This window comes from Streptomyces sp. NPDC008079 (genome assembly GCF_042957385.1).
GTDB lineage: Bacteria > Actinomycetota > Actinomycetes > Streptomycetales > Streptomycetaceae > Actinacidiphila.
The window spans coordinates 1-57671 of sequence record NZ_JBIBIC010000024.1 but is presented as its reverse complement, the minus strand read 5'-3'; the positions used below and the strand labels follow the sequence as shown (position 1 = coordinate 57671).

46 protein-coding genes and 1 pseudogene (1 of these 47 running past the window's edge) are annotated in these 57671 nt (G+C 72.2%); 31 read left to right on the top strand and 16 right to left on the bottom strand.

Going from position 1 to position 57671, the window contains the following annotated elements; all coding sequences use genetic code 11:
- Positions 1 to 993 carry the 5' portion of an SGNH/GDSL hydrolase family protein gene (locus ACFZAM_RS33745; protein WP_355346950.1) on the bottom strand. Its footprint begins 60 nt before the window's first position, so the window shows 993 of its 1053 coding nt (coding positions 1-993); the start codon lies at positions 991 to 993; its stop codon lies off the left edge, out of view.
- Between the two features lie 257 nt (positions 994 to 1250).
- On the opposite strand from ACFZAM_RS33745, the gene ACFZAM_RS33740 reads away from it, so the two are divergent.
- Complete coding sequence (locus tag ACFZAM_RS33740; RefSeq protein WP_355346953.1) at positions 1251 to 2639, top strand: cystathionine beta-synthase; 1389 nt, start codon at positions 1251 to 1253, stop codon at positions 2637 to 2639.
- A gap of 381 nt (positions 2640 to 3020) precedes the next feature.
- On the opposite strand, the gene ACFZAM_RS33735 is transcribed toward ACFZAM_RS33740, so the two are convergent.
- Positions 3021 to 3446 carry a hypothetical protein gene (locus ACFZAM_RS33735; protein ID WP_355346956.1) on the bottom strand — a complete coding sequence of 142 codons (426 nt, stop codon included), beginning with the start codon at positions 3444 to 3446 and terminating at the stop codon, positions 3021 to 3023.
- A 90-nt stretch (positions 3447 to 3536) separates the two neighbouring features.
- Between ACFZAM_RS33735 and ACFZAM_RS33730 the strand changes: the two genes are divergently transcribed.
- The 5 genes from ACFZAM_RS33730 to ACFZAM_RS33710 all read left to right on the top strand — a co-directional run bounded on the left by ACFZAM_RS33730 (position 3537) and on the right by ACFZAM_RS33710 (position 10209).
- A complete protein-coding gene (locus ACFZAM_RS33730) occupies positions 3537 to 4889 on the top strand; it encodes an AMP-binding protein (protein WP_355346959.1) in 1353 nt (450 codons plus the stop codon).
- A 179-nt stretch (positions 4890 to 5068) separates the two neighbouring features.
- Positions 5069 to 7225 (top strand): MMPL family transporter, encoded by a 2157-nt coding sequence (locus ACFZAM_RS33725; protein ID WP_391051575.1) that lies wholly within the window; start codon positions 5069 to 5071, stop codon positions 7223 to 7225.
- 255 nt (positions 7226 to 7480) lie between these two features.
- Positions 7481 to 8353, top strand: coding sequence for a hypothetical protein (locus ACFZAM_RS33720; protein ID WP_391051573.1), 873 nt, complete (start codon positions 7481 to 7483; stop codon positions 8351 to 8353).
- A 129-nt stretch (positions 8354 to 8482) separates the two neighbouring features.
- Positions 8483 to 9352 (top strand): MurR/RpiR family transcriptional regulator, encoded by an 870-nt coding sequence (locus ACFZAM_RS33715; RefSeq protein ID WP_391051695.1) that lies wholly within the window; start codon positions 8483 to 8485, stop codon positions 9350 to 9352.
- A 260-nt stretch (positions 9353 to 9612) separates the two neighbouring features.
- Entirely contained in the window at positions 9613 to 10209 is a 597-nt protein-coding gene (locus ACFZAM_RS33710) for a hypothetical protein (RefSeq protein ID WP_391051570.1), read from the top strand.
- 92 nt (positions 10210 to 10301) lie between these two features.
- Here the strand turns inward: ACFZAM_RS33710 and ACFZAM_RS33705 are convergent, their stop codons facing one another.
- A complete protein-coding gene (locus ACFZAM_RS33705) occupies positions 10302 to 11627 on the bottom strand; it encodes a diaminopimelate decarboxylase (protein ID WP_391051568.1) in 1326 nt (441 codons plus the stop codon).
- Between the two features lie 173 nt (positions 11628 to 11800).
- Here ACFZAM_RS33705 and hutU point away from each other — a divergent pair, with 173 nt between their 5' ends.
- The 4 genes from hutU (at position 11801) to hutI (ending at position 17502) form a co-directional block, all read left to right on the top strand.
- The gene (gene hutU / locus ACFZAM_RS33700) at positions 11801 to 13468 is read left to right on the top strand and encodes a urocanate hydratase (RefSeq protein WP_391051565.1); all 1668 of its coding nucleotides are present in this window, start codon (positions 11801 to 11803) and stop codon (positions 13466 to 13468) included.
- Positions 13469 to 13625: 157 nt separating this feature from the next.
- Positions 13626 to 14822: an allantoate amidohydrolase gene (locus ACFZAM_RS33695; protein ID WP_391051563.1), complete on the top strand. Its 1197-nt coding sequence runs from the start codon at positions 13626 to 13628 to the stop codon at positions 14820 to 14822.
- Positions 14813 to 16153: a formimidoylglutamate deiminase gene (locus ACFZAM_RS33690; RefSeq protein WP_391051560.1), complete on the top strand. Its 1341-nt coding sequence runs from the start codon at positions 14813 to 14815 to the stop codon at positions 16151 to 16153. Before ACFZAM_RS33695 ends, ACFZAM_RS33690 begins: the two co-directional genes overlap by 10 nt.
- Positions 16154 to 16287: 134 nt before the next feature.
- Complete coding sequence (gene hutI / locus ACFZAM_RS33685) at positions 16288 to 17502, top strand: imidazolonepropionase (RefSeq protein ID WP_391051557.1); 1215 nt, start codon at positions 16288 to 16290, stop codon at positions 17500 to 17502.
- A 107-nt stretch (positions 17503 to 17609) separates the two neighbouring features.
- Here hutI and ACFZAM_RS33680 read toward each other — a convergent pair whose 3' ends face one another.
- Entirely contained in the window at positions 17610 to 18461 is an 852-nt protein-coding gene (locus tag ACFZAM_RS33680; protein WP_391051555.1) for a SigB/SigF/SigG family RNA polymerase sigma factor, read from the bottom strand.
- A gap of 229 nt (positions 18462 to 18690) precedes the next feature.
- Here ACFZAM_RS33680 and ACFZAM_RS33675 point away from each other — a divergent pair, with 229 nt between their 5' ends.
- The 7 genes from ACFZAM_RS33675 (at position 18691) to ACFZAM_RS33645 (ending at position 26368) form a co-directional block, all read left to right on the top strand.
- Entirely contained in the window at positions 18691 to 19059 is a 369-nt protein-coding gene (locus tag ACFZAM_RS33675; RefSeq protein ID WP_355346986.1) for an STAS domain-containing protein, read from the top strand.
- A gap of 141 nt (positions 19060 to 19200) precedes the next feature.
- The gene (locus tag ACFZAM_RS33670) at positions 19201 to 19704 is read left to right on the top strand and encodes an ATP-binding protein (RefSeq protein WP_355346989.1); all 504 of its coding nucleotides are present in this window, start codon (positions 19201 to 19203) and stop codon (positions 19702 to 19704) included.
- Positions 19705 to 20071: 367 nt separating this feature from the next.
- On the top strand, positions 20072 to 20797 hold the full coding sequence (locus tag ACFZAM_RS33665; protein WP_391051550.1) for a peptidase: 726 nt from the start codon (positions 20072 to 20074) through the stop codon (positions 20795 to 20797).
- A 126-nt stretch (positions 20798 to 20923) separates the two neighbouring features.
- Entirely contained in the window at positions 20924 to 22285 is a 1362-nt protein-coding gene (locus ACFZAM_RS33660) for a beta-xylosidase (RefSeq protein WP_391051548.1), read from the top strand.
- Between the two features lie 144 nt (positions 22286 to 22429).
- Positions 22430 to 23749, top strand: coding sequence for a WxL protein peptidoglycan domain-containing protein (locus ACFZAM_RS33655; protein ID WP_391051545.1), 1320 nt, complete (start codon positions 22430 to 22432; stop codon positions 23747 to 23749).
- Between the two features lies 1 nt (position 23750).
- On the top strand, positions 23751 to 25022 hold the full coding sequence (locus tag ACFZAM_RS33650) for a hypothetical protein (RefSeq protein ID WP_391051543.1): 1272 nt from the start codon (positions 23751 to 23753) through the stop codon (positions 25020 to 25022).
- The gene (locus ACFZAM_RS33645) at positions 25019 to 26368 is read left to right on the top strand and encodes a hypothetical protein (RefSeq protein ID WP_391051540.1); all 1350 of its coding nucleotides are present in this window, start codon (positions 25019 to 25021) and stop codon (positions 26366 to 26368) included. Before ACFZAM_RS33650 ends, ACFZAM_RS33645 begins: the two co-directional genes overlap by 4 nt.
- Positions 26369 to 26647: 279 nt before the next feature.
- Here ACFZAM_RS33645 and ACFZAM_RS33640 read toward each other — a convergent pair whose 3' ends face one another.
- Together ACFZAM_RS33640 and ACFZAM_RS33635 are read right to left on the bottom strand one after the other, a co-directional pair.
- The gene (locus ACFZAM_RS33640; protein WP_391051538.1) at positions 26648 to 27199 is read right to left on the bottom strand and encodes a hypothetical protein; all 552 of its coding nucleotides are present in this window, start codon (positions 27197 to 27199) and stop codon (positions 26648 to 26650) included.
- Positions 27196 to 28317 (bottom strand): ImmA/IrrE family metallo-endopeptidase, encoded by a 1122-nt coding sequence (locus tag ACFZAM_RS33635; RefSeq protein ID WP_391051536.1) that lies wholly within the window; start codon positions 28315 to 28317, stop codon positions 27196 to 27198. Before ACFZAM_RS33635 ends, ACFZAM_RS33640 begins: the two co-directional genes overlap by 4 nt.
- A 242-nt stretch (positions 28318 to 28559) precedes the next feature.
- Here ACFZAM_RS33635 and ACFZAM_RS33630 point away from each other — a divergent pair, with 242 nt between their 5' ends.
- On the top strand, positions 28560 to 29234 hold the full coding sequence (locus tag ACFZAM_RS33630) for a response regulator transcription factor (protein ID WP_188285980.1): 675 nt from the start codon (positions 28560 to 28562) through the stop codon (positions 29232 to 29234).
- Between the two features lie 12 nt (positions 29235 to 29246).
- Positions 29247 to 30515, top strand: a complete 1269-nt coding sequence (locus ACFZAM_RS33625; protein ID WP_391051534.1) for an ATP-binding protein — start codon at positions 29247 to 29249, stop codon at positions 30513 to 30515.
- A 111-nt stretch (positions 30516 to 30626) separates the two neighbouring features.
- Here the strand turns inward: ACFZAM_RS33625 and ACFZAM_RS33620 are convergent, their stop codons facing one another.
- A complete protein-coding gene (locus tag ACFZAM_RS33620) occupies positions 30627 to 31193 on the bottom strand; it encodes a GtrA family protein (RefSeq protein ID WP_355347007.1) in 567 nt (188 codons plus the stop codon).
- Between the two features lie 290 nt (positions 31194 to 31483).
- Here ACFZAM_RS33620 and ACFZAM_RS33615 point away from each other — a divergent pair, with 290 nt between their 5' ends.
- The 3 genes from ACFZAM_RS33615 to ACFZAM_RS33605 all read left to right on the top strand — a co-directional run bounded on the left by ACFZAM_RS33615 (position 31484) and on the right by ACFZAM_RS33605 (position 34455).
- A complete protein-coding gene (locus tag ACFZAM_RS33615; protein WP_391051693.1) occupies positions 31484 to 32617 on the top strand; it encodes a 5-(carboxyamino)imidazole ribonucleotide synthase in 1134 nt (377 codons plus the stop codon).
- Positions 32610 to 33149: a 5-(carboxyamino)imidazole ribonucleotide mutase gene (gene purE, locus ACFZAM_RS33610; RefSeq protein ID WP_355347013.1), complete on the top strand. Its 540-nt coding sequence runs from the start codon at positions 32610 to 32612 to the stop codon at positions 33147 to 33149. The genes ACFZAM_RS33615 and purE overlap by 8 nt, the downstream gene beginning before the upstream one ends.
- A 112-nt stretch (positions 33150 to 33261) precedes the next feature.
- A complete protein-coding gene (locus ACFZAM_RS33605; RefSeq protein ID WP_391051530.1) occupies positions 33262 to 34455 on the top strand; it encodes a membrane dipeptidase in 1194 nt (397 codons plus the stop codon).
- A 24-nt stretch (positions 34456 to 34479) separates the two neighbouring features.
- On the opposite strand, the gene ACFZAM_RS33600 is transcribed toward ACFZAM_RS33605, so the two are convergent.
- Both ACFZAM_RS33600 and ACFZAM_RS33595 read right to left on the bottom strand, forming a co-directional pair.
- Positions 34480 to 35406 carry a lysylphosphatidylglycerol synthase domain-containing protein gene (locus ACFZAM_RS33600; protein ID WP_355347019.1) on the bottom strand — a complete coding sequence of 309 codons (927 nt, stop codon included), beginning with the start codon at positions 35404 to 35406 and terminating at the stop codon, positions 34480 to 34482.
- Between the two features lie 341 nt (positions 35407 to 35747).
- Entirely contained in the window at positions 35748 to 36116 is a 369-nt protein-coding gene (locus ACFZAM_RS33595; RefSeq protein WP_355347022.1) for a VOC family protein, read from the bottom strand.
- Positions 36117 to 36269: 153 nt separating this feature from the next.
- Here ACFZAM_RS33595 and ACFZAM_RS33590 point away from each other — a divergent pair, with 153 nt between their 5' ends.
- Positions 36270 to 36824 (top strand): CGNR zinc finger domain-containing protein, encoded by a 555-nt coding sequence (locus tag ACFZAM_RS33590; protein WP_391051526.1) that lies wholly within the window; start codon positions 36270 to 36272, stop codon positions 36822 to 36824.
- A 153-nt stretch (positions 36825 to 36977) separates the two neighbouring features.
- Here ACFZAM_RS33590 and ACFZAM_RS33585 read toward each other — a convergent pair whose 3' ends face one another.
- Entirely contained in the window at positions 36978 to 38318 is a 1341-nt protein-coding gene (locus tag ACFZAM_RS33585) for a UDP-glucose/GDP-mannose dehydrogenase family protein (protein ID WP_355350043.1), read from the bottom strand.
- A gap of 173 nt (positions 38319 to 38491) precedes the next feature.
- Here ACFZAM_RS33585 and ACFZAM_RS33580 point away from each other — a divergent pair, with 173 nt between their 5' ends.
- The 4 genes from ACFZAM_RS33580 (at position 38492) to ACFZAM_RS33565 (ending at position 42638) form a co-directional block, all read left to right on the top strand.
- The gene (locus ACFZAM_RS33580; RefSeq protein ID WP_391051524.1) at positions 38492 to 39736 is read left to right on the top strand and encodes an LCP family protein; all 1245 of its coding nucleotides are present in this window, start codon (positions 38492 to 38494) and stop codon (positions 39734 to 39736) included.
- A gap of 139 nt (positions 39737 to 39875) precedes the next feature.
- Positions 39876 to 41048: an acyl-CoA dehydrogenase family protein gene (locus tag ACFZAM_RS33575; protein WP_391051522.1), complete on the top strand. Its 1173-nt coding sequence runs from the start codon at positions 39876 to 39878 to the stop codon at positions 41046 to 41048.
- 295 nt (positions 41049 to 41343) lie between these two features.
- Positions 41344 to 42048 carry an LAETG motif-containing sortase-dependent surface protein gene (locus ACFZAM_RS33570; protein ID WP_391051520.1) on the top strand — a complete coding sequence of 235 codons (705 nt, stop codon included), beginning with the start codon at positions 41344 to 41346 and terminating at the stop codon, positions 42046 to 42048.
- Positions 42049 to 42215: 167 nt separating this feature from the next.
- On the top strand, positions 42216 to 42638 hold the full coding sequence (locus ACFZAM_RS33565) for a hypothetical protein (protein ID WP_355350031.1): 423 nt from the start codon (positions 42216 to 42218) through the stop codon (positions 42636 to 42638).
- A 188-nt stretch (positions 42639 to 42826) separates the two neighbouring features.
- Here ACFZAM_RS33565 and ACFZAM_RS33560 read toward each other — a convergent pair whose 3' ends face one another.
- A complete protein-coding gene (locus ACFZAM_RS33560) occupies positions 42827 to 44041 on the bottom strand; it encodes an LCP family protein (RefSeq protein ID WP_391051518.1) in 1215 nt (404 codons plus the stop codon).
- 321 nt (positions 44042 to 44362) lie between these two features.
- On the opposite strand from ACFZAM_RS33560, the gene ACFZAM_RS33555 reads away from it, so the two are divergent.
- Entirely contained in the window at positions 44363 to 44842 is a 480-nt protein-coding gene (locus tag ACFZAM_RS33555; protein ID WP_391051690.1) for a hotdog domain-containing protein, read from the top strand.
- A 168-nt stretch (positions 44843 to 45010) separates the two neighbouring features.
- Here ACFZAM_RS33555 and ACFZAM_RS33550 read toward each other — a convergent pair whose 3' ends face one another.
- Positions 45011 to 46576, bottom strand: a complete 1566-nt coding sequence (locus ACFZAM_RS33550; protein ID WP_391051516.1) for an LCP family protein — start codon at positions 46574 to 46576, stop codon at positions 45011 to 45013.
- Positions 46577 to 46698: 122 nt separating this feature from the next.
- Here ACFZAM_RS33550 and ACFZAM_RS33545 point away from each other — a divergent pair.
- Positions 46699 to 47745 (top strand): annotated as a pseudogene (locus tag ACFZAM_RS33545) (glycosyltransferase family 2 protein); the annotation flags it as partial.
- A gap of 171 nt (positions 47746 to 47916) precedes the next feature.
- Here ACFZAM_RS33545 and ACFZAM_RS33540 read toward each other — a convergent pair.
- The 4 genes from ACFZAM_RS33540 to ACFZAM_RS33525 all read right to left on the bottom strand — a co-directional run bounded on the left by ACFZAM_RS33540 (position 47917) and on the right by ACFZAM_RS33525 (position 54486).
- The gene (locus ACFZAM_RS33540; protein WP_391051514.1) at positions 47917 to 49725 is read right to left on the bottom strand and encodes an LCP family protein; all 1809 of its coding nucleotides are present in this window, start codon (positions 49723 to 49725) and stop codon (positions 47917 to 47919) included.
- A gap of 312 nt (positions 49726 to 50037) precedes the next feature.
- Complete coding sequence (locus ACFZAM_RS33535; RefSeq protein WP_391051512.1) at positions 50038 to 51864, bottom strand: LCP family protein; 1827 nt, start codon at positions 51862 to 51864, stop codon at positions 50038 to 50040.
- Between the two features lie 153 nt (positions 51865 to 52017).
- Positions 52018 to 53508, bottom strand: coding sequence for an LCP family protein (locus tag ACFZAM_RS33530; protein WP_391051510.1), 1491 nt, complete (start codon positions 53506 to 53508; stop codon positions 52018 to 52020).
- A gap of 186 nt (positions 53509 to 53694) precedes the next feature.
- Entirely contained in the window at positions 53695 to 54486 is a 792-nt protein-coding gene (locus tag ACFZAM_RS33525) for a TIGR03089 family protein (protein ID WP_391051508.1), read from the bottom strand.
- Positions 54487 to 54722: 236 nt separating this feature from the next.
- Here ACFZAM_RS33525 and ACFZAM_RS33520 point away from each other — a divergent pair, with 236 nt between their 5' ends.
- Both ACFZAM_RS33520 and ACFZAM_RS33515 read left to right on the top strand, forming a co-directional pair.
- Positions 54723 to 55862, top strand: a complete 1140-nt coding sequence (locus ACFZAM_RS33520; RefSeq protein ID WP_391051506.1) for a sugar phosphate nucleotidyltransferase — start codon at positions 54723 to 54725, stop codon at positions 55860 to 55862.
- A gap of 66 nt (positions 55863 to 55928) precedes the next feature.
- Positions 55929 to 56918, top strand: coding sequence for a DNA-3-methyladenine glycosylase family protein (locus ACFZAM_RS33515; protein ID WP_391051504.1), 990 nt, complete (start codon positions 55929 to 55931; stop codon positions 56916 to 56918).
- The last annotated feature ends 753 nt before the right edge of the window (positions 56919 to 57671 follow it).

Here is a 57671-nt window from a genome sequence, read left to right as displayed (position 1 = left end):
CGCCGGCAGTCCGCGCCGCCTGCGCCGCTTGATCAGCGCCCAGCGCCCGCGGGGACCGGACACCGCGCCCCGTGCCGCCGTGACCTCCGTACCGCCCTCGGAGGCCGCCTCGGCCGCCGCCTGGGCCACCGGCAGGAAGCCCTCGCCGCGGCGCGCGTCCGGCCGCTCGTCGTCGGTGTCCGGCCACAGCCCCAGCGCCGCGCACAACGTCGGCAGTACGGCCATGGCGGCCGTCGCGTAGCCCTCCGCCGACGGGTGGAAGTTGTCGGGGCCGAACAGCTCGCGCGGCCTGGCCTCGAACTCCGGGCCGAGCAGCGCGCCCAGCGACACCGTACGGCCGCCCAGGCCCACCACCGCGATGGTCTGCGCGGCGGCGAGCTGGCGGCTCATCCGGCGGGCCAGATAGCGCAGCGGCTGGTAGACCGGCTCGACCGAGCCCAGGTCGGGACAGGTGCCCACGACCACCTCGCACTCCGCCTCGCGCAGCCGCCGTACCGCGTCCGACAGCAGCCGGACCGAGGTGGCCAACGGCATCCGGTGCGTCACGTCGTTGGCGCCGATCATGATCACCACGACCTCGGGCACCGGAGCGCCCGACTCCAGCAGCAGCGTCACCTGACGGGCCAGGTCGTCCGACTGCGCGCCGGGCAGCGCCACGTTCACCAACTGCACCGGCCGCTCGGCGACCGCGGCGAGCCCGGAGGCCAGCAGCGCGCCCGGCGTCTCCCTGGCCCGGCGCACGCCCTGACCCGCCGCCGTGGAATCACCCAGGAAGCCCAATCGCAGCGGCGTCTCGCCGGTCCGGTGCGCGAACGCGGAGCCGTACCTCCCGTCCGCCCGCGGCGCGACCGCGCCGGATCCGCCGACCATCCGCTTGGCCAGCCGCGCCTCGGTCAGCAGCACCCCGATCGCGGCCCCGCCCAGCAGGCTGATGCCGCCGCCTCCGAACGCCGCCGCCGTCGCGATCCGCCGTGCCACCCTCGCCCTCGACATCGAGCCGGTCACCTCCCACTGACTCCACCGGCCTACTGCGTGTACGCACGCGTATCGGTCCTGGTTACTTGGTACATGAACCTGGTGCCCCGTCAGGGACCATCAGCAACGTCAACGCTGTCCGCGTCGTCCACGTTTCGCCTGCGGTTCGCTTCCCCCGTCCTTGGACCTGCCCGCCAGGCGCCGCCAGCCAGACGAGACCTTGCGGACACGCCCTAGGCTTGGCCCCACCATCACGGAGAACCCGGAGACATACGGTGCAGTTTCACGACTCGATGATCAGCCTCGTGGGCAATACCCCGCTGGTGAGGCTCAACAGCGTGACCGAGGGGATCCAGGCGACCGTCCTGGCCAAGGTCGAATACTTCAACCCCGGCGGTTCGGTGAAGGACCGCATCGCGCTGCGCATGATCGAGGCCGCGGAACGCAGCGGCGATCTCAAGCCCGGCGGCACCATCGTGGAGCCCACCTCGGGCAACACCGGCGTGGGCCTGGCCATCGTCGCGCAGCAGAAGGGCTACCACTGCGTCTTCGTCTGCCCCGACAAGGTCTCCACCGACAAGATCAACGTCATGCGGGCGTACGGCGCCGAGGTCGTCGTCTGCCCGACGGCCGTCGACCCCAGCCACCCGGACTCGTACTACAACGTGTCCGACCGGCTGGTCCGCGAGACGCCCAACGCGTGGAAGCCGGACCAGTACAGCAACCCGAACAACCCGCTGTCGCACTACCACTCCACCGGCCCCGAGCTGTGGGAGCAGACCGAGGGGCGGATCACCCACTTCGTCGCGGGCGTCGGCACCGGCGGCACCATCTCCGGCACCGGGCGCTATCTGAAGGACGCCAGCGAAGGCCGCGTCCAGGTGGTCGGCGCCGACCCCGAGGGTTCGGTCTACAGCGGCGGCTCCGGGCGGCCCTACCTGGTCGAGGGCGTCGGCGAGGACTTCTGGCCGACCGCGTACGACCGTGAGGTGGCCGACGAGATCGTCGCCGTCTCCGACAAGGACTCCTTCCAGATGACGCGCCGCCTGGCCAAGGAGGAGGGCCTGCTGGTCGGCGGCTCCTGCGGGATGGCGGTCGTCGCCGCGCTGGAGGTCGCCAAGCGGCTCGGCCCCGACGACGTGGTCGTCGTCCTGCTGCCGGACAGCGGGCGCGGCTACCTCTCCAAGATCTTCAGCGACGAGTGGATGAGCTCGCACGGCTTCCTCGACGAGAGCGGCGGCAACCAGCGGATCGCCGACGTCCTCGCCCACAAGGACGGCGGTCTGCCGCAGCTCGTCCACATGCACCCGGACGAGACGGTCGGCCAGGCCATCGAGGTGCTGCGCGAGTACGGCGTCTCGCAGATGCCCGTCGTCAAGCCCGGCGCCGGGCACCCGGACGTGATGGCCGCCGAGGTGATCGGCTCCGTCGTGGAACGCGACCTGCTGCACGCGCTGTTCACCAAGCGCGCCACGCTGGAGGACCCGCTGGACAAGCACCTGTCCGCGCCGCTGCCGCAGGTCGGCTCGGGCGAGCCGGTCGCCGATCTGATGACGGTGCTGGAGAGCGCCGACGCCGCGATCGTGCTGGTGGAGGGCAAGCCGACCGGCGTCGTGAGCAGGCAGGACCTGCTCACCTTCCTGGCCGGGCACAGCGGCGTCTGAGCCGCCGGGGGGCCGTGTGCGGCGGGTGTCCGCGGCGCGGGCGGGGATTCGCGGAAACTGGTACACCCGCGACACGTCCGCGCAGCACGGGCTTAACAAGCCTCCGGCACATTAGGGGATGTCGAAAGGCACGGGACACCGGCCGGTCGGCACAACTGAATGTGGCGCCAAGGACTTCCGGAGCGGCTCCCGGACTCCATGGTGACCCTTGGACGCGAGTGCTCGGCCCTGACCCAGCCCGCGTCCACCGCGGGAACCGCCGTCGTCCCGCCCTCCGGCCTTGTTCCGGGGGTGCGGCGGTTCCCGCGCTAACTCTTTCGCCGGCCCGATCGCGAGGGCGCACCGTACGGGTGCGGGTTCTTCGGCGCGGGGCCCGGCCGGCTAGGCCCAATCGTCCTTGTCGTCGTCGCGCTTCGAGCGCGGGACCAGGAAGCTGCTCAGGCCCTGGGCGACGTTCACGCCCACGATGCCCGCCCAGGTGATGAACAGGCCCGCCGTACCGGCGTTGACCGCGCCGATCGCGGACAGCGGGATGGCGGCGATCATCGTGAACCCGGCGAAGCCGTAGCGGGCGAAGCGCGCGCTGGGCTGCGGGGGCCCGATCGGGCGGCGGTCGGCGCGGGCGTACGACGTCTGCTGCTGCGCCAGCTCACGCCGTACGCGCTGCTCCACGCGGCTGTCGACGCGCTCTGTCACCTTCTCCATGAACGAGTCGACCAGCTCCGACTCGTACTCCGCTCCGAGGTCCTTGCGTGCCTGCAAGGTGGCGGAGAGTTCCTTGTTGAGTTCCGGGTCGCGGGCGTCCATGCGGACACCGTACGGACAGCGGGGGGTGGGCGACACTGGGGTTAGCCCCCGAATGCGCCGGGGGTCAGCCGTCCGCGAGGAGATTCCCGTATGCCTTCCCCCGTGCCGCAGCCGCCCGCCGTCCCCCTGCTCACGGCGCTGTACGAGGGCCGGGACCGGGCGGACGCGCTGACCGTGGACGGCCGGTCCTGCTCGTACGAGGAACTGCTGGGCGCCGCGGGCGCGGTCGCGCGGCGGGCGGCCGGGACCGGGGCCTTCGTCGTGGAGGCGACGGCGTCGCTGGAGACGGTGGCGGCCGTGGTCGGCGGGCTGCTCGCCGGGGTGCCGGTGGTGCCGCTCGCGCCGGACGCGGGCCCGGCCGAGCGCGAGCACGTCCTGCGCGACTCCGGCGCCCGGACGCTGCCGGTGGACTTCGCCGAGCGCGCCGACTTCACCGGGACGCCCGCGCCGGGCCCGGCCCTGATCCTCTACACCTCCGGCACCACGGGCCCGCCCAAGGGCGTACTGATCTCACGGGCCGCCGTCGCCGCCGACCTGGACGCGCTGGCCGCCGCCTGGCAGTGGACCGCCGACGACACCCTGGTGCACGGCCTGCCGCTCTTCCATGTGCACGGCCTGGTCCTCGGCGTGCTCGGCGCGCTGCGCACCGGCAGCCGCCTGGTGCACACCGGACGGCCGACCCCGCAGGCGTACGCGGCGGCGGGCGGCAGCCTCTACTTCGGCGTGCCGACGGTCTGGCACCGGGTGGTGCGGGACGAGGCAGCCGCCCGCGCGCTGTCCGGGGCGCGGCTGCTGGTCTCCGGCAGCGCGCCGCTGCCCGCGCCCGTCTTCCGCGACCTGCTGGCGCTCACCGGCCAGGCCCCGGTGGAGCGGTACGGCATGACCGAGACGCTGATCACCCTGAGCGCGCGGGCCGCGGGGGAGCGGCGCCCCGGCGCGGTCGGCACCCCGCTGCCCGGCATCCGTACCCGGATCGCCGAATCCGCCGACGGCGTCGGCGAGTTGCAGCTCACCGGGCCCACCCTCTTCGACGGCTACCTCGGGCGGCCCGAGGCGACGGCGGCCTCGTACACCGCCGACGGCTGGTTCCGTACCGGCGACATCGCGAGCGTGGACGAGGACGGCACGCACCGGATCGTCGGCCGGGCCTCCACCGACCTGATCAAGTCCGGCGGTTACCGGATCGGCGCGGGCGAGGTGGAGAACGCGCTGCTCGACCACCCGGCGGTACGGGAGGCTGCCGTCGTCGGCGCGCCGCACGCGGACCTCGGCCAGCAGATCGTCGCGTACGTCGTCGCGGACGGGGTGACGGCGGCCGAACTGACGGACTACGTGGCCACCCGGCTGTCGGTCCACAAGCGGCCCAGAATGGTCCGTTTCCTGCCTGAACTGCCGCGCAACGCGATGGGGAAGCCGCAAAAGAAGTTGCTGCCGCCCGTATGAAAAAGGTACGGATACGGGGGCCGGAGTTGCCGCTTGCCGGGCGGCAAGTAGGCTCCTGGCCTATAAGTCCACCCCCTTGCACACCACCGGGCGGCCGGTACACGCCGCCCGGGTCGCCGATACCCGGGCCCCGCTCCAAAGGGTGGCGGTGATACGCCCTGCCATGGAGGCAGCACCGCATGTTCCACCGCATCGGACGCACCGTCGTCCGCCATCCCGTATGGACGATCGTCGCGTGGCTGATCGCCGCCGTCGCGATCATCGCCACCGCACCGAGTCTCCCGTCCAACAGCGACGAGAGCAGCTTCCTGCCCAGCAGTTACGAGTCGATCAAGGCGATGGACGTCCAGGAGAAGGCGTTCCCCGCCGCCTTCACCCCGGCCGCGATCGTCCTCTACCAGCGCACGGACGGCGCGGCGCTGACCGACGCCGACAAGTCGGAGATCACCAAGATCACCGACGAGCTGGGCAAGAAGAAGATCGACCAGGTCCAGAAGGTCGTCCAGGGCAGCGCGTCCAAGGACGGCAAGTACCAGACCGCGCTGGTCCAGATGAACAAGGAGACGGCCGGTCAGCCCAAACAGGCCGACGCGGCCAAGGCGCTGCGTGACGACTCCACGGCGCTCGCCAAGGGCACCGATCTGAAGGTGCAGGTCGGCGGGCAGGCGGCCCAGGCCCTCGACCAGCAGGACGCGGGCAAGACGTCGGACGCCGTGGCGCTCGTCGGCTCCCTGCTGATCATCATCATCACGCTGGCGATCATCTTCAGATCGCCGCTCATCGCGATCATGCCGCTGGTCATCCTGACCGGCGTCGTCTTCACCGTCGCCAACGCGCTGATCGCGGACGCCACCAAGATCTTCGGACTCCAGGCCAACAGCTCCATCTCGGCGCTGCTGATCGTGGTCGTCCTCGGCGTCGGCACCGACTACTTCCTCTTCCTGATGTTCCGCTACCGAGAACGGCTGCGGGCGGGTGACGAACCCAAGGAAGCGATGATCAACAGCGTCACCCGCGTCGGCGAGGCCATCGCCTCGGCGGCGGGCGCGGTGATCATCTCCTTCCTGGCGCTGGCGCTGTCCACCCTGGGCTTCCTCACCCAGCTCGGCCCGGCGCTGGCCATCCTGGTCGCCGTCACCCTGATCGCGGGCCTCACGCTCTTCCCCGCGATCTGCTCGCTGATCCCGCCGCGCGCCCTGTTCTGGCCCGGCAAGAAATGGCAGCAGGAGCCCTCCGACGCGCGCTTCGCGGCCATCGGCCGGGTCGTCGGCCGCAGGTCCGGCATGGTGGCGATCGTCTCCGGTCTCGTCATGCTGCTGCTCGCGCTCGGCACCCTCGGCTACAAGGCGTCCTACGACCTGGCGTCCGGGTCGATCCCGAAGACCAAGGAGTCGATGGTCGTCCAGGACACCCTCCAGAAGGCGTACTCGGCCGGTGCGGCGGAGCCGACCTCGGTCTTCCTCACCAGCACCTCGAACAAGCCGCTGGGCTCGGTCGACTACACCGCGTACGCCGACAAGCTGAAGAAGGTCGACGGCGTCGCGGACGTCTCCTTCGACCAGAAGAACGACCTCAACAAGGACGGCACCACCGCGAACTTCACGGTGACCCTGAAGTACGAGTCGGCCAGCGACAAGGCGATCGCCGCGGTGGGTGATGTGCGCACGGTCGCGCACGACAACGCCCCGCCCGGCACCGAGGCCCTCGTCGGCGGCTCGTCCTCGATCTTCAAGGACATCAACGCGGCGGTGAACCACGACTACAAGACGGTCTTCCCGGTCGCCGCGGTCCTCATCATGATCATCCTGGGACTGCTGCTGCGCAGCGTCGTGGCGCCCTGGTACCTCATCGCGTCCGTGGCCCTCGGCTTCGGCGCCACCCTCGGCGCGACCGTGCTCATCTTCGGCCGCGGCGACGGGCTGATCTTCCTGCTGCCGATCATCATGTATCTGTTCGTCGTCGCCATCGGCACCGACTACAACATCCTCATGATCGCCCGGTTGCGGGAGGAGGCGCAGGAAGGCCGCGAGCCACGCGAGGCCGCCAGCATGGCGCTGCGGCACGCGGGTCCGACGATCGGCGCCGCGGGATTCATCCTGGCCGCGACCTTCGCGACCCTGATGCTCTCCGGCAACGCCTTCCTGACCCAGATGGGCTTCGCCGTCGCCTTCGGCATCATCGTCGCCGCCTTCGTCATGGCCATGTTCTTCACCCCCAGCCTCACCGCCCTGATGGGGCACGCGGCCTGGTGGCCCGGCCACGCCGACCGCACCCGCGCGGCCGCACCCGGCGGTCCCGCTCCCGAGCGCGAACTGGACGAGTCCGGCCACCGCTGACCCCGCGCGGTGCGGTCCGCTCGGTCCGCACCGTTCGTCCTTTATGTCCGACTCGCTCCGGCTCCTGAAGGGGCCGGGCAGGTGTTCACCGCCTGCCCGGCCCCTTCGCCGTGCCGGTCGAGGACGCGGGTGGGTAAACCTCGCAAACCCTGACGGCGTCCTACGTCATGGTCCGCATGGGGCGGATGTCCGGCGGATAGACGCGTCTATACGCTTGTGGGCGGAGTTTGGGAGCGGGAGAGGGGGCGGTGTCGGGTGCGGGGCAAGGTCCGCGCGGGGAGTCGGGGCGCCGCGGAGCGGGTGGGGACGGCGCTGCGGGGAGCCCTGCGGCTGATCTGGCGGACCGTGCGCGGCGAGTGGCAGGGGATCGTCGTCGCGCCGGTGCGTGAGCTGCTGCGCCGCGGGCTGCCCGGACTGTCCCTGGCGTTCCTCGCCGGGCTCGGGGTGATCTTCTTCCACGGGATAGCGCAGAGCAGGGCGGGCGCGACCGTGGTGCGCGTGGTCGGCGGTGTCTACGCCGATCTGCCGCTGCCGCTGGCCCTGTTGCGTACACCGGTCTCGCTGTACGTCCCCGCGCTCGACCTGCCCGTGTGGGCGGGCATGACGCAGCTCTTCCTCGCCTTCGCGCTCGCCGAGCTGGTACTCGGGCGGGCCAGGACGCTGGTGATCGCGTACACCACGACGCTGGTCGGCACCCTGATGGCGCGCGCCATGATCGCGATGGGCACCGGCTGGTGGGGGCTCGGGCTGCCGCCCGACGCCGGGGCGATCCTCGACACCGGGCCGTCGGCCGCCGTCGTCGGGCTCTTCACGTATCTGTCGATCACGCAGCGCGCGCCCATCGTCTTCTTCTTCACCGGCGGCTCCATGGTCATGGAGTCCGTCATCAAGCCGAATCTGGCGGGCCGCGAGCACCTGATCGCCATCGCCACCGCGATCGTCCTGGCCGTCGTCCACCGCCGCCACGCGCTGTCGGCCTCGCGCGTGATCCGCAGCTCCGTCGCCGAGGAGCACCCCCTCCGGGTCGAGGAGAATCCCCTCCGGGCCGAAGAGCGCCCGCACCGAACCGAGGAGCGCCCCCTGCGGGTCGAGGAGAACCGCGACCTGCCGGGCGCCCAGGCACCGTAGCCTTGCCCGGACTGCATATCGTCATGCAGAGTCTTGTCCCAGTGAATAAGAGCCGGTGGACGGGGTCACGATGGGCTGGGCGGCGAAGGTCGGGGACGGCGAAGGGCCGGTGCGGTGACGGGGAGCGACGTGGTGACGGGCGGCGACGCGGCGGCGCGGGACGCGGCGGGCGGCGCCTCGGCCCGGCTGCTGAAACTCTTCGAGGCGCACCGCCTCACGCCCACCCAGCGGCGGATCGCGCACTGCCTGGTGCGTAAGGCCGCGCAGGCGCCGTACCTGTCCAGCGTGGAGGTGGCGGAACTGGCGGGCGTCAGCCAGCCGTCGGTCACCCGTTTCGCCGTCGCCCTCGGCTTCGACGGCTACCCGGCGCTCCGGCGCCACCTGCGCGAGGTCGCGCCCGCGCCCGCGGAGCCGGAGACGGCCGCGTACAACGAGTACCAGCAGGCCGTGCACGCCGAGATCGAGAATCTGCGGCACCTCGCGGAACTGCTCGGCGACACCGGGCCCGCCACCCGCGCGGGCGCCGTACTCGCCGCGTCCCGGCCGCTCCCGGTCCTCGGCCTGCGCGCGGCCGGCGCCCAGGCCCGCGGCTTCGCGTACTTCGCCGCCAAGGTCCACCCCGACGTGCGGCTCCTCGACGAGGGCGGCACGATGCTCGCCGACCGGCTCGACGCGGCCGTGCGCGCCGGAGCCACCGCCCTCCTGTGCTTCGCGCTGCCCCGCCACCCCCGCGAGGTCGTCGACGCCCTCGCCCACGCCCGCGCGGCCGGCCTGACCGTCGTCACCGTCGCCGACAGCGCCTTCGCCCCCGTCGCCGCTCACACCGACCTCCTCCTCCCCGCCGCCGTCGGCACCGGCCTCGCCTTCGACACCGCCTGCGCCCCCATGCTCCTCGGCCGCGTCCTCCTGGAGTCCATGTGCGACGCCCTCCCCGACGCCCAGGCGCGCCTGGAGGAATTCGACGCCCGGGCGGCGGCGCGGGGTGTCTTCACCGAGTAGCGCCTCGGGCGCCTTTGTGATGGCCTGGCGCCGTTCTTATGGCCTGGCGCCGTTCTCAGGGCCCGGTGCCGGTCTCATGGGTCCCGCGCCGCCCCGCCCGCGGCGAATCCGCATGATTCCGGGCCGGAAGCCGCACTTCTTAACGAAAATCTGAGAAACACTGAGTACCCTCCCCACCACTTGCTGGGTGATGCCGTGGCGAAGGACGGCAGCGAAGGAGGAGGCGCGACGTGGTGCGCGGGGCCTACACATTGGCACGGGTGGCAGTGACGGTGCGCGCGGCGGCGTGCTGGCTGTGGTGGGCGGGGGTGATCGCGGCCGTGCCGGGCACGGCGGTGACCTTCAGCCCGACGGGACGCCGGATCGGCGTCATGGCGGGCGCGGTGGCGTTCATCGTCGCCGCCGTGACCGCCTACGCGGTACGCGGCGGCCGGTACGCCGAGCGGGCGAGCGCCGCGACCAAGGCGGCGAAGAGCGTCTTCCTCCAGGACCGCAGGGTCACCGCCCGCGCCTGGCTGCGCCGCCGCAGGTGGTGGCTGCTCGCCGCCTTCGTGGTGGCCGCGGCCTCGTCGCTCGCGCTGCCCTGCGCGGGCGGCATGCTGCTCGGCGGCATCGGCGCCGGGCTGTGGGCCAAGTCCCGCAGGATCGGCCGGATCGAGCGCTCCCAGGACGCCCTGCTGTGGGTCCGCCCGGACGGCGACGGTGCCGCCTACCAGCTCACCGGGATCGCCGCGGGCGACGCGGCCCCCGGCGGCGGACGCCGCCGCGGCCCGGTGACCGCCGCCAACCCCGTCGCGGCCCCGGCGCCGCGCCGCCGCTCCGCGCGCCCGGCCCGTCCGCGCGCCGGACGGTCCTGACCCGAGGGATGGTGACCGCCGTGTGACGGCGGTCGGCCCCGGCACCGGGCTGCTGCCCCCGCGCTAAGCGAGGGGCAGCCCGGTCGTCGCCGTCAGCCCCGGCGCAGGGGCGGCAGGGCGCCGCCGCTCTCCGCGACCAGGTCGTCCAGGGTCTGGGCGGTCCTGACCCGGGCGAAGGTGACCGAGCCCGTGCTGTCCGCGGTGTAGCCGTGGACGGCGGGCCGGGGCAGCGAGTTGTACGCGAAGTGGTTCGAGAAGTAGTACGCGCCGGTGTCGAGCAGCGCGACAAAATCACCCGCGTCCAGCAGCGGCAGCGCCCGGCCCTGCGCGACCAGGTCGCCCGCGAAGCAGCACGGCCCCGCCACGTCCTGCACGACCGGCTCGCCGTCCTTCTCGCGGCCCTTCCCGTCCAGCGCCAGCACCCGTATCGGCCACGCCTCGGGGACGAAGACGGTACGGGTGGCCACCTGCGCGCCCGCGTGCGTCACCGCGATCGGCCGCCCGCCCGCGGACTTGGCGTACTCCACCCGCGCCAGCACCGTGCCGTTCTTGGCCAGCAGCGAGCGCCCGAACTCGGTGACGATGCCGTAGCGCCCGTCGAAGAGGCCGGGCACCTCGGCGCGCAGCACGCGCGCGTAGTCCGCGAAGGACGGCGCGACGTCGTCGGAGCGGAAGTTCACCGGCAGGCCGCCGCCGATGTCGAGCACGCTGACCTGCTGCCGCCCGGCCGCCGCGTTGATCCGCTCGGCCAGCTCGTACGCCGCCCGCACGCCCGCCGCCATCAGTTCGAGCGGCACACCCTGCGACCCGGTGTGGGTGTGCAGCCGGTTGAGCCAGGGGCGCTCGGCGTACGCGCGCAGCACCCATTCCTCCGCGCCCGGGTCGCGCAGCGCCACGCCGAACTTCGAGGTGGCCGTCGCGGTGCTCATCGCGCCGATCGTGCCGCCGCCCACCTGCGGGTTGACCCGCAGCCCGACGGGGGAGGCCGACTCCGCCCCGGCCAGGCGCAGCGCGTCGATTCTGGCCAGCTCCTGCGGATTGTCCGCGTTGACGGCGATGCCCAGCTCCAGCGCCTCGCGCAGCTCCGCCACGGTCTTGGCGGGGGAGTCCAGCACGGTCCGGTCGGCCGGGATGCCCGCGGCGCGCGCCAGCGCCAGCTCGCCGGGGCTGGCGACCTCCGCGCCGAGCCCGCACTCGCCGAGCAGCGCGAGCACCGGGACGAGGGAGGCGGCCTTGACGGCGAAGGTGTGGGTGACGGCCACGCCCGGCGTCGCGAAGGCGGCGTGCAGCGCCGTCGCCGAGCGTTCGATGCCGGTGACGTCCAGCAGGCCGACGACCGGCTCCGCCTCGCCGACCAGTCCCTGCTCCACCGCGGCACGCAGCGCGTGCCCCCGTCGTATTCCCAGTTCATCCGTCATGACATCCATCCCACCACCTCCCCGCCCGCGCCCGCCAACCCGGCTCAAGGAGTGGTCGCGCCGATCTCACCGGGGCCGCGCGACCGCAGCTTGTTGACTAGAGCTATTCAGCTAGTCAGGATGTGAATGGATGCACCCACACCGGGTGCGCCGACGACGAGGAGGCCGCACCGATGACGGGACCGAGGCCGGTACGCGCACCGCGCGGTACGGAACTGAGCGCGCTGGGCTGGCAGCAGGAAGCCGCGCTGCGCATGTTGCAGAACAACCTCGACCCGGAGGTCGCCGAGCACCCCGACAAACTCGTCGTCTACGGCGGCACCGGCAAGGCCGCCCGCGACTGGAACTCCTTCGACGCCATGGTCCGCACCCTGCGCGGCCTCAAGCAGGACGAGACGATGCTCGTCCAGTCCGGCCGCCCGGTCGGCGTCATGCAGACCCACGAGTGGGCGCCGCGCGTCCTCATCGCCAACTCCAACCTCGTCGGCGACTGGGCGAACTGGGAGGAATTCCGCCGCCTCGAAGCCCTGGGCCTGACCATGTACGGCCAGATGACCGCCGGCTCGTGGATCTACATCGGCACCCAGGGCATCCTCCAGGGCACCTACGAGACCTTCGCCGCCGTCGCCGCCAAGCGCTTCGGCGGCTCGCTCGCCGGGACCATCACCCTCACCGCCGGACTCGGCGGCATGGGCGGCGCCCAGCCGCTGGCCGTCACCATGAACGGCGGCGTCGTGCTCTGTATCGACGTCGACCCGCGCGCCATCGAGCGCCGTATCGAGCACCGCTACCTCGATGTGAAGGCCGACTCGCTGGAGCACGCGCTGCGGCTGGCCACCGAGGCCCGCGACGCCCGCCGCCCGCTGTCCATCGGCGTCCTCGGCAACGCCGCCGAACTGGTGCCCCAACTGCTCGCCATGGGCGCCCCCGTCGACATCGTCACCGACCAGACCTCCGCCCACGACCCGCTCGCGTACCTCCCGCTCGGCATCGACTTCTCTGACATGGCCGCCTACGCGGCCGAGAAGCCCGCCGAGTTCACCCAGCGGGCCCGCGAGTCCATGGCCACGCACGTCGAGGCCATGGTCGGCTTCCAGGACGCGGGCGCCGAGGTCTTCGACTACGGCAACTCCATCCGCGGCGAGGCCCAACTCGCCGGATACGAGCGGGCCTTCGCCTTCCCCGGCTTCGTCCCCGCCTACATCAGGCCGCTGTTCTGCGAGGGCAAGGGCCCCTTCCGCTGGGCCGCGCTGTCCGGCGAGGCGTCCGACATCCACAAGACCGACAAGGCCATCCTCGAACTCTTCCCCGAGAACGAGTCGCTGGCCCGCTGGATCCGCCTCGCGGGCGAACGCGTCCAGTTCCAGGGCCTGCCCGCCCGCATCTGCTGGCTCGGCTACGGCGAACGCGACCGCGCGGGCGAGCGCTTCAACGAGATGGTCGCCGACGGCACCCTCGCCGCCCCCGTCGTCATCGGCCGCGACCACCTCGACGCCGGTTCCGTCGCCTCCCCCTACCGCGAGACCGAGGCCATGCTCGACGGCTCCGACGCCATCGCCGACTGGCCGCTGCTCAACGCCATGGTCAACGTCGCCTCCGGCGCCTCCTGGGTCTCCATCCACCACGGCGGCGGCGTCGGCATCGGCCGCAGCATCCACGCCGGCCAGGTCACCGTCGCCGACGGCACCCCCCTCGCCGCCGAGAAGATCCGCCGCGTCCTCACCAACGACCCCGGCATGGGCGTCATCCGCCACGTCGACGCCGGCTACGACCGCGCCGACGAGGTGGCCGCCGAGCGCGGCGTGCGCGTCCCGATGCGGGAGGGCACCTCCGGTGAATGACTTCGCGCCCCCGCACAATTCACCCCCTCCGGCGTTCGAGGAGCGGGGTCCAGGGGCCGAGCCCCCCGTTCCGGGAAGGGGCGGGCCAGGGGAGAACGGGCCAGGGGAGAACGGCTCAGGGGCGAAACAGCCCGCCGCGGGCGCGTCCTTCCACGCGATGTGGCGCGACCTCCTCCCGGTCGGCCGGGACACCGGAACAGGCGGCTACCGCCGCTACGCCTGGACCCCGGCGGACACCGACTGCCGCGCCTGGTTCCGCGCCCAAGCGGAGTCCCGCGCCCTGACCTACGAGGTCGACCGCAACGGCAACCAGTGGGCCTGGCAGGGCGACCCGACGGCGGGCGACGCCGTCGTCACCGGCTCCCACCTGGACTCCGTCCCCGACGGCGGCCCCTTCGACGGCCCCCTCGGCGTCATCTCCTCCTTCGCCGCCCTCGACGAACTCCGCGCACGCGGCGCGACCCCCACCCACCCCCTGGCCCTGGTCAACTTCACCGACGAGGAAGGCGCCCGCTTCGGCGTCGCCTGCGCCGGTTCCCGGCTGAGCGCGGGCCAGTTGACCCCGGAGCGCGCCCGGGAACTGCGCGACGCGGACGGCGTGAGCCTCGCCCAGGCCATGGAAGCGGCGGGCCAGGACCCGGAGGCGATCGGCCCCGACGCCGAACGCCTCGCCCGGATCGGCGCCTTCGTGGAACTCCACATCGAACAGGGCCGCGCCCTGGACCTGTCGGGCGACGCGGTCGGCGTCGCCTCGGCGATCTGGCCGCACGGCCGCTGGCGGTTCGACTTCACCGGCGAGGCCAACCACGCGGGCACCACCCGCCTGGAGGACCGCCGCGACCCGATGCTCACCTACGCCAACACGGTGCTGGCCGCCCGCAAGAAGGCCCGCCTCGCGGGCGCCCTCGCGACCTTCGGCAAGGTCAGCGTGGAACCCAACGGCGTCAACGCCATCGCCTCACTCGTTCGGGGCTGGCTCGACTCGCGCGCCGCGGACGAGGCCACCCTCGCCGAGGTCGTCACCGCCATCGAGCAGGCCGCGACCGAGCGCGGCGCCCGCGACGGCGTGGACGTGCGGGTCGTCCGCGAATCCTTCACCCCGGTGGTGGAATTCGCCCACGACCTGCGCGACCGCCTCACCGCGCTGCTCGGCGGCGCCGCGCCCGTACCGGTCCTTCCGACCGGCGCGGGACACGACGCGGGCATCCTGTCCGCGACCGTCCCAACCGCCATGCTGTTCGTACGCAACCCCACCGGCGTCTCGCACTCCCCGGCCGAATCGGCGGCCGAGGACGACTGCGTCGCCGGTGTGACCGCACTCGCCGACGTACTGGAAGGTCTCGCGTGCAGGTGACGTACTGGCTGGAGCACGCCTGGCTCGGCACCCATGTCGAGCCGGGCGTCGCGCTCACGGTCGCGGACGAACGCATCACCGAGGTCAGCACAGGCGTGGACGCGCCGCCCGCCGGGGCGACCGTCCTGCGCGGCCTGACCCTGCCCGGCCTGGCCAACGCCCACAGCCACGCCTTCCACCGGGCCCTGCGCGGCACCGTGCAAGTCGGCTCCGGGACCTTCTGGACCTGGCGCGAGTTCATGTACGGCGTCGCGCAGAAGCTCACCCCCGACACGTACTTCGACCTCGCGCGTGCCGTCTACGCCGAGATGGCGCTGGCCGGGATCACCGCGGTCGGCGAATTCCACTACCTGCACCACCAGCCGGGCGGCACCCCGTACGACAATCCCAACGCCATGGGAGAGGCCCTGATCGCCGCCGCGGGCGCGGCCGGGATCCGGATCACGCTGCTCGACACCGTCTACCTGCACGGCGGCCTGAACCGGAACGGCTACGCGCCGCTGGCCGGACCGCAGACCCGCTTCGGCGACGGCACCGCCGACCGCTGGTTCGAGCGCTGGTCGCAGCTCAAGGGCGGCGGCCACGCGACGATCGGCGCCGCGCTGCACTCGGTGCGGGCCTTCTCCGCGAGCGACGGCTACACGGCCTTCGCCCGCTGGACCGACGGCGTGCCGACGCACATCCACCTGTCCGAGCAGCCCGCGGAGAACGAGGCGTGCGTCGCGGTGCACGGCCGCACCCCGGCCCGGCTGCTCGCGGACTCCGGCTTCTGGAAGCCGACCGCCACCGCCGTGCACGCCACGCACCTCACCGGTGAGGACATCGGCCTGATCGGGCGCGCGGGCAGCACCGTCTGCATGTGCCCCACGACGGAACGCGACCTGGCCGACGGCATCGGCCCGGCGCCCCGGCTCAAGGCGGCGGGCAGCCCGCTGAGCCTGGGCAGCGACAGCCACGCCGTCATCGACCTCTTCGAGGAGGCGCGCGCCATGGAGCTGAACGAACGGCTGCGCACCCGCGCCCGCGGCCACTGGACCGCGGCCCAACTGCTGCGCGCCGCCACCGAGGACGGTCACGCGAGCCTCGGCCGACCCGACGCGGGCCGCCTGGAACCGGGCTGCGCCGCGGACTTCACCACGATCGCGCTGGACTCCGTCCGCACCGCCGGACCCCTGCCCCGGCTGGGCGCGGAGACCGCCGTATTCGCGGCCACGGGCGCGGATGTGACGTCCACCGTGGTCGGCGGCCGGCAGATCGTCCGTGACGGGCGGCATCAGCTCGTCGAGGACGTGCCCGCCGCCCTGGCAGCGGCCATCGCGGCCACCCGCTGAGCCCGAGCCGGAACCCGAGCCCGAATCCGAACCCCCTCGCGGGGCGCCCACCGAGCCCGAGCCCGTCCCCGAGCCCCGGCACACCGCCCCCGCCCCCGCCCCCGTGCCCGCGTCCGAAGGAGAACCCCCGCGCGATGACCAGCAGCCCGGCGACCAGCGCCCCGAGCGGCCCGGCGCACAGCACGGCCATCACCAACATCGGCAGTCTGGTCACCAACGATCCCTCCCTCCGCACCCCGGAAAACCCCCTCGGCCTGATCCAGGACGCCGCCGTCGTCATCGAGGGCGACCGCGTCGTCTGGACCGGTACCCACAGCAAAGCACCCGCCACTGACAGTCACCACGACGCCGGGGGCCGGGCGCTGCTCCCCGGCTTCGTGGACTCCCACGCGCACCTGGTCTTCGCGGGCGACAGGACCGCCGAATTCCACGCCCGGATGTCGGGCCGCCCCTACTCCGCGGGCGGCATCCGCACCACGGTCGCGGCCACCCGCGCGGCCACCGACGACGAACTGTCGGCGAACGTCGCCCGCTACCTCGCGGAGGCGCTGCGGCAGGGCACCACGACGCAGGAGACCAAGTCCGGCTACGGCCTGACCACGCACGACGAGGCCCGCGTGCTGCGCATCGCGGCCGGTCACACCGACGAGGTGACGTACCTGGGCGCCCATGTCGTCGCCCCGGAGTTCGCCGACGACCCGGCGGCGTACGTCGCCCTGGTGACCGGCGAGATGCTGGACGCCTGCGCGCCGCACGCCCGCTGGATCGACGTCTTCTGCGAGGAGGGCGCCTTCGACGGCGACCAGGCCCGCGCGGTCCTCACCGCGGGCGCGGCCCGCGGACTGGTCCCGCGCGTGCACGCCAACCAGCTCTCGTACGGCCCCGGCGTGCGCCTCGCCGTCGAGCTGGACGCGGCCTCGGCCGACCACTGCACGCATCTGACGGACGCCGACGTGGACGCGCTCGCCAGCGCGCCGCGTACGGTCGCGACGCTGTTGCCCGGCGCCGAATTCTCCACCCGGGCCGTCTACCCGGACGCCCGGCGGCTGCTGGACGCGGGCGCGACGGTGGCGCTGTCCACGGACTGCAACCCGGGCTCGTCCTTCACCAGCTCCATGGCCTTCTGCGTGGCCCTCGCGGTCCGCGACATGGGCATGACCCCCGACGAGGCCGTCCTGGCCGCCACCCTCGGCGGCGCCCGGGCGCTGCGCCGTACGGACGTCGGCTCGGTCGCGCCGGGCGCCCGCGCCGATCTGCACCTGCTGGACGCCCCCAGCCACGTCCACCTCGCCTACCGCCCGGGAGTCCCCCTGACGGCGGCGGTGTGGCAGGCCGGGAAGCGCCTCTGAACCGCCGAGGAGCGCGCCTGAGCGCCCGGGGGAGGCTGCTTAGGGTCTGTGCGGCGGGCGGGCGTGCCAGGGGGCGAAGGGGCCGTTCGTGATCCGCCGGACAGGCCCTAGTCCTCGACCATCAGTCCGCGGCGCAGCCGCGCCAGCGTGCGCGACAGCAGCCGTGACACGTGCATCTGCGAGATGCCCAGCTCCTCGCCGATCTCGGACTGCGTGAGATTGGCGACGAAGCGCAGCGACAAGATGGTGCGGTCGCGCGGTGCGAGCCCGGCGATCAGCGGCTTGAGGGACTCGACGTACTCGATGCCCTCGAGGTCGTGGTCCTCGTAGCCGATCCGGTCGGCCAGCGCGCCCTCCGGGTCGTCCTCCGCGGGCTGGGCGTCCAGCGAACTGGCGGTGTAGGCGTTGCTCGCCGCCATGCCCTCGACGATCTCGTGCTCGGGCAGCCCGAGGCGCTCGGCGAGCTCCCGCACGGTCGGGGAGCGGTCCAGTTGCTGGGCCAGCTCGTCGCCCGCCCTGGCGAGGTCGAGCCGCAGCTCCTGGAGCCGCCGCGGCACCCGTACCGACCAGCTCGTGTCACGGAAGAAACGTTTTATCTCACCGATGATCGTCGGCATCGCGAACGTGGGGAACTCCACACCGCGGCTCAGCTCGAACCGGTCGATCGCCTTGATCAGGCCGATCGTGCCGACCTGGACGATGTCCTCCATCGGCTCGCTGCGGGTGCGGAAGCGCGAGGCGGCGAATTTCACCAGCGCCAGATTGAGTTCGACCAGGGTGTTGCGGACATACGAATACTCGGTGGTGCCCTCCTCCAGCGACTGGAGGCGGGCGAAGAGCGTCTTCGACAGAGCGCGGGCGTCGACCGGTCCTATACGGTCGTACGGCGGGATCTCGGGAAGTCCCTCAAGGCCCTTGAGCTGCTCGTGCGCATGATCCAGGCTCAGCCGGGGTGTCATGTGCTCCTCCCTCTCTTGAGACCTTTCGCGACCACTCGCGGCGATGGATGGAGCGGTGCCGTATCTCCACCCCTACCCCGATTCCCCGGCCGGTCGCAAATTCCCTCGAACGGGTGAGGTACGGTCCGCGGGACCGTTCCTGCCGGGCCCGCGACCTCCGACTACCGCGCCATCTGCGAAAAGCGTAGGGTCGGGGGGCGTGTCAACACGGACGCACAGAGGAGCGCACATGGACCGCGATGTGGTCGGCACGGCCGACCTGGGAAGGCTGCGTGTCGAGGTGGGACACCACGGCCGATCCGCGGTCTTCGCCCCCACGGGCGAGTTGGACCACCACACCGCTGACCTGCTGAGCGAGCCGCTCGACGCGGCTCTCGACGCGGGCACCACCCGGCTGGTGATCGACTGCTCGGGCCTGGAGTTCTGCGACTCCACGGGGCTGAACGTGTTGCTGAGCGCGCGACTGCGGGCGGACGCCGCCGGGGGGGCCGTCCATCTGGCCGCCATGCAGCCGACGGTCGCCCGCGTTTTCGAGATCACCGGGGCGGACACGGTTTTCACCGTGCACGCCACGCTGGACCAGGCGCTTCAGGAGTAGCGGGGTGCGTACGGGGGCCATGGGACGTGAGTGGCGATTTCCTGCGGGACGATGTTTGGTGGGCTCCCAGACGTGTTCCCGGAGATCGACCGGGAAGAAGACCGACGGACACCTGTTGGACATCCGTGAGGTGAGGCGCTGATGAGCACCACCCGGCCTTACGCTGCGGACGACCGCGGCTCGGATTCGGGCGAGGGTGAGTCCGACGTGTCGGCGCCCGAGCGGGCCGGTCCCGACGAACCGGTGCGGAAGCTGGCGCTGTCGGGCGAGAGCGGCATTGTTCCGCGCGCCCGTGACTTCACCCGGCAGGCACTGCGCGACTGGGGCTGGCTGCCCGCCGCGAGCGCGGACCGCAGAGCCGCCGCCGAGGACGTGCTGCTGGTCGTCTCCGAGCTGGTCACCAACGCCTGCCTGCACGCGGGCGGCCCCGACGAGCTGCGGCTGCGCCGCAACCCCAAGTCGCTGCGTCTCGAAGTCGTCGACAGCGGCCCCGGCGAGCCGTCGCCCCGTACCCCGCACCGCGCGGGCCGCCCCGGCGGCCACGGCATGTTCATCGTGCAGCGGCTCTGCCTCGACTGGGGCGTGATCCGCGAGGCCGACCGGCCGGGCAAGACGGTCTGGGCGGAACTGGCCGCACCGGCCTAACCGCGACGGCCGCCGCCCGGCGGCCGCGACCGGACCTCTCCCGGTCGCGGCGGATCGTTCCGTACGGCCGCGCCCGTACGCCCGCACCGGTACGCGCCCGCCCTGACGCGTTCCCGTCCGCGCACGCGTGCTTCCGTACGCCCACGCTCGCCGTCTGTACGCCCGAGCTCGCCTTCCTCCGCGCACGCACGCCTGCTCCCGTACGCCCACGCGCGCCTTCGCGCGCCCGCGGGTCCGCCTTCGCGCGCCCGGTTTCCGTCGGTACGACGCCTCTCTTCCCTCTCCGACCTCACCGGCGTACCCTCACGCCAAATCTGATGTGCCGTCAGATCTGCCGGTGCGGGTGGCGGCGGAGGGAGATGGGCCGATGAGCAGGACCAGGGCGGGTTTCGTGGTGGCCGGGATAGCGGCGGGGGCGGTCGTCATGACCGGCGCCCCAGCCGCGCAGGCGGCCACGGTGAACGTCAACTACCACTGCAAGACGCCGATCGGCGACAAGAGCGCGGTCTCGCCGATCGACATCGCGGCCACGCCCAGCGGTTCCTCGTACCGCCTGAAGATGACCTTCCAGAAGGGGGTCTCGTCCAGTCCGATCGAGCTGGGCAAGGGGGCGATGAACCCGCACGCGACGATCCTGCTCGGCGGCGCGGACAGCGGTTCGCTCACGGTGACGGGACCGTCCAACCCGGCCCCGATCCCGGCCAACACGCCGATCAAGATCACCGATCTGTCGGGCACGTACACCCCGAAGGCGAGCGGCAAGGTCACCTTCACGCCCGGCGTGCTGACCATCCTGGCGCTGGGCACGACGACGACCTGCACGGCCGATCCCAAGCCGGGGGTGTCGCTCACCCTCACCGTCAAGGCGGCGGGCGGATCGAGCGGTTCCGGCGGGTCGAGCGGTTCTGGCGGATCGAGCGCGTCCGGCGGTACGACGGGCTCCGGCGGTACGAGCGGAGGTTCGAGCGGCAACCTCGCGCAGACCGGCTCCGACGACGGCGTGGTCGCCCTCGGCACCCTCGGCGGCACGGTGCTGCTGTTCGGGGCCGGTGGCGCGCTCTGGCTGACCCGCCGCACCCGGCGCCGCGTCTGACAATCTGACGGATCGTCACATACGGTCGGCGCTCTCCATTGACTTCTCCTGACCGCCCGGCCTCAATGGCCACCGTCGGCGCGGGAAATGGGACGCCGCGTCATGAACACGGATCAAGGGGACGATATGAACGCTCATTCGCGCAGGGCGCCGGGCCGCCGAGGTCCACGAAGACCAGCCGCCGTCGCGCGCCGGTTCGTGGCGGTCGTCGGTACGGCGGCGCTCGTCGTCGGCGGCGGGACGGTGCTCGCCGCCTCGGCGCACGCCAACACCCCGGTCGACTTCGCCACGCACTGCGTCCCGCCGGCCGTCGCCGGGCTGCCGCCCATCGACGGCACGTCCACCGCCACGGTCACCGTGGACGACGCGACGCCGAAGGTCGGCGACACCGTCCACGTCACCTACACGCTCAGCCGGGCCGCGGCGAGCAACCCGACCGACATCGCCCTGCCCGCCGACGTGGTCACACCGCACGCCGTCGTGGTGCTCGGCGGCGCGCAGACCGGCGCCGTCACGGTGGACGGCCCCAAGAGCAACCCGCCGATCCCCGGCAAGGGCGCCTTCCCCGCGCTGGTCATGCACGGCAGCTTCACCGCCACCGCGGCGGGCACGATCACGCTGTCGCCCGGCGACTACACCATCCACACCAGCTACATCCTGGAGCTGGACACCGTCTGCACCGTGACGAATCCGCCCGCGCCGGTCTCCGAGACGGTCACGGCGAGCGGCTCGGTGCCGACCAACAACCGTGCCATCGCGCTGAGTTCGGCGTCCGGCGACCGGGGTGCGGCGGTGAGGGTGACCGGCAGCCACTTCACCGAGGGCGCCACCGTCACCATCGCGGGCCGCTCCGGCGCCGACGGGACGGCCGACCGTACGACGGCCACCGCCGACTCCTACGGCGGCTTCACGGCGTCGCTCACCGTCAACGACCCCGCGACCACCGGGATCGTGGCGTACGAGGGCGGCGCGTACGACCCCGCGACCGCCGCCGGACCCGCCGCGTACACCGTCAATGACAACACCCCCGTACCGCCCGGCGCGCAGAAGGTCACGGCGTCGGTCGTCCCGGGCACGCTGTCGATGACGCAGGCCGGTGACACGGTCACGATGACGCCCGTCGACTTCGGCACGGGCGGCACGTCCAGCGGCGCGCTCAGGACCGTCACCGTCACGGACTTCCGCGGCGGCTCCACCGGCTGGTCGCTCACCGGCAAGGTCAGCGACTTCACCGGCCCGGACGGGTCGCGGATCGGCGCGGACAAGCTCGGCTGGACACCCGCCTGCGCGACCGCGACGGGCAGCCCGAGCAACTGCGCGGCGGGCAGCGCCGGTTCCGTCGGCAGTACGGGAGCCACCCTGGCCTCCGCGCCCGACGCCGCGGCGACCGGCGGCGAGTTCACCGTCGACGCCGGTCTCTCACTCGACATTCCGCGGTTCAGCCCCGCCGGAACCTACTCGGGAGTCTTGACCCTGACCCTGACCTGACGCACAGTCAGATACTGCTGCTGACCGAGGGAGTTGACGAGGATGTCGTGGTCGCGAGCACGGTCGTGGTCACCGCCGCCGTCCCGGTCCCGCCCGCGCGCCGCCCGGGTCGGGGCCGACGCGCGGACGCGTACGCGGATACGCGTGCGGCCCCGTCCGCCGCTTCCGGACGTGCTCGCGGGCACACCTGCGGGGACACCTGCGGGCACACCTGCGGGCACACCTCCGGGCGTACTTCCTCGCGGACGGGCGCGGGCGCGGGCACGGTCCGCGGCGGCCACGGGCCTGCGCGCGCTCACCGCGACCGGGGCCGTCGTGGCGGTCGGCCTCGCCGCTCTCCTCGGTCCGGCGGCGGGACCGGCCGGCGCCGCCGACAACGGGCGCTGGTCGGTCTTCCCCGCCCCCGCCGCGGGCGCCGCCGACCCCAGTGCCACCGGCCAGGAACGGCAGTTCTTCACCCTCCAGGCCGACCCCGGCACCACCGTCAAGGACAAGGTGTCGGTCTCCAACCTCTCCACCGCGCCGATGACCTTCAGGCTCTACGGCGCCGACGCGTACAACACCCCGCGCGACGGCGGCTTCGCCGTCCGGGGCCCCGACGAGACCAACCGCGACGTCGGCACCTGGATCCGGCTCGCCAAGACCACGCTGACCGTGCCGCCGCGCACCCGCGCCGACATCCCGTTCACCCTCGCCGTCCCGGCCAACGCCTCGCCCGGCGACCACCCCGGCGCGATCGTCGCCCTGGACACCCGGACCGACGAGGGCTCGGGCAAGGTCGCGGTCGGCGTGCGCCGGGCGGTCGGCGCGCGCGTCTACCTGCGGGTCGGCGGGCCGAGCCTGGCCGCGCTCTCCGTCGAACACCTCACCGTCAGCCACGGCGACCCGCTGCTGCCCGGCACCGGCAGCACGGCCGCCACCATCCACTACACGCTGGTCAACCGCGGCAATGTCACCCTCTCGCCGCGCCTGGCCGTCAAGGCCACCGGCCTGTTCGGCCGCACCCTGCTCAACCGCCCGGCCCGCGACCTGCCCCTCGAACTCCTGCCGGGACAGCAGGTCAGCCTCACCGAGAAGTGGGCGGACGCCCCGGCCTTCGACCGCGTCTCGGTCCGGCTGACCGTCAGCACCGCGGCCGGCGGCGTCGACGAGCGCGGCACCGCCTCGTACCTCGTCGCACCCTGGCTCGCGGTGGCGCTCGTCCTGGCCGGACTCGCGGTGTCGGCCGCCTGGTACGTACGCCGCCGGCGGTCGCGGCACCCGGCGGCGGAAGCCGCTGAGGCGGTACCTGGCGCCGGGCCGGACGCGGTGCCGGACGCTTCGGATACGTACACGGGCCCCGGTCCGCGTGCGGGCACGGGCGCGGGCGGGGACACCGACACGGACACCGCCTCAGGTGCGGATTCGGGCGCGGACTCCGGGCCCGGCACCGCCGTCATCGGCGCGCCGACGGGCGGGAGTTGACGTGCGGGCGACGCGAAGCGGGCTCCTGGGAAGGCGGTTGGGCTTCGGGCGGCGGGCACGGCTCCGGCGGCCGGTCCTCGCCTTCGTCACCGCCCTTGTCCTGACGGCCGGTTCGGCCGTCGCGGCACCGGCAGCGCTCGGCGCGCCCGCCGACTCCGCCGTGCTCCGCGCGCCCGCCGCCGCCACGGCGCCGACCGTCGTGGCGCACCCCGGCGCGGCCCGCCCCGGCGGCGACGTCACCGTGGTCGGCGCGGGCTGGAAACCCGGCACCCTGCTGGCCATCCTGCTCTGCGGCCAGGACGCGATCGGCGGCACCAACTCCTGCGCCAACGCCTCCGGCCGGGCCGTCACCACCGACGCGGCGGGGAAGTTCAGCCGCCGGCTGCCGGTCGTGGCGCCGCCGAAGCCGTGCCCCTGCGTCATCCACGTGTCCACGGTGACCGGTGAACAGCTCACCGTGGACGCGCCGTTCACGGTCACAGGACACCCCACCGCGCCGCTGCCCGCGCGGACCGGCACCGGCAGGCTCGCCGTACTGACCGCGCGGCTGCGCGGCGGCGGCGGACTGCTCACCTGGTTCGGCGCGCCCGCGCACCGCACGCTCGTGTTCACCGTCGGCAATCTGGGCTCGGGCGCTGTCAAGGACCCGGCCTTCGACGTCGGCGCCTCGCACGGCGTCTACGCACCCCAGTGGGACCGCCAGCAGTGGCACGGCACGGTCGCGCCCGGCGGCAAACAGCGGATCGGCTTCCCGGTGGAGCTGGGCTCCGGCGCGCACGGCGCGTACACCGTACAACTGCGCTACGGCGGAAAGGTGCTGGTCACCGAGGCGTGGTCGGTCGGGCGGCCGTGGGGCGTCACCCTCTTCTGGATCCTGCTCTTCCTGGTCGTCCCGGCCGCCGTCTTCCGGCTCGGGATGCTGGCGGTCGACCGGCTCAGGCCCGGCGCGGTGGCCGCCGTGCCCGGCGGGCGGCCCGCGTGGCACCCGGCGACCGTACTGGCCCACCTGCCGCTGAAGGCCGCCGTCCCGCGCGGACGCCACGCGCCGCCCGGACCGCCGCCACCGGCCTCCGCGCCCCCGCCGCCCTCGTACGCGCCGGACGCGGGCCCGCTGCCCTGGTTCACCCACGGCGCCCTGCCCGCCCTGCGCGGCTCCGTGCCGCCGCGCTCCTCCGACTCCGACTTCGACTCGGGGTCCGGCTCCGGGCCCGGGTCCGGCTCCGGCTCCGACGAGAGCCCCGCCCCGAGCCCCCCTTCGAAAGGAAGCCCGTGACCATACGACGAAGCGCGTCCGCGGCCGTGGCCGCCCTGCTGCTCGGCGGCGGATCGGTGCTGATGACCGCGGGGGCCGCGCACGCCGCGGAATCCGACTTCGCGACCAGGTGCGTGCCCCCGGCCGCGTCAGGACTCGGCCCCATCGACGGCACCACCAAGGCCGACATCACCGCACCCGCCACCGCCAAGGTCGGCGACACCGTCACCGTCACCTGGAAGACCGTCCAGGCCGCCTCCAAGAACCCCGACATCATCGACCTGCCCGCCGACAAGGTGCAGCCGTCCGGCAAGGTCACCCTCGGCGGCGCCCAGACCGGCACCCTCGACGTCCAGGGCCCGCGCCGGAATCCGGCCATCCCCAAGAACACCGAAATGAAGCTCTCCGACATGACCGGCACCCTCAAGCTCACCAAGGCCGGTGACATCACCCTCTCCCCGGGCGCCTACACCATCAACGTCAGCTACCCGATCTCCACCGACACCGTCTGCACCCCCACGGCCGCCGTGCCGGTCGCCACCACGATCAAGGTGACGGAGGGGGACGCGACTTCCGGCGGTACGACGACGGGCGGTACGACGACGGGCGGCACGACGACCTCGGGCGGTACGACCACCGGAGGCACGTCCGGCGGCACGTCCGGCGGGACAGGCGGCGGGACGGGCAGCACCTCGTTCAAGGGGACGTCCGTGGACGTGCCGTACGCCTGCAAGACGCTGATCGGTGACAAGTCGGCCACCTCGAAGGTCGAGATCGACGCGGCGAAGGCGTCCTCCGGCTACGACCTCACCGTGAAGTTCGGCAACAGCGTGATGGACAGCCCGAGTCCGATCAGCAAGGGCATGATCACACCGAGTATCACCGTGCTGCTCAGCGGTGCCCAGACCGGCTCCCTCACGCTCACCGGCTCCCCGAACAGCACCGCCTTCGCCCAGAACGCGCCCATCACCATCGACGACATCAAGGGCCGCTTCGTGCCCGGCAAAACCGGCAAGGTCGGGCTGAGCCCCGGCACTCTCGTCATCAAACTCACCGACGGCGGCACCGCCGTCGCCACCTGCACGCCCACGAAGGCCGCCCCGGTCTCCCTCACCCTCGACACCACCGCCGCCCCCGGCGGCGGCACGACCGGCTCCACGACCACCGGCGGCGCCACCGGCTCCACGACCGGCGGTTCGAGCACGACCGGCTCCACCACCGGCTCCACCACGGGCGGCGACCTCGCCGCCACCGGCTCCGACGCCAACGGCCCCCTCCGCGCCCTCGGTTACGTCGCCGCCACCGCCCTCCTCCTCGGCGCCGCCGTCCTCACCTTCACCCCCTGGCGCCGCTTCCTCCGCCGCTGACCCGCGCAGGACAGGCCGCGACACCAGCCGGGCGACGGGCTGTTGTCGCGGCCCGCGGGACCACGTAGCGTCGGCCGACGTGAACCCCGGACCGGCGCTACGGGCTGCTGTGTGAGCGCGCCGTCGAGTACGGCTTCAGCGGCGAGTGTGTCGCAGGCGGTGCTCGGACAGTTGGGAACACGACTGTGCCGACAGGGCGTCGAACAATCCGGCCGATTCGGTTGTGACTGCCCGTCAAGCGAGGTTCCGCGGGAGCGCCCGCTGGAGTTTTCGTCCCGGTCAGGTGGGATCAAGCAGTCCTTCGGCTCTGGCCCACTCGATGAAGTCCGAGCCGTCGCACGGCAGAAACGCCTCCGCGTCCCGTAACGCGTCGACGACCGCGCAGGCTTGGTGCTCCGTGAGGAGGCCGCCGCGCAGACCGTGGCAGATCAGTTGGAGCGTAGTCGAAACCGGTACCCCATGGGCGATCGCGACGTTCCGACCGGCCCGGTCGTCGATGACGGCGGTGCACCCGTGTAGTTGGGCGTAAGCGAGAGTGGCTGCTTCACCAAGGTCCTTGGTGTCTCCCGTGCCGCCACCGAGACGGTTGTGGAACGCACTGAACAATGCGAGGAATTCCAGCGAGTCGTCGTTGGATTCGGTCAGCCACACCTGGGCTCCCACCAGGTGCAGACGGCTGTGGCGGGCGGCTCCGCGCCGGATCTCGTGCGCGACGGCGTTGGTCAGCAGGCAGGTTCGGCCTTCGACGAGTTTCGCCAGCACCTCCAGTTGACCGGAACGGGCGAAATAGTTCAGCGGCGAGCTGTCGAACACCAGGCTCGTGTCCGTCATGGCAGGAAGGCTCCGACTTCCCCGCGCAGCGCCTCCAGCGGAACCGGGTGGGGCTGGCCGAGGTCTTCCCTGTGCAGTTGCTTGTCCCGGATGATCTCAAGGGAGCGGGTGGCGGAGATCTTGTAGGTCCGGTAGGCGTGCACGGCTGCCGCTCTGACACCGGTGGGCACATGGCCCTCGGGCAGTTCTTCCACGACCTGTATCCCCGCCTCCATGTAGTCGGCGCGCGTGGGTGAGCTTCGATCGAGGCTGCGGTACTCGTCGCTGTCGATCGCTTCGTAGCCGCGCAGTTGGCGCAGGGCCACGGACCAACTCACCCGGTACTCGGCTGCCAGGACGATGACGGCCGGACGCAGTCTGTGCTCCTCGCGCAGTTGCCGGTAGCGGCCGGTGGCACCAGGCGGGAAGAGGAGTGCTGCGGCGAAAGCGTCGATGGCACGTTCGTGGTCGCTGGTGTCGACGCCCCAGTCGGCGGAGTAGGCGTCGGCGAGGATGTGGTGCCCGAATTCATGGGCCAGGGTGCTGCGTCGTCGGCCCGCGTCCAGGGTGCTGTTGATGACGGCGACTCCGAGGTCGCCCAGGGCCGCGTAGCACCCATCGACCCCCTGCGGCCCGATCGGGGCGGACCAGGCGTAAAGACCTGTCCGCTCCACACAGTTGGCCAGGTTCAAAAGCGGCTTGCCGGGGTCTGCTCCCAGCCGGGACCGGGCATCGCTCGCGGCCGCGAGGACGGCCGGGGCGTCGTCGGCGGTGAAGGGATCGACCGGTTCACCGCGGCTGGCCGTCCCGAGGGCCGCGGCGTCGACCAGCGTACGCAGATCACGCAGACAGTCCTCCAGTTCGTACTCGCCTGCTCTGTCGTCCCGCTGCGTCGGCTGGGCACGCCTGCTGGCCACGACCGGCGCGGGTGGAGTGACGAACCATGACAGGGGCCGGTCCAGCGCGGTACCGATGGCCGCCAGTTCAAGCGAGTTCAGCTTTCTCCCGCCGACTTCGATCTTCGCGATGGCGGACCGGTCCATGCCGGTGGTCTCCGCCAGTTGTTCCTGGCTGAAGCCACGGACGGACCGTGCCTCTGCGACTCTCGCGCCTACGTCGGCCCACGTCCACTCATCCATTGTTCCAATATCGCACAACGCGAAGGGCTGAAACCAGCGGGCGAGGCCCACCGGCCGGGAGCGCCGGCCTTTTCCGATGGGATGCGGTCCCGCTCGCGCGTTCCTCTGTCGTCTTCGCCCCTCGTCGTAAACCCTCCTGCGGCCCCCGGAATCCGGCCGCCGCAGGGGGCGCGGCGGGTGGCGTGGGGCGGCTCTTCGTACCACCGCCTCCCCGGCGCCCGGTGCGGACTACCATCAAGCCCATGACCCGCGTACTTCTCGCCGAGGACGACGCATCCATCTCGGAACCGCTCGCGCGCGCACTGCGCCGAGAGGGCTACGAGGTCGAGGTGCGCGAGGACGGACCCACCGCTCTGGAGACGGCACTGCTCGGCGCCGTCGATCTGGTGGTGCTCGACCTGGGCCTGCCCGGCATGGACGGCCTCGATGTGTGCCGCAGGATCCGTACCGAGGGACACACCTTCCCGGTGCTGGTCCTCACCGCGCGGGCCGACGAGGTCGACACCGTCGTCGGCCTGGACGCCGGCGCGGACGACTACGTCACCAAGCCGTTCCGCCTGGCGGAGCTGCTGGCCCGGGTGCGGGCGCTGCTGCGCCGCGGCACCACCGAGTCCACCCAGCCCGCCACCCACGGCGTCCGGATCGACGTCGAGTCGCACCGGGCGTGGATGGGCGACGACGAGCTCCAGCTCACCGCAAAGGAGTTCGACCTGCTGCGCGTGCTCGTACGCGACGCGGGCCGGGTCGTCACGCGGGAGCAGCTCATGCGCGAGGTCTGGGACACCACCTGGTGGTCCTCGACCAAGACGCTGGACATGCACATCTCGTGGCTGCGCAAGAAGCTCGGCGACGACGCGGCCAGCCCCCGCTACATCTCCACCGTGCGCGGCGTCGGCTTCCGGTTCGAGAAGAACTGACACGCTGGCTCCATGCGCCGCCGTCTGATCTCCTCCACGCTGGCCGTGGTGCTCGTCGTGATCGCCGTCTTCGGGATCTCCCTGGTCATCGTGGAGACCCGGACGATCGAGAGCAGCGCCCAGGAGAGCGTGGACTCCGAGGCGGTGCGCCTGGTCGGCATCGTGGAGAACCGCATCCTGGCGGGGGAGAGCATCACCGCCAAGGGCCTGGACCGGCAGATCGCCGCCGACCGTTACGCGGTGGTGCAGGTGCCCGGCCACCCCGAGGTGACGCTCGGCGACAAGCCCAAGGGGCGGGTGCTGGCGTCCCGGCAGTCCGGCGGCCACGGCGAGAAGGTGCTGGTCGAGGAGCCGCGCTCCAAGGTCAGCCAGGAGATCGGCCGCACCCTGCTGGTGATCCTGGCGGTCGCGCTGCTCGCGGTGCTGGCCGCCGTGATACTGGCCGTCCTCCAGGCCCGCCGGCTGGTCAGCCCGCTCACCGATCTCGCCGAGACCGCCGAGCGGCTCGGCTCCGGCGACCCGCGCCCCCGGCACCGCCGCTACGGCGTCCCGGAACTGGACCGGATCGCCGACGTCCTGGACGCCAGCGCCGACCGGATCGGCCGGATGCTCACCGCGGAACGACGGCTCGCGGCCGACGCCTCCCACCAGCTCCGTACGCCGCTGACCGCGCTGTCCATGCGGCTGGAGGAGATCGTGGCGACCGCCGACGACCAGGAGGCGGTCAAGGAGGAGGCGACGATCGCGCTCGGCCAGGTCGAGCGGCTCACCGACGTCGTGCAGCGGCTGCTGACCAACGCCCGCGACCCGCGCAGCGGCTCCGCCGTCGACTTCGACCTCGACGAGGTGATCAAGCAGCAGGTCGAGGAGTGGCGGCCCGCGTACCAGAACGAGAACCGGACCATCGCGCGCTCCGGCACCCGGGGGCTGCGCGCGGTCGGCACCCCCGGCGCGGTCGCGCAGGTGCTCGCCACGCTGATCGAGAACTCGCTGATGCACGGCGCGGGCACCGTCACCCTGCACACCCGCGTCACCGGCAACCAGGCCGTCGTGGAGGTCACCGACGACGGGCAGGGCGTGCCGCCGGACCTCGGCGGGCGGGTCTTCGAGCGGACGGTCAGCGGGCGCAACTCCACCGGGCTCGGCCTCGCGGTCGCCCGCGACCTGGCGGAGGCGGACGGCGGACGGCTGGAACTGCTCCAGCAGCGGCCCCCGGTCTTCGCGCTCTTCCTGTCCCGCGAGATCCCGTCACCGCCGCCCCGCGCGGACGTCGTGAGCTGAGGACGCCGTGGGCTGAGGCGGCCGGAAAAGAAACGGCCGGAAAAGAAACGGCCGGAAGAGAAGCGGCCCGGTCGAGCGGGACGAGAAGCCGCTCCCCTGAAGAGAAGCCGCTCAGTTGAAGCGGTCGTCTTCCCTGGCCGCCGCGGCCTGCCGGGCCCTGACAGCGGCGCTGGCGGTCGCACCGGACGCCTTCGGCCCCTTGCCGTCGGCCAGGAACGCCTCGGCCTGCTCCACGGCCTCGCGCGCGGGCAGCGCCCGGAAGACCCAGGTCCGGTAGGACCAGAAGCGGAAGAGCGTGGCCACGCCGATGCCGACGAATTTGAAGATGTTGGCCTGGAGCGAGCTGTCCCAGCCGAAGCCGTACACCGCCGTGTAGAGCACGCCGTTCTCGATCACCAGGCCGATGGCGCTGAAGAAGAGAAAGAGGCTGAGTTCCTTCGTGCGGCCCGCCTTGTCGCGGTCACGGTAGGTGAAGTACCGGAAGCCCACGTAGTTGAAGGCGATGGACACCACGGTCGCCAGGATGCTGGCCCGTACGGTCTGGAGCTCGGTGCTGTGCCGCACCAGGTTGAACACCCCGATGTTGACCAGCACACCGGCGGCGCCGACGACCCCGAACTTCGCGATCTCGCGGTACAACAGCCGCAGTCGGGAACGCAGCTCTCGCAGTCCGCTCATGGTGATCGCTCGGCCCTGTCTGTGGAAGGTGGGGGGCGGGTGCCGTCATGGGTGGGAACGGGGTGGAATCCGCTGAGAAACCGGGTGCCGAGGGGGCACGGTCGGTGTCCCTGCGTGTCGCCCCGTGTCTCCGTGTTGTCTCCACCACATGTTAACCGTGCCGTACGGAGCTACGTCGATCGGAGCCGGTCATTCGTGTCCCCGCGTGGCGGATACCCTGGTGGCACCCCCTACGAGTACCAGCCCGCGCACCTCCGGCAGGAAAAAACGTGACATTCCCGGTAGTCGGCATGATCGGCGGCGGCCAGCTCGCCCGCATGACCCACGAGGCGGGCATCCCGCTCGGCGTCAGGTTCAGGATTCTCAGCGACACCCCTCAGGACTCGGCGGCCCAGGTGGTCGCCGACGTGACCGTGGGTGACTACCGGGATCTCGCGACCCTGCGGGCCTTCGCCCAGGGGTGCGACGTGCTGACCTTTGACCACGAGCACGTACCGGCCGAGCACCTGCGCGCCCTGGAGGCGGACGGCGTCGTCGTACGCCCGGGGCCCGACGCGCTGGTGCACGCCCAGGACAAGGGCGTCATGCGCGCCCGCCTCGCCGAGATCGGCGTGCCCTGCCCGGTCAACCGCATCGTCACCGACCCCGCCGACGTCACCCGGTTCGCCGAGGAGCAGGCCGGGGGCTACCCCGTGGTCCTGAAGACCGTGCGCGGCGGCTACGACGGCAAGGGCGTGTGGATCGCCCGCTCCGAGGCCGACGCCGCCGAGCCCTTCCGCGCGGGCGTCCCGGTGCTCGCCGAGGAGAAGGTGGACTTCGTACGGGAGCTGGCCGCCAATGTCGTCAGGTCGCCGCACGGCCAGGCCGTCGCGTACCCGGTCGTGGAGTCCGTCCAGGTCGACGGGGTGTGCGACACCGTGATCGCGCCCGCGCCCGGCCTGTCCGACGCCCTGTCCGCGCGGGCCCAGCAGCTCGCGCTGACCGTCGCGCGCGAGCTGGGCGTGGTCGGCCACCTCGCCGTGGAGCTGTTCGAGACCCGCGCGGCCGACGGCAGCTCCGCCATCCTGGTGAACGAGCTGGCGATGCGCCCGCACAACAGCGGCCACTGGACCATGGACGGCGCCGTCACCTCGCAGTTCGCCAACCACCTGCGCGCCGTCCTCGACCTGCCGCTCGGCGACCCGCGCCCGCGCGCCCGCTGGACGGTCATGGCCAACGTGCTCGGCGGCGACTTCCCCGACATGTACGCGGCCTACCTGCACTGCATGGCCCGCGACCCGGGTCTGAAGATCCACATGTACGGCAAGGACGTGAAGCCCGGCCGTAAGGTCGGCCACGTCAACACCTACGGCGACGACCTGGCGGACGTGCGCGAGCGCGCCCGGCACGCGGCCGACTATCTGCGAGGAACGATCGATGAGTAACCCCGCCGCTTCCGCCGGGAGCCCGCTGGTCGGCGTCGTGATGGGCTCGGACTCCGACTGGGAGGTCATGGAGGCCGCCGCGCAGATCCTCGACGAGTTCGAGGTGCCCTACGAGGTCGACGTGGTCTCCGCGCACCGCATGCCGCACGAGATGATCGCGTACGGCGAGCAGGCCGACGGCCGCGGCCTGAAGACCATCATCGCGGGCGCGGGCGGCGCCGCCCACCTGCCCGGCATGCTCGCCTCCGTCACCCCGCTGCCGGTCATCGGCGTGCCCGTGCCGCTGAAGTACCTCGACGGCATGGACTCGCTGCTGTCCATCGTCCAGATGCCCGCGGGCGTCCCGGTCGCCACCGTCTCGGTCGCGGGCGCCCGCAACGCCGGGCTGCTCGCCATCCGCATCCTCGCCGCCCACGACCCCGAACTCCTCACCCGGATGCGGGAGTTCCAGCAGTCGCTCAACGAGCAGGCGACGGAGAAGGGCAAGCGGCTGCGCGCGAAGGCGAAGGGCGCGGGCGGCTTCGGCTTCTGACCCGCAAGGCGCGTAAGCCCGTAGGCCCGTAGCCCCGCAAGGCCCGCAAGGGCCGCCGCCCTCGGCTCCCGGCCGCCGACGCCAACACCCGCTCCCCACCCGGAGGTACGACGTGGACCACCTGACGCACGCCCGCGAACTGCTCGCCGCCCACCCCGTGGTGGACGGGCACAACGACCTGCCGTGGGCCCTGCGCGAGCAGGTGGCGTACGACCTCGACCGGCTCGACATCGCCGCCGACCAGAGCGACCGGCTGCACACCGACATCCCGCGGCTGCGGGCGGGCGGCGTCGGCGCGCAGTTCTGGTCGGTGTACGTGTCGGTGGAGCTGACCGGCGGCGAGGCCGTCACCGCGACGCTCGAACAGATCGACGTCGTACGGCGGTTGGCCGACCGCTACCCGGCCGACCTGCGGCTCGCGCTGACCGCCGACGACATGGAGACCGCCCGTTCCGAGGGCAGGATCGCCTCCCTGATGGGCGCCGAGGGCGGCCACTCCATCGACTGCTCGCTGGGGACGCTGCGCGGCCTGTACGACCTCGGCGTCCGCTACATGACGCTCACGCACAACGACAACACCCCGTGGGCGGACTCGGCGACCGACAAGCCCGTCGCGGGCGGTCTCACCGCCTTCGGCGAGGAGGTCGTGCGCGAGATGAACCGGCTCGGGATGCTGGTGGACCTCTCCCACGTCTCGCCCGACACCATGCGCGCCGCGCTGCGGGTCGCCGAGGCCCCGGTGCTCTTCTCGCACTCCTCGTCCCGCGCCGTCTGCGACCACGTGCGCAACATCCCCGACGACGTCCTGGCCGCGCTGCCTGCCAACGGCGGTGTCGCGATGGCGACCTTCGTGCCCAAGTTCATCCTGCCCGCCGCCATCGAGTGGACCGCGGCGGCCGACGAGAACATGCGCGCCCACGGCCTGCACCACCTCGACACCACCCCGGACGGCATGGCCGTGCAGCGCGCGTACGAGGCCGCCCACCCGCGCCCGGTCGCCACCGCGGCCACCGTCGCCGACCACCTCGACCACATGCGGGCCGTCGCGGGCGTCGACCACATCGGCATCGGCGGCGACTACGACGGCACGGCCTTCACCCCCGACGGCCTCGCCGACGTCTCCGGCTACCCGCACCTGATCGCCGAACTGCTCACCCGCGGCTGGTCCGACCCGGACATCGCCAAGCTGACCTGGCAGAACGCGGTACGGGTGCTGCGCGAGGCCGAGTCGGCCGCCGCGGCGATCCGCGCCCGGCGCGGCCCCTCGACGGCGACGATCGCGGCCCTGGACGGCCCGCGCGCCTGACCCCGTGGACGCGAAGGCGCCCGCTCAGAGCACCTTGCGCCGCACCAGCGCGCCCAGCGTCAGCGCGGCGGGCACCAGCGGCAGCCAGACCGTGACGATGCGGTAGCCGAGCACGGCGGAGGCGGCGGCGGTCGTCGAGGCGCCCGCCGCCACCAGGGCCAGGGCGAGCGCCGCGTCGACCGACCCGATCCCGCCGGGCGTCGGCACGGCCGCCGCCAGACACGTGGCGAGCAGATACGCGAGCGCGACGTGCGCGGCGGAGACCGGTATCCCCAGCGCGAGCGTGACCGCGGCGAGACCGGCGGCCTGGAGCGCGGGGAAGGCCAGCGAGCCGCCCCACAGCGCGAGCGCGCGGGACGGCCGGGTGTGCAGCGTGCGGGCGTCGGTGAGCGCCGCCGCCAGGAAGTCGCGGATCGTACGGCGCAGCGGCCGGAGCAGCGCCAGCGCGAGCGCCGCCGCGCCGAGCACGAGAACGGCCAGCAGCCCGAGGAGCAGCAGCGCGTTGCCGTCGGGCAGCAGGCCGCGCAGGTGCAGCGCGTGCGGGAAGAGCGCGAGCAGCACCAGCAGCAGCGTCACCCGGCCGACGGACTCCGCCAGCGAGTACAGCGCGAGGGCGGCCGACGAGCGGAGCAGCGGAAGCCCCTGGGTGCGCAGGAAGCGCAGATTGACCGCGCTCGCGCCGATCCCGGCGGGGGCGAGCTGTCCCGCGGCCGACGCGGCGAACTGCGTGGCCAACAGGCGGGCGGGCGGCAGCGGTTCGAGCACCGTGCCCTGCCGGGCCACGGCGTTGGCGACCCAGCCGAGGCCGGTCGCCGCGAGCGCGGCCAGCAGCCAGCCACGGTTGGCGGCCAGCAGGTCACGGCAGCCGGTCTCGATCAGCGACCAGTGCTGCGACACCCAGCCGCCGACGAGCAGCACGGGTATGAGCCCGGCGAGGGTGCGCCACGGCACCCGCGTACGCCTGCGGGCCGGTCGCCCGGCCGCTTCCCCGGCGTCCCCCTCGTCGCCATCCCCCTCTTCCCGCCCCTCGTCCCCCTGATGTATTCGTTCTCGCTGCTCCAGTGGTGCGGCTTCCCCCGGTGGTCGTCGCAGGGATGCCCGCAGCCGCAGTGGAGTTCGGAGCATGGCCACCGCTCTCGGTCGTCCCCGCCAGTCACGCGCCTACCGGATCGTAGTACCGCGAGCAGGATGCAACGGCCGGAATACGGCCGGGCGTCGGACGGCCGATGACCAGGGGGCGGAGCGGTGACCGCGCGGCGACGGCGGCGGGGCCGCCGGGGGACGGCGGCCGTTCAGCAGGCGCAGAGGCAGAACGGGTGACCGGCGGGGTCCGCGTACACGCGCCAGTTGCGCGCGCCGTCCAGGTCGCCCTCCAGGAGCGTCGCGCCCAGCGCGAGCACCTGCTTCTCCGCGCTGTCCATCGCGGCGCGCTCCACGGCGATGTCGAGGTGGAACTGCTGGGGGCGCTCGGGGTCGGGCCAGCGGGGCGCCCGGTGGGCCGGGGCGAGCTGGAAGGACAGGCGCTGGCCGTCCTCGCGGTTGAGGTCGACCCAGTCGTCCTCCGACGCGTCGACCGTGCCGCCGACCAGCTCGGCGTAGAAGGCGGCCAGCGCGCGCGGGTCGGGACAGTCCAGGACGACCGCGCCCAAGGTGCCGATCATGACGGATTCCTCTCGTGGTGGGCTGCCGTGCCACCGGCCGGTGCCGTGGTCGCCGGACAGCGGCTAGCGGTGACCAGTACCACGGTTACCAGTACAGCGGTCTCAGCCGGTAACGGTTACTTCATCATGCGGAGTGGCGGTAACGTTTCAAGGGTGGAGCAGCCCGGAGAACGCAGTCCCGCGCCTGGACCGCTGCGGCTGGTCCAGGACCTGGTCAACACCGTCGACCTGGAGAGCGGCGACGACGCGCTGCGCACCCCGGCGGAGCTGGCCGCCTGGGCGGGGGAGCGCGGCATCGAGGGGCCCGGCTTCGGCCCCGGAGGGCTCGCCGACGTCCTGGTCCTGCGCGAGGCGCTGCGCGACGTCTGCCAGGCCCACGCGGGCGTCGACGTACCGCCCGCCACCCTGGAGGCGCTGGAACGCTTGCTGTCCCGCGCGCCGCTGCGTCTGACCGTCGATACCGAGGGCGCCGCAGCCGTACGCCCCGCCCCCGGCCTGACCGGACCCCCGGCCCTCACCGCCCGCGTCGCCGCCGCCGTCGTCTCGGCCGTCGCGGACGGCACCTGGCCCCGCCTCAAGGCGTGCGCGGCCGACACCTGCCGGTGGGTCTACTACGACCGCAGCCCCTCGGGCCGCAGCCGCTGGTGCACGATGGCGATCTGCGGCAGCCGCGCCAAGATGCGGGCGTACCGCAGCCGTACGCGCTGAGGCTCGTGACGCCCGGCCGTTCCCTTCCGGTACGACGGCCCGTACGGCGGCCCGTGCTGCCGGCCCTCGTACGTGCGCACGTACGAGACACGTGCGCACGTACGAGGGCCCGTACGCGGTGGTGTCGCGTACGGGCCCCGCGGGTGTCGTCGGTTACGCGGAGGGGCGGCCCATCGCGCGGTAGGTCCAGCCGGCCTTGCGCCAGACCGCGGGGTCGAGCGCGTTGCGGCCGTCGAGGATGTGCCGCTCGCGGGCCACGTCGGCGAGGGCGGCGGTGTCCAGCTCGCGGAATTCCCGCCACTCGGTCAGGTGCAGTACGAGGTCGGCGCCGCGGACGGCGTCCAGCGGCGTGGGGGCGTAACGCAGGGTCGGGAAGAGCCGCTTGGCGTTCTCCATGCCCTTCGGGTCGTAGACCGTGACCTGGCCGCCCTGGAGGTGTATCTGGCCCGCCACATTGAGGGCGGGGGAGTCGCGGACGTCGTCGGAGTCCGGCTTGAAGGTGGCGCCCAGCACGGCGATCCGGCGGCCGAGCAGGCTCCCGCCGACCGCCTCGCGGGCCATCTCCACCATGCTGGTGCGGCGCCGCATATTGATGGAGTCGACCTCGCGCAGGAACGTCAGCGCCTGGTCGGCGCCCAGCTCACCGGCGCGCGCCATGAACGCGCGGATGTCCTTGGGCAGACAGCCGCCGCCGAAGCCGATCCCGGCCCTGAGGAATTTGTGGCCGATCCGGTCGTCGTGCCCGATCGCCTCGGCGAGCTTGGCGACATCGCCGCCCGCCGCCTCGCTGACCTCGGCCATGGCGTTGATGAAGGAGATCTTGGTGGCGAGGAAGGCGTTGGCCGCGGTCTTGACGAGTTCGGCCGTCGGGTAGTCCGTGACGATGAACGGCGTGCCTTCTGCGAGCGGTCCGGCGTAAACCTCCCGAAGGAGTGACTCGGCGCGCTCGCTGGTCACGCCGATCACGATCCGGTCCGGGTGCAGCGTGTCCTGCACCGCGAAGCCCTCGCGCAGGAACTCCGGGTTCCACGCCAGCTCCGCGTCCGCGCCCGCCGGGGCCGTCTCGCGCAGCCGCTCCGCCAGCCCGGCCGCGCTGCCCACCGGCACGGTGGACTTGCCGACCACCAGCGCGGGGCGCCGCAGATGCGGGGCCAGCGAGGAGAAGGCGTTCTCCACGTAGCTCATGTCGCAGGCGTACTCGCCGTGCTTCTGCGGGGTGTTCACGCAGACGAAGTGGACGTCGCCGAATTCGGCGACCTCCTCCCAGGAGGTGGTGAAGCGCAGCCGCCCGCTGGAGCCCTCGATCCCGGCCACATGTCTCGCGAGCAGTTCCTCCAGGCCCGGCTCGTACATGGGGACGCGCCCCTGCGACAGCATCTCGATCTTGCTCGGCACGATGTCGAGGCCGAGCACTTCGAAACCGAGCTCGGCCATCGCGGCGGCATGGGTGGCGCCGAGATAACCGGTGCCGATGACGGTGAGCTTCAGAGGCATGCGCAGAGCATAGTAGGGACCGCGCGGACCAAATAGTGGGTGGTCGGGGGGCCGGGGGTCCACAATGCGTGCAGATATCCAAGGGGTGGGTCGAGGGGTGGGGTGCAATCGTGGGTGACGCGAGCGGCAGAGGCGGCGGGACGGACGAGGGGACGGTCCCGACCGGAACGGACGTGACGACGCCGGATCAGCGGCCGGACCGGGGGCCGGACGAGAGGCGGTCGCCGGAACCGGAGGGGATAACGGGGCGGATATCGGGGCGGATATCGGCCGTCAAGCGCGAGCCGGGGTCCCAGCCGGAGCCGGAGTCGGCACTTGAGCCGGATGCGGAGGACGGCCTCGCGCCCGACGGTCCTGACGGCCCCGACAGCCCGGCGCGCACGACCCGGCGGCGCCGCCGTACCCGCCGCGTGCTGTACGCGGCCGTGATCCTGCTCTGCACCGGTGTGCTGCTGGTCGTCGGCACCGCCTACTGGGCCTTCCAGCACTACACCGGCCGCGTCGAGCGCATCCCGAACGCCTTCCCGACCGACGTACCGGCCGCCGCGCAGCCGCAGGCGTCCAAGAGCGGCAGCCAGACCTTCCTGCTGGTCGGCCTGGACGCCAGGTCCGACCTGCCGACCACCGGCAAGAACGCCAAGGCGCCGGAGTGGAAGCCGGGCGCCCAGCGCAGCGACACGATGATGCTGGTGCACCTGCCCGCCGACCACAAACACGCGTACGTCGTCTCGCTGCCGCGCGACTCCTGGGTGAGCATCCCCGGCCACGGCCAGGCGAAGCTGAACGCGGCCTTCTCCTGGGGCGGCCCGCCGCTGCTGATCGACACCGTGCAGCGGCTCACCAAGGTGAAGGTCGACCACCTCGCGGTGATCGACTGGAGCGGCTTCAAGAATCTGACCAACGCGGTCGGCGGCGTGGACATCACCGTCGACAAGACGGTCGACCGCCGCAACGGCCCCGGCGGGGTCTGGACGGCCGGCCCCCACCACATGAACGGCGACGACGCCCTCGACTACGTACGCGAGCGCTACGGCCTGCCGCGCGGCGACCTGGACCGTACGCACCGGCAGCAGAATTTCCTGCGGGCCGTGCTGTCCAAGATGCTCTCCGGCGGCACCTTCTCCAATCCGCTCAAGCTGAAGCGGACCCTGGACCAGGTGACGTCCGTGGTAAGCGTGGACGACAGGCTGTCCAACGGCGATCTGCGCGACCTGGTGTGGAACATGCGCGATGTGCGCTCCTCCGACATGGTGTTCATGAACGCGCCGATCTCCGGCTTCGACACCATCAAGAAGCAGTCCGTGGTGCTGCTGGACGCCAACGGCTCCTCCGAGCTGTGGCAGGCGCTCCGCAACGACACGATGAGCGACTACCTCGCGAACAACACCGTCGACCGGCTCGGCGACAAGGTGTCGTGAGGCGTTGCCGGGCGTTGTGGGGTGTCGTGCGGTGTTCCGCGGGTGTCATGAACGTCACGTAGGTGGCGCCGCGGGCGCGGGCCTAGGATCATTGGGTTACTTAACGGTAGTTAGCGCTGCACTCGGGGAGTGAGACACCTTGGCCGGATCCTCCGACTTCGACCTTTTCCGTACGTCCGAGGAGCACGACATGCTCCGGGACGCGGTCCGCTCCCTCGCGGAGGCGAAGATCGCGCCGTTCGCGGCCGAGGTGGACGAGCACGGCCGCTTCCCGCAGGAGGCCCGTGACGCGCTGGAGGCCAACGACCTGCACGCGATCCACGTCCCCGAGGCGTACGACGGCCCGGGCGCGGACGCGCTGTCCACGGTCATCGTGATCGAGGAGGTGGCGCGGGTCTGCGCCTCCTCCTCCCTCATCCCCGCGGTCAACAAGCTCGGCTCGCTGCCCGTACAGCTCTCCGGCTCCGAGGAGCTGAAGACGAGGTACCTCGGCGCCCTGGCGCGCAAGGAGGGCATGTTCTCGTACGCGCTGTCCGAGCCCGAGGCCGGCTCGGACGCGGCGGGCATGAAGACCCGCGCGGTACGCGACGGCGACACCTTCGTGCTCAACGGCGTCAAGCGCTGGATCACCAACGCGGGCGTCTCCGAGTTCTACACGGTCATGGCCGTCACCGACCCCGACAAGCGCTCCAAGGGCATCTCCGCGTTCGTGGTCGAGAAGGGCGACGAGGGCGTCTCCTTCGGCGCCCCCGAGAAGAAGCTCGGCATCAAGGGCTCCCCGACCCGCGAGGTCTACTTCGACAACGTCCGCATCCCCGCCGACCGCATGATCGGCGCCGAGGGCACCGGCTTCGCCACCGCGATGAGGACCCTCGACCACACCCGCGTCACCATCGCCGCCCAGGCCATCGGCATCGCCCAGGGCGCCCTCGACTACGCCAAGGGCTACGTCAAGGAGCGCCAGCAGTTCGGCAAGGCCATCGCCGAATTCCAGGGCATCCAGTTCATGCTCGCCGACATGGCCATGAAGCTCGAAGCCGCCCGCCAGCTCACCTACGCCGCCGCCGCCAGGTCAGAACGCGTCTCGGCCGGCGGCAAGGAGGAAGACCTCACCTTCTTCGGCGCCGCCGCCAAGTGCTACGCCTCCGACGTCGCCATGGACATCACCACCGACGCCGTCCAACTCCTCGGCGGCTACGGCTACACCCGTGACTACCCCGTCGAGCGCATGATGCGCGACGCCAAAATCACCCAAATCTACGAGGGCACCAACCAGGTCCAGCGCATCGTGATGGCGCGAAACCTCCCCTAGGGCGGGGGGTGGTGATAGGCGGGTGACGGGGGTGAAGTGGGTGACGGGGGAGGGTGGTTCGGGGGGTTCAGTACAACGATCGGGGGAAGATCGCTATGTCCGACTATCCGGTGTAGTCCGGTGGTTCGGGCGGGGGGGATCGTCACCCGGCGCCGTTTAGCGGGCGGTTTGCGATCAATTGACAAGCGGACGCGGCGGCTTGTAGAGGTTTGAGGGCCACAGATGGCGCGGGAGTTCGATCCCGCCCCTTGTGTGCCCTTTCCGCGCTTGTGATCCGATCCCGTGAAGGGAAGACGTGTCCATATCCCGCCGTACCGCAATCGCGGTGCGTACCATCGGCGTTGCCTCCGCCGCAGCCGCGCTCGCGCTGGGCGTTGCAGGCAACGCGTTCGCTTGCAGCATCTCCGAGTTCTCCGCCCAAGCCTCGTGCGACAACGGCAAGGGCTCGATCGACGTCACCAACAAGGACTACTCCCACACGCTGGTGAACATCACCGTGTCGCAGGGGCAGACCGAGGTCGGTCACCAGGAGAACCTGACCGGGACGCGCCAGGGCGTCACCGTCAACTTCCCGGTCGACTGGTCGCCGTCCACGACGTACACGGTCACCGTCGTGAAGGCTTCCGGCCAGAAGGTCGGCACCACGGACGTGAAGACGCCGGAGACCGCGTGCAAGGTCGACACCCCGACCACGCCCGCGACCGACACGCCGACCACGCCGGCCACCGGCACTCCGTCGGACACGCCGACCACGCCGGCGACCGAAACGCCCTCGACGGCCCCGTCCGACACCCCCACCGCGACGCCGAGCACCAGCGGCGCGGCGGCGGTTGACGACACCAACGCTCCCTCGCCCGCGGCCGGTGGCACCACCGACCTGGCCGAGACCGGCGGCGGCAGCAACACGGGCATGATCGCCGGTGTCGCCGGCGCGCTCGTGGTGGTCGGCGGCGGCGCCGTCTACGGCCTGCGTCGTCGTACGGCCGGTGCGCGTCACTAAGGTCACGATCCGGCCAACTACGCGTCGCTGAGGTCTCGTTCGTCACCGGCGTGTATCAATGCAAACCCTGCGCGTACCTGACAGGCAGCAGGCGATACGCTGCGACGCCGTCGTCATCCGACGGCGTCGCGGCAATCGTCCACACACCTGAAGCAGGGGGACCCTTTATGGCCATTCGCAAGTCCACGATGCAGGAGCAGGTGGCTCAGGCCATCGCGGAGATCAACCCGAGCGACCGTCCGATCGCCACGATCCACACGGTCACCGGACCGAGCCCGTGGCTGATCAACTCGCTCGGCCTGATCGCCCAGGCATTCGTGAAGTACTACTTCGTCACGGTCACCGAGCAGGCCGTGGTCTTCCACAAGGCGGGCCGCATGAGCTCCCGCCCGAAGGAGCTCGTCGCCGCGATACCGCGCGCCGAGGCCGCGGGCCTGGTGTCCGAGGTCAAGCGGAACGCCCTGTGGAGCTCGCTGAAGTTCCAGCTCCCCGGTGAGCCCAAGCCGACCCGGCTGAACGTGGCCCGTTACTGGCGCACCGAGCTCGACCAGTGGGTGCCCGCCGTGACCGGAGCCCCGGCCGCCGTCTGAGCCCGAGGCGTCCAGCCCGAGGCATCTGAGCCCGAGGGATCTGAGCCCGAGGTGTCAGACCTTCGAGGATCAGACCCCGAGGCAGCAGACTCCGTACCGTCACCAAAGGCCCCGGCCCCCGCAGCGACGATTCGCCGCAGGGGCCGGGGCCTTCGGTGTGTGCCGTCCCGTCGGCGCCCACCCGGTACCTACTTGGTGGCGGTCACCTTCTGGTCGTTCTTCAGCTCGTCGAAGAGCGTCTTCGCCTTCGTCATGTCCCACTTCACGGCGTCGCCGTCATTGGGCGTCATGTAGTTGGCGTTGCCGATCGGGACCGTGACGGAGTTGCCGTCGCCGCCCGTGACGCCCTTCATGGCCCAGAACATCGAGGCCAGGTTCATCAGGCTCATCTTCTTGTCGACGATGAGCGTGTCGAGCCCGGAGCCGATCACCGGGTAGAGCTTGAACGGGTTGAGGATCGTCGTCGGCGAGGCCGCCTGGTGGGCCAGCGTCGACAGGAACTTCTGCTGGTTGCGCATCCGGCCGAGGTCCTGGTCGGCCTCCTGGTGCCGCTGCCGGACGAAGGCCAGCGACTGCTTGCCGTTGAGCTTCTGGCAGCCCGCCGCGAAGTCGGCGCCCGACGCCTTGTCCTTCAGCGGCTTGTCCAGGCACATGTTGACACCGCCGAGCGCGTTCACCAGGTTCACGAACCCGGAGAAGCCGATCTCCGCGTAGTGGTCGATGTGCAGGCCGGTGTTGTACTCGATGGTGCGGGTCAGCAGCTCGGGGCCGCCGTCGGAGTACGCGCGGTTCAGCTTGTGCGTGGAGGCCGCGTACCGCTTGCCCGACTTCTGGCCGGTGAAGGCCGGGATCGTGACGTACGAGTCGCGCGGCAGGCTCATCATGGTGGTCCCGTTGCCGCCGGTGTGCAGGATCATCATGGAGTCGGTGCGCTGGCCGTCCGCGGCGCCGGTGTGCAGGTCCTTCTCGTCCTGCTTGGTCAGCCCCTCACGGCTGTCCGAACCGACGATCAGATAGTTGGTGCCCTTGCCCGTCGGCGGGCGGTCCTCGACCTTGCTCAGGTCGACCTCGCGGCGCACCTTGGAGTCGGCCCAGAAGTACGTGGAGACGGACACCACCAGCAGCGCCACGACCAGACCGAGCGCCGTGATGCCGATCTTCTTGCGGGTGCTCCAGCGGGGCCTGCGGGGGCCGGTGGCGGTCCCGCCGGGCGGGAGCGGGCCGAAGCCGCCTCCGCCCTGGCCGCCTCGGCCGGGGCCCGCGGGCCCCGCGGGGCCGGGACGTCGGACGGGCTGCGGCGGTACCCCGCCCGCCGCGGCGGCGGCCCGGCGCGGCGACAGTTCAGGGGGCAGCGGCGGCTCGGCGCCGCGGCGCTGCTCGGTGTCATCGCTCCAACCGTTCATGGTGGAAAGTGTGCCCGGCCTCGGGCGACGACCGGGAATCCACGGCGGTTCTGTAGCAGACCCGATGCATTCGGCCACCGGCCGCGACCGTTTCGCAACGGACATAAGGTTGCTGTCATGATCGATCGCCCCACCCCCGAGAGCCCGGCAGTCCCCGAGAGCCCAGCCGCCCCCGAAACCCCGGCCACGCCTGAGGCCCTGGCGGCGCCTGAGACCCTGGGGGCACCTGAGGCCCTGGCCACGCCCGACGTCCCCGCTCCCGACGGCGCGGCGCTCCCGGGCAAGCCGACCTCGGCGTCCCGCATCACGCTCTCGCACATCATGAGCGCGCACGACACCAATCTGCTGGGCACCGTCCACGGCGGCGTCGTCATGAAACTGGTGGACGACGCGGCGGGCGCCGTCGCGGGACGGCACTCGGGCGGCCCCGCCGTCACCGGCGCGATGGACGAGATGATCTTCCTCGAACCGGTCAGGGTCGGTGACCTCCTCGCCGTGAAGGCCCAGGTCAACTGGACCGGCCGCACCTCCATGGAGGTCGGCGTCCGCGTCATGGCCGAGCGCTGGAACGAGTCGGGCGTCGCCAAGCAGGTCGCCAGCGCCTACCTCGTCTTCGTCGCGGTCGACGTCGAGGGCAAGCCCCGGCACGTACCGCCCGTCCTGCCCGAGACCGACCGCGACCGCCGCCGCTGGCAGGAGGCCCAGATCCGCCGCACCCACCGCCTGGCCCGCCGCCGCGCGATCGTGGAGCTGCGCCGCCGCCGCGCGGCCGAGGGCCTGGACGACCAGGGCGTGTCCTGAGCGGTTCGGAAAGACGGCCGGGGGCCCCGGGGACGCACCCCGAGACCCCCGGCCGTCCGGCCCTCAGGCCGTTGAGCAGCCGATCCGGTCAGCAGCGGATCAGTTGAGCAGCCGGTCCGATCAGCACCCCATCCGATCAGCGCCCGGTCCGATCAGCGCCTCATCCGGTCAGCACCCGACCTCGTCACCCGTCAGCGCGGAGTCCATCGTTCCCGACGCCCCGCCGTCGTCCGCCGTCACCGGCGTGACCGCCTTGTAGTCGGAGCCGAGCACCACCTTCATCGTCTTGCCCTGGCCGGGCACGGCCACCAGCTCGGAGCCGGGCAGCGCGGTGGCGAGGGACTGCGCGGAGCGGTCCCAACGGGGGTCGTAGCGGATCACGGTCCGCGCGCTGGGGTGCTCGGACGTCCCGGGGGTGCCGACGGTCGAGAAACCGGTGGCGGCCAGCGCCTTCTGCGCGGCGGCGGCCAGCCCGCTGGTGTCGGTGCCGTTCTGGACCGAGACCCTGATGGTCGCGGGGTCCACGTCCACCTTGACGCCCCTGTGCTTCCTGGCCGTCTTGTGGTGCACCGCCAGCGGCCGGTCCGCGCGGATCGCCGCCCACATCTTCCCGGCCTTGGCGGTGTCCCACTTCACGGTGGAGCCGACGCCCGGGACGGAGTAGTCCGTGTCGCTCAGCGGCACGGAGCCGAACTCCGACGAGCTGGCCGTGAGGCCCTTCATGCCCTCCGCGAGCGCGATCAGGTCACCCGCCTTGAGGTTCTGGTCGGCGCGCACCGACCCGAGCACGGTCGAGGCGACCCGGCTCAGCTCCAGCGGGTTGGCCAGCGTCCCGCCGCTGGTGATCTTGTGGATGACCTGGGCCACGAACCGCTGCTGCCGCTGCATCCGCCCCAGATCCGCCGCCGCGTCCAGATGCCGGGCGCGTACGTACTGGAGCGCCTGTCCGCCGTCCAGCTTCGTGGTGCCGACCGGCAGGTCGAGGCCGGTGTAGGAGTCCTTCAGCGGGCGCGTCGTGCAGACCGGGACGCCGCCGATGACGTCGACCGTCTTCATGAAGCTCGTGAAGTCGACCTCCAGGTAGTGGTCGATGTGCACACCGGTGAGCTGCTCGACGGTACGGACGGTCAGCTTCGGGCCGCCGTCCGCGTACGCCTGGTTGATCTTCGCCGGGTGGGTGTCCGCCTGGACCTCGGCGGCGGGCGCGGCACTCGCCGTACCGGAGGCCGTACCGGAGGCCGTGCCGGACGGCGTGGCCGAGGGTGCGGCGGACGGCGTGCCGGGCGGTGACGCGCTCGCCGGAGGGGACCCGGAGGACGACGCGTCCGCCGACGGCTGGTCCGGCAGGCGTACGTACGTATCGCGCGGGATGCTCACGATGCTCGCGTGCGAACGGTCCTCCGACAGGTGCACCAGCATGATCGTGTCGGTGCAGTGACAGGGCGCGCCGCCCAGGTGGTACGCCTTCCTCGTCGCCGGGTCCAGGCCGTCGCGGCCGTCCGTGCCGACCAGCAGGAAGTTGGTGCCCTTGGACCCGTCGGGACGCCCCTCCATCCCGCCGAAGGCGTCCACCCGGTCGATCGCGCCGCTGACCCCGTTCAGCACGGCGTGGCCCACCCCGCTCGCGGTGATGATCAGCAGGGCCAGGCCGCCGATGATCCGGGTGCTCCAGCGGATCGGCGGACGTCGGCGCGCGGGGGGCACTCGGGTGGGCGGCACACGGGTGGGCGGCACAGGGAATCCCTCCGTGCGGTGACAGGGGCGTGCGTGCGGACCCGTTCAGGCTAGGGACAAATAGGACAGTAGGTCTTGACCCCACGCGCTGGGGTCCCCCATTAGCGGTAACGTTTGCCGCGATGAACGCCGCCGCTCCTGACCCCGCCACCCGTGCCGCCGCGCCGCAGAACCCCGCGCCCCCGGCAGTCTCCGTGATCATGCCGGTGCTCAACGAGGAGCGCCATCTGCGCGACTCGGTGCGGCACATCCTGGAGCAGGACTATCCGGGCGAGCTGGAGGTCGTCATCGCGCTGGGCCCGTCCACGGACGGTACGGACGCGATCGCCGCCGAGCTGACCGCCGCCGACCCGCGGGTCCACACGGTGCCCAACCCCACCGGCCGCACCCCCGCCGCGCTCAACGCGGCGATCAAGGCGTCCCGGCACCCGGTCGTCGTACGCGTCGACGGGCACGGCATGCTCTCGCCCGACTACATCGCCACCGCCGTCCGCCTCCTCGACGAGACGGGCGCGGCGAACGTCGGCGGCATCATGCACGCCGAGGGCGAGAACGACTGGGAGCGCGCGGTCGCCGCCGCCATGACGTCGAAGATCGGCGTCGGCAACGCGGCCTTCCACACCGGAGGCGCCGCCGCCCCCGCCGACACCGTCTACCTCGGCGTCTTCCGCCGCGAGGTGCTGGAGCGGCAGGACGGCTACAACGTGGAGTTCATCCGCGCCCAGGACTGGGAGCTGAACTACCGCATCCGCGAGGCCGGCCACCTCATCTGGTTCTCGCCCGAACTGCGCGTCTCCTACCGGCCGCGCCCCACCGTGCGCGCGCTCGCCAAGCAGTACAAGGACTACGGCCGCTGGCGGCGCGTCGTCACCCGCTACCACCGCGGCTCGGTCAACCTGCGCTACCTGGCCGCCCCCGTCGCCCTGTTCGCCAACGCGGCGGGCATCGTCGTCGGCGCGGCCGTCACCCCGTGGGCGCTGCTGGTGCCCGCCGCGTACGTGGCCGCCATCACCGTCGGCTCGCTCCCGGCGGGCCGCGGCCTGTCCTTCGGCGCCCGGCTGCGTATCCCGCTCGTCCTGGCCACCATGCACATGTGCTGGGGCTACGGCTTCCTCACCAGCCCGCGCTCGCTGGCCCGCCGGGTGATCGCCAGCCGCCGCCCCGCGGTGCGCGACGCGGAGTCGGGACAGCGGGGCCAGCACGACGTCCAGCAGGGACAGCAGGACGGGCAGGGCCAGCAGGACGGCCAGCAGACGGAGACGGCCCGCGCGGAGGCGTGAGCCGCTCCCCGCGCGGGCCGGTCGTACCGCCTGCCGGTCCCGCCCTCTCCCACCCGCGTGCTACCAGCGGTAGATCGGCAGCACCTCCATGCAGCCGGTCGTGTCCGCGCCGTTCACCGCCTCCGCCGTCGTCGGCACGGAACCGCTCTTCGGCAGCGTCTTGCTGAAGTCCGTACCGGTCTTCCAGTCCGCGCCGATGGTCAAGGTGATGGTGTCGACGTCCGCGGACGCCTTCACATTGCCCGCCGGGATCTTCAGCGCCTTGCCCACCGCCGTGGCGTCGGCCTTGCCCTGGTCACCGCTGCTCGTCGGATACGTGAGGGTGGTGCCCGGGCTCGGCTTGGTCTGCTGGCTCGCCTCCGCCTTGGTGAAGCCCGCGGTCTTGAGCGTGGTGGCGATACCGCCCGCGCGGTTCGGCGTGGCCACGCCGTCCGAGGTGCCCGCGGTGCCGTTGACCACGGAGACCGCGATGGTGTCGGAGGCCGCGGCGGCCGGGCCCTGCGGCGCGGTCGTGGCCGGTGTCGTGGCGGGCGCCCCGCTCGCAGGGGTCTTCGCCTTGCCGTTGCCGTCCATCGCCACGTCGTTGCGCAGCAGCGACCAGACCTGGGGCGCGTCCGCCGACGGGATGTAGTGCGCCAGCGGGGCCTTCGGGTCCGCGTCGTGCGGCATCGTCAGCATCGTGATGCGGTCCGACGGCACGGTCTTGAGCTGCATGCCCAGGTCGTACAGCTTCTTCGGGGTGCCGATCTCCTTGGAGACCTCGAACGCCTCCATCGCGGTGGTCGCGATCTTGTTGAGCTTGCCCGGGTCGGTGAAGAGGTTCTGGCTGCGCAACTGCCGGATCAGTGCGCTCATGTACATGTGCTGCGCCTTGGCCCGCGCGGCGTCGCTGCCCCAGGCGTGCCGGGTCCGCAGCCACTTCAGCGCGGTCTCGCCGTAGATCTTCTGCTTGCCCGCCTTGAGGTGCAGGTGCGAACCGCCGGGCTGGGCCGGGGTCGAGTGGTCGTCCACATTCTGCTTCACGCAGACCTCGACGCCGCCGACGACGTCGGCCATCTTCACCACACCGGAGAAGTCGATGGTCAGCCAGTGGTCGATGTAGACGCCGGTCAGATTCTGCACGGTGGCCAGGGTGCAGCCCGCGCCGCCGCGGCCGAGCGACGCGTTGATGATGTCGTTGACCGGCGCGAACTTCTCGTGCGTCTTGGGGTCGGTGCACGCCGGGATGTTGACGCGGGTGTCGCGCGGGATGCTGACCACGGACATGTTGCTGCGGTCCGCGGACAGGTGCGCGATCATGATCACGTCGGCGCGGGCGGCGTCGCCCACGGTGTTCTTGGCGCCGCCGAGCTTCAGATCCTCGGGGTCGTTGCGGCTGTCGGAGCCCAGGATGAGGATGTTCATCGCCGTCTTGCCGGCGGCGTTGGCCTTCGTCTTCGCCACGGTCGAGCTGCCGCTGACGCGCTCGCCCTTGCGGATCTTGCCCGCCAGGTACTCGTAGTAGCCGTAGGCCGCGCCCGCCGAGCCGAGCACCGCGACCGCGGCGCCGATGGACACCCACTTCAGGACCCTGCGCTTACGGCTCTTCGTGCGCCGCCGTGAGCCGCCGCGCCGGTGACCGCCACCGCCCGCCGCGCCGCGCTGGCCCGGTATTCGCTCGGGTGGCTCCTGCCCGCCGTCGGAAGAGGCGGGGTCGGCGTCCGGTCCCGCGCCGGAGCCCGCGCCGTCGTCGCCGCCGAAGTCCGTACCTGATGGCGCGCCGGGCGCGTAGGCGCGGGCGTCGTCCCGGTACAGGCTCTCGTCCCATCCCCGGTGGTCCGGGTTGGGTGCCGTACCGAAGCCGTTCCCTCCCACTGTCCCGTCGCGCATCCCGAACCTCCCTGTGGCGCGCATCGTCATCACGGTGACCGGCCGCGCGCCTTCGCGCGGGGTGTACGGACGGTGCACGCCGACGCGCCGCCCTACCCGGGTCATACTGGGTCGCCCCACTGTCAGACGGCTGTGAGCGGCGAGGAGTTGCACCCGGAGATCGTCAATTAGCGGACGCCGGGACTCCGGCGCCCGCCCGGATCACGTCAGAGGGTGACGGAGGTCACGGCGGTCACCGCATTCACCGTATTGACCGCATTCACCGCGTCTACGGTATTCACCGCGTTCGTCGCGTGCGCGACATCCGCGACGTCACTTCACGCACGCCGTGTCGGCGGCCTCGGTCTTCGGGAGGTCCGAGGGAGCCGCGGTGGGCGGGCCGATCGGGGTGCCGGGCGCCGTGAAGTCCTTGCCGAGGGTCAGCTTCATGTACGCGAGCGGCGCCGCGTCCGTCGTGCCCTGCTTCAGCGCGGAGGCGGGCAGCCCCATCATCGCGGCCAGCGAACGCGCCTGGTCGGCCTGGTTCGGCGCGTACTCCAGGACGGTCCTGGCGGTGGCGGGCGCGTTGCCGCCGTTCGCCGAGCGGTTGACGCCCTGGGTGTTCTGGAGCCAGTTGACGGTGCTCTGCGCCGCGCCGAAGGTCCCGCTGCCGTTGAGCACGTTGACGCGGGTGTCGTGCGGGGTCGCCTTCGGCCCGGTCAGCCGGGGGTCGGGCGTGGCGGACGGCTTCTTCACCGCGGTCAGCGACACGTCGTTCTTGATCAGCGCGAAGAGCTGCGGGGCCTTGACCGGGTCGACGACGACGGTGGCGTGCACCTTCTCGTTCGGGTTGTCGAGCACCGGCAGGGTGGTGAAGCTGATGTGCTTCTCGTCCACCTCGCTGAGGTCCTTGGCCAGGCTGGTGAGCTTGCTCACGCTGCCGATCGCGCTGTCCACGGTGAGCGCCTTGGTGGCCGCGTCCGCCAGCGTGAACAGCTTCTTCGGGTTGGTCAGCGTGCCGCTCGACTTGATCTTCCGGATCATCGCGCTCAGGAAGTTCTGCTGGAGCTTGATCCGGTCCAGGTCGCTCTGGTTCTTGAGTGCGTGCCGGGTCCTTACGAACTCCAGCGCCGTCTCGCCCTGGATGTTGTGCGGACCCGCGCTCAGGTTCAGATGGGACTTCGGGTCGACCAGCGGCCGGGCGAGGCAGACGTCGACACCGCCGACGGCCGTCGACAGGGCCTTCACCGCCTCGAAGTTGACCATCATGAAGTGGTCGATCGGCAGCCCCGTCATCGCCGTCACCGCGCGCATGGTGCAGCCGGGGTCGCGGCCGTCCACGCCCAGGCTCTCGTTGAACTTGGGCGTGGTGAGCTGCGCGGGCGTGCCCGGAACCGTCTTGGTGCTGCCGTCCTTCTGCTTCGTCGGGCAGTCGGGGATGGAGGTGACGATGTCGCGGGGGATGCTCATCGCGGTCGCGTTGCTGCGGTCGGCCGACACATGGAAGAGGATCGTGGTGTCCGCGTGGCCGACGCTGCCCGCGTCGCCGTACTTCTTGCCGAGGCCGACCCGGCTGTCCGTGCCGATCACCAGCACGTTCATCGGACCGGTGTGCGTGACGTCCTTGCTGCCCGCGTTGCCGACGTCCACCGTCGTGATGTTGTTGTTGAAGTGCTGGTAGACGAGGTAGCCGCCGACGCCGACCGCCACCAGCACGAAGCTCACCGTGCCCGCGGTCCACAACAGGACCTTCTTCTTACGGGACTTCTTGTTCCTCGCCTTGCGACGGCTGGTCGGCGTGGACACGTCGGCCGAGCCGCCCCCCAGTCGCGCCGAGCCGGTGGTGGAGGTCGTGGCACCGGTCCTGGCCGCGAGGCGGGCCGCGCGCCGGCCGCCGGGGGGCGGGGCGGGGCTGTCCGTCGGGCCGGTCCCGGCCCCGGCCCCGGCCGCGTCGTCGTCTCCTGCGGTGGGAGCGGAGTCGCGCCCTTGGCCGCGCCCGGCGTCCCGCGGTGCGGGGGAGGCGTCGCGGTGACCGCTCTGCCCCGGCACGGTGGGCCTCGGTGCCGCGTCCGGCTCCAGCCGCAACTGGTACGTACCGGTCGCCGGGTCCAGGACCCACTGGTCCGCCGGGTCGATGTTCCTACGGCCTTGCGTGTCCACGGTCGCTCGGGTCCTCCATCCGGGATCGGCCGGATCGCTCACACTAGCCCCACAGTTCAGCGCCGATGCGCGCCCGTGACAAATCGAGCGCCCCTACAACCGGACAAAGCTGCCGATCCCGCCTGCCGACCAGGTGGACTCTTTAGCGGGATTTCACCCGCTCTTGCCACAGATGTCGCGGTCCGCGGTCGTCCCGCGGTACGTGGGGCCCGTGGGGGTGGTCGTGGGCGTGGCCGTAGAGGTCGAGCCCGCGGACGGGGTGCCGGGCGTACGCGTACCGCCCGCGCTGTCACCGCCGCCGTCTCCGCTGTCCGGCGCCTTGTCCGACACGTTCACCGGCCGGTCGTCGCGCAGCGTCTTGAAGAGGGTGTCGGCGGCGGGCTGGACGAGCTGGTCGCGGTTGATGTCGTTGACGTACTGCTCGCGCGGCACGGTCAGGAAGTGCACGTTCCCGGTCGGTATCTGCTGGAGGCTGTGCGCGAGGGTGTACAGCTCGCTCAGCGAGTCCAGGCCGGGGTCGGCGGTCAGCGACGAGGTGGCGGCCGACAGCAGCGGGTAGAGCTTGGTCGGGTTGAGCAGCACGCCGTTGCTGCTCACCTTCTTCAACAGCGAGGCGAGGAACGCCTGTTGGCGGTCCATCCGCATGGTGTCGCTGCCGTCGCCGATGCCGTGCCGGGCGCGTACGTATCCCAGCGCCTGCTCGCCGTTGAGCGTCTGCCGTCCCGCGGGCAGGTCGAGGTGCGCGTACGTGTCGTGCACCGGCTCGGCCAGGCACACATCGACACCGTTCACCGCCCCGACCATCTTCTTGAAGCCGTTGAAGTCCACGATCAGGTGATGGTCGACGCGGATGCCGGTCATCTTCTCGACCGTACGGATGGTGCAGGCCGCGCCGCCCGACTCGAACGCCCAGTTGAACTGCTCGAAGCGCTCGTGGTCCTCCTTGCCGCTCGGCAGGGTGCAACGCGGCACGTGCGTCATCAGGTCACGCGGGAGGCTGACGGCGGTGGCGCTCTTCCGGTCGGCGGATATGTGCAGCAGGATCGTGGTGTCCGAGCGCTGAGTGCCGCTGTCCTGGCCGTACTTGCTGTTGCCGTTCCCGCGGTTGTCCGAACCGATCAGCAGGATGTTCTGGGCCTCCGTCGGGCCCTGCGTGGGGCGCTCGGAGGCGTGCACCTTCAGGTCGTTCTCGGTCGCGGTGTCGGTCGTGATGTTGCCGTTGAGCCGCTGGTAGAGGTACCAGCCGGTGCCCGCGCAGGCCAGTACGAGTACGGCGGTGCACAGGGCGACGACCTTCAGCCAGCGCCAGTTCTTGGGGGTGGCGGGCTCCTCCGCCGGGGCGGCGGCGGGGCCTTCGACCGGCGGCGTATCCGTCTCCGTATCGGCGGCCGGCTCCGCGGCCTTTTCCGTAGCGGCGGCCTTTTCCGTAGCGGCGTCCGTCCCCGCGTCCGCGTCCGCTTCGGCCTCTGGTTCTGCCTCGGCCTCGGCTTCGGTCTCCGCCTCTGCCTCTGGTTCTGCTTCCGCTTCGGTCGTCGGCTCGGCGGGCTCGTCCGACCGCGCCTTCTGTGTGCCGGACGCGTCGTCGGAGCCGTCGGAGGCGGGGGGAACGGAGTCACCCTGCGGAGGCTCTGCTGGCGTGGTCACGTCGGGGCCCGTCTCTCGGAAGTCGCCGGTTACCGGGGACAGGCTTGCGATTACCCGCCCGGCATTCGTTCAGACAGCCGAATACGGTGGTTGGTTGCCTGGGTACCCGAAATCCACAGACAGCTGTTGACGAGCTGTGACGGAAGTGACGACAGGGGCGTCCGGCGAGGCCGGGGCGCGTGACCGCTACGGAGATACGGTGACGCGCTCGGCGTCCTTCCGCTTGGCCAACTGCTCCTCGGGCAGCCGGTCGAGGTTGCGGCAGAGCACCACGGAGGCGTCGGCGGCGAGCGGCGCGAGCAGCCCGGCCGCGAGCCCGTCCCACGTGTCGAAGGACAGCGGCGACAGCAGCCGTCCGCCGCGGCCGAGCCCGAGCGCGGCGGCCGACGCGCGCGCCTTGGCGACGACCTCGGACGCGGTCAGCACACCCCCGCTGTCCGGCAGTACGAGCGCGGGCGCGTCCGGGCCGACCGGCGCGTACGGCGCGAAACGGTCGCCCTGGCTCGGCACCTCCACCGCGTAGTCGACGAAGCCCGCGGGCGGCTGCGGGAAGCGTCCGCCCAGCGGCCGGAGCGCGAGCGCGACCCGCTCGCCGCCGCAGGCCCGCGCCGCGTCCAGGGTGTCCGGGCCGCTGACCACCAGGTCGGCACCGGCCGGATCGCCGCCGGGCGCCACGACGACGCCCGCCGAGAAACCGGCCAGCACCCACACGGCCGTCTGCCAGTGTGCGGGCAGCAGCAGCGCCAGCCGGTCGCCGGGCTGCGCGCCCAACTCGTCCTGGAGCAGATTCGCGGTCTTCGCCACCCAGTTCCCGAAGGTCGCCACCGACAACTCGACGCGTTCACCCGTCGCGTCGTCGTAGAAGGTGACCAGCGGGCGGCCCGGATCACCGCGCAGCGCGGCGTCGAGCAGCCCGGCGGGAGTCGCGGGGCCCTGGGGAGTGCGGGGCGTGTCGGGCGTGTTGGCGGTCGGCGTCACGCGTGTCAGGCTACCCCCAGCGATCACGACGGCCTGTGCCCGTACGGGTACGGGGGCCGGTTCCCCGTGCGGCCGTCGCGCGTGGCGTCCCCGCCCGACTCGGCTCGTCCGAGTCGGCCCGTCCGACTCGGCTCGTCCGACTCGGCTCGTCCGTACGGGTGTCAGTGCGGCGGCGCGGCCGACTGTCCGTCAGTTCGTGAATACTCATCTTTACGGCTTATGTCACTATGCTTGCCATGCGAGCACACCCCGCCTCCGCCGTCAGCGCGGAGCGCCCCGTGGAGAGCCCTGCGGCAACCGAAGCGATCCTCCTGGTCGGGGGCAAGGGCACCCGGCTCAGGCCGCTGACCGTGCACACCCCGAAGCCGATGGTCCCGGCGGCCGGAGTCCCGTTCCTCACCCACCAGCTCGCGCGCGCCAGGGCCGCCGGGGTCGAGCACGTGGTGCTCGCCACCTCCTACCTCGCCGAGGTCTTCGAACCGCACTTCGGCGACGGCTCGGCGCTCGGCCTGCACCTCGAATACGTCACCGAGACCGAGCCGCTGGGCACCGGCGGAGCCATCCGCAACGTCGCCCACCGGCTGCGCTCCGCGCCCGGCGACCCCGTCCTGGTCCTCAACGGCGACATCCTCACCGGCCTCGACATCCCCGCCCTCGTCGGCACCCACCGCGCCACCGGCGCCGACATCTCGCTGCACCTGACCAAGGTCGCCGACCCGCGCGCCTTCGGCCTCGTCCCCACCGACGCGGACGGCCGCGTCACGGCCTTCCTGGAGAAGCCGCAGACGCCGGAGGAGATCGTCACCGACCAGATCAACGCGGGGTGTTACGTCTTCACCCGCTCGGTCATCGACACCATTCCGGCCGGGCGGCCGGTCTCCGTCGAACGCGAGACCTTCCCCGACCTGCTCGCCGCCGGCGCCCACCTCCAGGGCATGGTCGACTCCACCTACTGGCTCGACCTCGGCACCCCGCAGGCGTTCGTCCGCGGCTCCGCCGACCTCGTACTCGGCCACGCGCCGTCCCCCGCCGTCGCCGGCCTCGGCGGCGACCACCTCGTCCTGACCGGCGCCCATGTCGCCGCCGGCGCCAAGCTCTCCGGCGGCACCTGTGTCTCCACGGGCGCCGTCATCGGGGCCGGCGCCCGCGTCGACGGCAGCACCGTGCTGTCCGGCGCCACTGTCGAGCCCGGCGCCGTCGTCCGCGACTCGCTCGTCGGCATCGGCGCCGTCATCGGCGCCCGCACCGTCCTCGACGGCGCCGTCGTGGGCGACGGCGCGCACATCGGCCCTGACAACGAACTGCGCGACGGCGTACGGATCTGGTGCGGAGCCCGGATTCCGGCGGGCGCGGTGCGGTTCTCGTCGGACCAGTAGGGCGGGGGCTCGGCTTTACGGGGGCGGGGCGGCGGGCGCGTCGGAGGGGGCGGATACGCTCGCCGGGTGCCTCTCCCGCGACCTCGACCCGCCTCCACCACCGCCACCGCCGCTTGCGCGGGGTCGGTGTCATCGGCGGCTCCCGCGGCTCCGCGTACCCGGTCCTGGTCGCCTGCCGGGCCGCTCGACATCCGGCTCACCCTCAACCCGCTCTGCCGCGGTTATGGCGACCCCGCCTTCCGGATCGACCCGGACGGCACCGTCTGGCGGGCCAGCCGCACGCCCGACGGCGCGGGCACCCTCCGCCTGACCGGAAGTCCCGCCACGATCGAGGCCCACGCGTGGGGGCCCGGCGGCCAGTGGCTGCTCGACGCGCTGCCCGCGCTGCTCGGCGCCGACGACGATCCGGCCGCGTTCACGCCCCGGCACCGGCTCGTGCACGCCGCGCACCGGCGCCACCCAGGTCTGCGGCTGACCCGTACCGGGCTCGTCCTCGAATCGCTGATCCCCTCCATCCTGGAACAGAAGGTCACCACCACCGAGGCGTACCGGGCCTGGCGGCTTCTGCTCCACCGCCACGGGGAGGCCGCGCCGGGGCCGGCGGGCGCCGAGCGCATGCGCGTCATGCCCGACGCGCGGGGGTGGGCCCTGGTCCCGTCCTGGGACTGGCACCGGGCGGGGGTCGACAACAAGCGCGCCTCCACCGTCCTGCGGGCCGTCCGGGCCGCCTCCGCGCTCGAAGGGCTCACCGCCCTTCCACCCGGCGAGGCGGCCACGCGGCTCCAGACGGTGCCCGGGATCGGGCCCTGGACGGCTGCCGAGACGCTTCAGCGCAGTCATGGGGCCGCCGACGCCGTGACGGTCGGGGACCTGCACCTGCCGCATCGGGTCGGGTACGCCCTCACGGGTGAGCGTCGCTCTTCCGATGAGGTCATGCTCGGTCTTCTCGCGCCCTACGCAGGTCAGCGGCACCGTGCCGCCCGCCTCATCCTCCTCAACTCTCCCGCCCCGCCCCGCCGCGCCCCCCGCCTGGCCCCCAACCCGCCTGGCCGCTAGCCCTTTTGCCCTTTGTCTTTGCCCGCCCGCCCACCCGTGCGGGTGTTTTCTTCGTCTGCGGGTGCCGCTTGTGCCTGGGTCGGTGCCGGTCCGGGGCACCTCCTCGAAATGCGGCTGCCTGGTCTTGCTCATCCGGCACCGTCCCTGTCACCGCATTTCTGCGGGGGCACCCCGGCCCGTCCCCTCCCGGTACGTCGGCGTCCGACGGTCCGGTGGGGGTTGCCGGGGGAGGGGGTTCTTTCGGCGAGCCGTCCCGCGCAAGTGGCCCCTCCCGGTGGGCTGCGGAGCTCGGGCCCTTCCCCAAGCGCCCAACAAAACCCCTGCGGCTAGCCCCACACCCGCCCTGAGCACCAGGTGACCCCTTAACCCCCCGCCCCCCCACCCCCTCCGGCGGCCGTCAGGTTGCGGGCCCGAGCCGAACCGTCGAACCCCGCAAGACCCGGGCCCCGCCCCCTTCACCCAAGCGAAGAGCCGGGCGGTGCATGGCCCACCCCCCCGGCCCCCCCTGTCCAGCCCACCCGTTCCCGCCCACCCGCCTGGACGGCCGGGCTCCCACTCACCCCCCTCCCAGCACCCCCACCGGCGGCCGGACGCCGACGTACCGGAGCCCACCCACGCCCGTTCCGGCACCACGGCGGACCGTCGGCCGCCCCCGCACCTAGGCCGTTTCGTTCGGATCATCTGATCGTTGGTCCGGGTGTGCCGTTAAGCGACGCGCAGTGGGCGCGGATCGAGCCGTTGTTGCCGGACCGG

Coding starts and splice junctions, on each gene's coding strand:
- ACFZAM_RS33635 (WP_391051536.1), bottom strand. CDS start 28,317: ATGGATGAGTGGACGTGGGCCGACGTAGGCGCGAGAGTCGCAGAGGCA.
- ACFZAM_RS33705 (WP_391051568.1), bottom strand. CDS start 11,627: ATGACGGATGAACTGGGAATACGACGGGGGCACGCGCTGCGTGCCGCG.
- ACFZAM_RS33520 (WP_391051506.1), top strand. CDS start 54,723: ATGCGAGCACACCCCGCCTCCGCCGTCAGCGCGGAGCGCCCCGTGGAG.
- ACFZAM_RS33640 (WP_391051538.1), bottom strand. CDS start 27,199: ATGACGGACACGAGCCTGGTGTTCGACAGCTCGCCGCTGAACTATTTC.
- ACFZAM_RS33665 (WP_391051550.1), top strand. CDS start 20,072: ATGAGCAGGACCAGGGCGGGTTTCGTGGTGGCCGGGATAGCGGCGGGG.
- ACFZAM_RS33555 (WP_391051690.1), top strand. CDS start 44,363: ATGAGCGCGCACGACACCAATCTGCTGGGCACCGTCCACGGCGGCGTC.
- ACFZAM_RS33675 (WP_355346986.1), top strand. CDS start 18,691: ATGGACCGCGATGTGGTCGGCACGGCCGACCTGGGAAGGCTGCGTGTC.
- ACFZAM_RS33540 (WP_391051514.1), bottom strand. CDS start 49,725: ATGCGCGACGGGACAGTGGGAGGGAACGGCTTCGGTACGGCACCCAAC.
- ACFZAM_RS33680 (WP_391051555.1), bottom strand. CDS start 18,461: ATGACACCCCGGCTGAGCCTGGATCATGCGCACGAGCAGCTCAAGGGC.
- ACFZAM_RS33560 (WP_391051518.1), bottom strand. CDS start 44,041: ATGAACGGTTGGAGCGATGACACCGAGCAGCGCCGCGGCGCCGAGCCG.
- ACFZAM_RS33695 (WP_391051563.1), top strand. CDS start 13,626: ATGTGGCGCGACCTCCTCCCGGTCGGCCGGGACACCGGAACAGGCGGC.
- ACFZAM_RS33585 (WP_355350043.1), bottom strand. CDS start 38,318: ATGCCTCTGAAGCTCACCGTCATCGGCACCGGTTATCTCGGCGCCACC.
- ACFZAM_RS33615 (WP_391051693.1), top strand. CDS start 31,484: ATGATCGGCGGCGGCCAGCTCGCCCGCATGACCCACGAGGCGGGCATC.
- ACFZAM_RS33625 (WP_391051534.1), top strand. CDS start 29,247: ATGCGCCGCCGTCTGATCTCCTCCACGCTGGCCGTGGTGCTCGTCGTG.
- purE (WP_355347013.1), top strand. CDS start 32,610: ATGAGTAACCCCGCCGCTTCCGCCGGGAGCCCGCTGGTCGGCGTCGTG.
- hutU (WP_391051565.1), top strand. CDS start 11,801: ATGACGGGACCGAGGCCGGTACGCGCACCGCGCGGTACGGAACTGAGC.
- ACFZAM_RS33735 (WP_355346956.1), bottom strand. CDS start 3,446: ATGGACGCCCGCGACCCGGAACTCAACAAGGAACTCTCCGCCACCTTG.
- ACFZAM_RS33620 (WP_355347007.1), bottom strand. CDS start 31,193: ATGAGCGGACTGCGAGAGCTGCGTTCCCGACTGCGGCTGTTGTACCGC.
- hutI (WP_391051557.1), top strand. CDS start 16,288: ATGACCAGCAGCCCGGCGACCAGCGCCCCGAGCGGCCCGGCGCACAGC.
- ACFZAM_RS33725 (WP_391051575.1), top strand. CDS start 5,069: ATGTTCCACCGCATCGGACGCACCGTCGTCCGCCATCCCGTATGGACG.
- ACFZAM_RS33730 (WP_355346959.1), top strand. CDS start 3,537: ATGCCTTCCCCCGTGCCGCAGCCGCCCGCCGTCCCCCTGCTCACGGCG.
- ACFZAM_RS33630 (WP_188285980.1), top strand. CDS start 28,560: ATGACCCGCGTACTTCTCGCCGAGGACGACGCATCCATCTCGGAACCG.
- ACFZAM_RS33595 (WP_355347022.1), bottom strand. CDS start 36,116: ATGATCGGCACCTTGGGCGCGGTCGTCCTGGACTGTCCCGACCCGCGC.
- ACFZAM_RS33670 (WP_355346989.1), top strand. CDS start 19,201: ATGAGCACCACCCGGCCTTACGCTGCGGACGACCGCGGCTCGGATTCG.
- ACFZAM_RS33660 (WP_391051548.1), top strand. CDS start 20,924: ATGAACGCTCATTCGCGCAGGGCGCCGGGCCGCCGAGGTCCACGAAGA.
- ACFZAM_RS33565 (WP_355350031.1), top strand. CDS start 42,216: ATGGCCATTCGCAAGTCCACGATGCAGGAGCAGGTGGCTCAGGCCATC.